Origin of the sequence: Zavarzinella sp. (assembly GCA_041399155.1) — a bacterium.
Classification (GTDB): Bacteria; Planctomycetota; Planctomycetia; order Gemmatales; family Gemmataceae; genus JAWKTI01.
The window spans coordinates 115343-173013 of record JAWKTI010000003.1; the positions used below are offsets into that span (position 1 = coordinate 115343).

Consider the following 57671-nt stretch of genomic DNA (forward strand, 5'->3'; position numbering starts at 1 on the left):
GCATCAGGTCTTCACAAAACCGTGGGTGACAATCCATCGTCACAACAATCTGACAACCATCAGAAAGAAGGTTATCAAACGTGTGCAGAAACTCTACCTGGGTCTTCTCTTTCCCCACAAGGAAGTTCAGATCATCCACCAACAGTGCAGCACAATTGCGAAACTGTCGCCGAAACTGGCTTTGTTTGCTCTTGTGCATGGATGAAACGAAGCGATTGACAAAATCCTCTGCCGCCAGGCACATGATCTGACCATCGTTAAACTTTCGTTTCAATCCAACATACACCCCATCCAGCAGGTGGGATTTCCCAGTGCCTGTAGGGCCGTAAATCACCAGTGGGTTGGCATCCTGGGCAGGATCATCCACCACACTCTGTGCCGCAGCCAAAGCCAAACGGTTACAATCGCCCGCGACAAAATCGTTCAACGTTTTCCAGCGTCGACTCCCCACCGTTTTTCGAGGTGGTTTCGTCGTCTTACCAGAACGAAGTTTCGAGCTTGCAGCATGTCCTGGCTCAGTTAATGGCTGAGTTGCAACAGCTTTTGCCTTCGCAGTTTTACGTTTGCCAGCTGTGGCATGAGCCTGCTCGTCCTGACGAGCTTGCTGAAACAGTTGCGGGTCGACACCAAATCGACATTGAACCGGCATTCCGAGAATCTCTTCTGCCGATTCCACAATGTCTACTGTGAAGGTCTTCTGTATCCAGTCCGAGTAATAGTTATTCCGGGCACCAACTGTAATGATACCATCCTGGAATGAAAACTTGGCATTATCCAAAAACCATAGGTCATATCGCTTTCCAATGCGGCGGCGGAGTGCTTCCGCCATGGTTGCATTCAAATCACCATTTTCACGACCACGCGGACCAACCTCGTGTTCGGTCTCAAGTTGCGACGGCACGGAATCTCTCCCGATTTGGCAGTGCAGATCAATTGCACCGGCTCAAGAGAGGACTTACTTGTCGGATCGGTTGGGAGACCGATATGTCGACGGCTCGGAATTACCTTGGGTAGGCAGGATATATTCTGGAACCTAGACGGGAAGATGCAGCAAAAAGAATCTTTAGAAATATGATCGAATCAAGAAATTTTGAAGATAATCCGCACAACCAATGGAAGTAATTTCTTCGAAAATCTGCGATATGAAACCTTGCAGGCTGGTTCTAATTACTGGATATGACGGGATTTAGGGAAAAAGTGGCCCAGAAATGTGTACACAAGTTCAAAAAATGATGCTCTTTTGAGCGTTAAAATGAAAATCCGTTCACTAATTTCGTTAAAATGAAATTTTGGTTATTTTATGGTTAATTCGCACTAATTGGCACAAGAATTGATGTAAGTTCTTACGCACGAACCACCTGCTGTCTGTGGGAACACCGCGTTTGCCCAACCATGGTGCGGTGCATACCATAACGATAGTTCTGTTTGGCACCCACTTCGGAGATATCATGATTGCACCAGTGCAATGGCTTGAGAAAAATCATGAGAATATTGTGAGAAATTTGGCCGATCTGGTTGCCGTTTCTAGCATCAGCACCGATGGCGACCATGGACCAGAGATTGAACGCACGGCACAGATTACCTGCCAGCAAATGCGGGAAGCTGGTTTACAAAATGTGGAAATCCTCAAAGTGGGTGGGTCGTTGCCCTATGCTTACGGCGAATGGATGGACGCACCCGGCAAACCGACAGTGTTCCTGTATGCCCACCACGATGTCCAGCCGATTAACTACCCCGATCAGTGGGAATCGGCACCTTTTCAACTTACCCGCCGTGGAGAGCGTCTTTATGGTCGTGGTTCTGCCGATGATAAAGGTGCTATCGTTGCCCAGCTCGCAGCGATTGCTGCCTACCTGAAGACCGAAGGCAGCTTGCCGGTCAACATCAAAATGCTGGTGGAGGGTGAGGAAGAGATTGGTTCCAAAAACCTGATTGAGTTTTTTGAACGCCACCGCGAAAAGCTGTTTTCGGATGTGATCGTAGTATGCGACACCGAAAATGTTGAAATTGGCCTGCCCTGCATCACCTATTCTCTTCGTGGCGTGGTTACACTGCATGTCGAAGTGCAAACTGGCTCAATACCGGTCCACAGTGGCATGGGGGGTGGCTCAATCGCCGATGCTGCAATCGCAATGAATGTCGTGTTATCGCGACTATTCGCCCAGAATACCCCCTATCCGATCCCAGGTTTTTACGACAATGTTCGCCCAGTATCAGAAAAAGAACGGGCTTCCTACGAAAAAATTCCAGGTGATCTGCAAAAATGGCGACAGGACTGCGGAGTCGTTGGCGATGTGCAGTTGGCGATGGAAACAGGTTTAACACCCTACGAGCAAACCTGGCGTCGACCTGCGATCACAATCATCGCACAGGAAGCTAGTTCGATCAAACAGGCCTCGAATCAAGTACTGCCGAAAGTGCAGGCCTTGGTCAGTTGCAGGATTGTGCCCGATATGGACCCGAAAAAGGTGGTCGAAGATCTGACCAAAGTCCTGACTGACAACCCACCGTGGGGGGCGCAGGTGCGTGTCAAAGAACATGGGGCTGCAGTCAGTTGGTGGATGACTGATCCCAACGGGCCGGCATTCGAGGCCGCCATGGCATCACTCAGACAAGGATTTGATCGTGACCCGGTGGCAATCGGCTGTGGGGGTACGATTGGCTTTGTTGGCCCGCTGGCAGAACTGTTTGGAGGGGCACCAGCTTTGTTACTGGGTATTGAAGACCCAGCCAGTAATGCCCATGCACCGAACGAAAGTCTCCATGAGGGCGACTGGAAGAAACTGATGGTTTCGCTGGTGCATCTGTTTCACCACTTAAGCAATGTTCCAGATGGAAAGGTAAAATGACCGCCCACCCACCGTTGGTAAGCATTGAAGGGCTGTGCAAGACGTTTCCGGGCCCTGATGGAATGCCATTTGCTGCCGTTGATGACCTTTCTTTTGATGCGTTTGCGGGTGAAGTAGTGGGTTTGCTGGGTGCGAATGGTGCCGGTAAGACCACTACGCTACGCATCCTGTGCACGCTCTTAAAACCTACCGCTGGCTTCGCGACCGTGGCTGGCTACGACATTCTTCAAAATCCAGACGATGTGCGTCGACAGATTGGCTTTCTTTCTGCGAATACGGGCATTTACGAACGACTCACCGCACGTGAAATGGTTGAGTACTATGGAAAGTTGCACGGTTTGACCGGAAATGAACTTCGGGAGCGTGTGGATAGTCTTTTCGATGCTTTTCAAATGGCAGATATTGCACAAAAGAAAGGCGGTACACTCAGCACCGGTCAGAAGCAGAAAGTTTCCATTGCACGTGCTCTGGTCCACGAACCCCCAGTTCTCATTTTTGATGAACCCACCATTGGTCTGGATGTGCTGGTGCAACGGATCGTTCTTGATCAGGTGTTGGCACTTCGAGAGCAGGGAAAGTGTATTCTTTATTCCACCCACAACTTCCGGGAAGTGGAAAAACTCTGTACTCGGGTCATTATTATCCACCAGGGCAAGATTCTGGCTTCTGGCACATTGGCCGAGTTGAAAGCCACCTACGGAAAAACAGACATTGAAGAGATATTTTTTCACCTGGTGGAGCCAAATTCGCGCATCAGCTGAAATTTATGGTTTGACAAAATTTTCTGCTAGTAACTACCCGAATTCTGCCCAACTTGTGGTCATTTCCTGCCCACAAACACAAAAAATTCTTGTCAGTGTTACAGAATTATGAAAATCACAACATATGCTACTTTTTAATAACGAAAATTCGCTCGCAATAGGCTTTCTCGCTTGAACGCCGTGTCTCACTCTACACAGAAAACAAAATTCCACGAGCACGTATCGGCGGATGCTGTGCGGCTACTGGAAAACCACCATGATTCGGTCATCATTACTGACCTGCAGGGGATCATCCGCTATTGGAATCCGCAAGCCACTGAGACGTTTGGCTACCACGCAGATGAAATGGTGGACCAGCTGCTTTGGTCGCGGTACCCTGTGGAATTGCAAGGTGATTTGCAGGCAATTATCCAGCAGGTGGCCGATGGCGGGCGGTTTTCGGGGGAATACCACGATTTTCGCAAAGATGGCAGCAGAATCTGGATCGAAGCCACTGTAGAACAATTTTTCGATCAATCAGGGAATCTTTTTGGGCTGATAGGCATCTCAAAAGAGATCACAGCCCGAAATAAAGTTTTTCATCATCAGGTAAACCGATTTCAACGTTTGAACGTAGCACTTTTGAAGAGTGGGGTTGCCTGTTGGGAATTCCGATGCGATACGTTTGCAATCAATTGGGAGGTGGGTCTTCCTCAACTGCTGCACCGCCCACCGCAAACCAGTTTTGCGCACCAGGATGATTTGACAAGACAAATTGTCCCTTCAGATCGATCCCGCCGAGAGCAGATTGTTCGCAGCGCAGCGACAAAACAGGAAAATTATGAAGTAAATTACCAGATTGTCACCAGTACTGGTGAGTTTTATTGGGTAGGAGAATCAGGGCAATTTCAGTTGGATGCGGCGGGCCAGTCGAACACATTTCTTGCAATTGCTCGAGATATTACAGAAAAAATACTACGTGAGCAGGCATTGGAGCAGCACCAGAACATGCTGCTTTCTGCCCAGAAACTGGCACGAATCGGCTCCTGGGAATACGAGGTCAGCAGCGAAAAATTTCTCTGTTCTGATGTCTTTTGTGAACTGCTTCGAATCACCGATCAGCATGCTGGGATCAAAGTGGCAGACTGGGTAGGGTTAATCCCACCGGAAGAGCGGCATACATTTGTTGAATCATTTAATATTGCTGTCAAGCAGGGAGTACCATTTGTACTGGACCACCGCGTCATCTACCCGGATCTGAAAGAAGCTTATTTTCAGTGCCGAGTCGATATCATTTCTGATCCATTTGGTAAAGTTGTGCGGCTGCGCGGAACCACGCAGGATATCACGGACCAAAAGAAATATGAAAATATTCTCAGAACCAATGAAGAGAGATTGTGGCAATTAATCCATAGCGTCGATGCAGGGATTATGCTGATTGATCCCAATTTCCGCATGCTGGATCTCAATCAGCGTGGGATGGATATACTGGGCATTTCCCAACGTGATGTTGTGCAGAAAGGATTGTTTCAGCGGGAATGGCTATTGCGGGATCTTGATGGGAATTTGATTCCCAATGAGCAATATCCCGTTTACCGAGCAAGAATGTCTTTGTCGACGATAAAGGCGGAAGTCTACCAGATCGACGTCCCGAATACCAATGAACGGCGCTGGTTGACCGTAAGTGTTGATTTGATTTTTGATGCTGCCAACGCGTTGCAATACATGGTCTGTTCTTTCGTCGATATCAGTCGTGAAAAGAAATCGGAACTGGCAGCGAAACAACAAGCACAATTGCTGAAAACAGTCTATGCTGGAGTTGATTTTGGTATTTTCTCAATTCAGGTTTGCCAGGGAATTGCACTTGGGTTTACCAGCATGAACAGCTTTATGGAAAAGCTGTTTCAAGGAAGAATTGATGAAGTTTGTCATCAGGGATTGGAACATCTGGCGCCACAGTACCTGAGCGAAGATTATGTGTGGCAGTTGCAGTTACAACTAGAGCAGTGCATAGAAAACAAATCCCCATTTTCATACGAGGAATTTCGCGAGTTTCACCATCATTCCGGCTGGTGGCTCACACGATTGTGCCCAATTACGGATCGCAACGGCGAAGTCCAGGCGATCTTGGGGATGATTCTGGACATCACCAGCCAGAAGTCAGCAGAAAATGCGAATCTGGAATTACGTGAACGCGCGTTGCAAGCACAGAAACTTGAAGCTATCGGCCATCTGGCAGCAGGAGTAGCCCACGAAATCAACAACGTTCTTACCGTTGCAATATGTAACGCAAACGAAATCCATGAACGATTGCCCGCAGAATCTGAAATGCGTAATGATGCGATGGAAATCGTAGCCCGTTGCGAACTTGGCACGGCAATAACCCAGCAATTGCTTGCTTTCAGTGCCCGCCAGGTGCTGCAACCAGTAATTCTGCATATCCCCGAAGTAATTAAAACGCTGCGTCGTTTCTTACAAACCCTGCTTGGCGAAGCGATCAGCATTCAGACATTCGTGCCGCACGATCTGTGGGTCTGCAAGGCCGACTACTATCAATTCCAGCAGGTGCTGATGAACCTGATGGTCAACGCCCGAGATGCCATGCCTCAAGGTGGCGAAGTGACGATCCAGGCACAGAACACGCTGGTTGATGATGGATTGAGTCTGTTGCTGTCGGATGTTCCGCCTGGGGAATATATCGAATTATCGATTACCGACACCGGAACTGGAATGTCCCAGGATACCCTGGAACATATTTTTGAACCGTTTTTTACGACTAAACCACGTGGGAAAGGAACTGGACTGGGGCTTTCTACTGTATTTGGCATTATTCAGCAGTCGGGTGGTTACATTACTGTAAACAGTAAACTCAATGTTGGTACTACCTTCCGGATGTTTTTCCCAAGAGCCCATCGTCAGGAACCACTTTCACCGCTGCCACAAGGTAGAGATTTGTCCCACCTGGGGAATGAAACGATCCTGCTTGTGGAGGATGATCAGACGATTCGGAAATCCTTGTCGCGGGTAATGGACCGGAAAGGTTATCATGTGATCAGTGCCAGTAATGCTGCGGATGCCTACGAACTGATTTCGAACATGGACCAGCCGTTCGATCTGATGATCACCGATGTGATTATGCCTGGTATGACCGGTTACGAACTGGCAGAACGCCTCTGGCTGACCAATCCCGATCTACAAGTGATCTTCATTTCAGGCTATATGGAAGACGAAACACTGAAACAGAACATTAAGCACCGTTCAGTAGCTTATCTGCAAAAGCCATTCAGCCCCACCCAACTGCTGGAAATTATCCGGTTGCAACTCGACCCATCTCAACAAAATCACAATTCATAATACAAATCAAGTTCTACCCAAGTTCGGTATTGGGCACTATTTCCAAATTCGTTGGCATAGTGCTGATAACAATTTTTTAAAAATTCACAAAATACTTTTGATCGACACAAATTATTACCAGATAAGCAGTTGCGGCAAATATTTTTTTCGAAAATTCGTCCTGGCGAGAAAAAAGTTGTCAGAATTGAGAAGCTCGTGGATATATTATATAAGCGTGGAAATAATTCCATGCTTTAAAAGTGATCTTTGACAACTCGGTAAATTTGATGCCCCTTACACCTGCAGTACGCCCGTTTGCAGTGGTGCGCTGCCTGGGTTTCTGCACGCAATCTGCAAATAACGAATCAGCCTGGTTCGGGTATCTTCGGGTGCGATAATCGCATCCACCCACAAGCGGGCTGCGGCATAGCAAATGTCGGTTTTCTGCTGGTATGATTCCCGCACTTTCTCTGCAAGGTCTGCCAGTTCGGTGCCTTCAGGTTCTTTACCTGCCCGCTTTAACGCAGCTATCTGAATATCCAGGAGTGTGGCAACTGCCTGGTCTGCTCCCATAACTGCGTAACGTGCGTCAGGCCAGGCAGCAATAAACCTCGGATCAAACGCCTTCCCGCACATCGCGTAGTTGCCTGCACCAAACGAGCCACCAGTAATCAGCGTGATTTTGGGAACCACAGAATTGCTGATAGCGTTCACCAGTTTGGCACCCGAGCGAATGATTCCGGACTGCTCTGCTTCCTTGCCCACCATAAAGCCGTTGACGTTTTGCAGAAAAATAATGGGCAAGCGTTGCTGGTTGCACACCAGGATAAAGCGTGCGGCCTTATCGGCACTTTCTGCATAAATCACTCCGCCATATTGCATTGCACCGTGGGCAGGCTTCGTATGCTGACGCTGGTTGGCTACAATACCCACCGCAATACCGCCCACGTGGGTGGTACCGCACACCAATGATTGACCGTATTCCTGTTTGTATTCATCGAATACGCTTCCCTGGTCGGCAATGGCAGCAATTAATTCTCGGCAATCATATTCTTTCTGCTCAGTGAATTTTTTCCAGTTCGTCCCACGTGGGAGTTCATGTGGTACATAAGGCAACGTGGGATCTGCAGGTAAATTGCTGACCAGTCGCCGTAATCGTTCCAGGCAGGCAGCATCATCCGGTTCGTGATAATCAATGGTACCACTGATCGAAGCGTGCATGGTAGCTCCGCCCAGTTCTTCGTGGGACACCTGTTGGCCGATTGCAGCTTTGACGAGCGCTGGACCTGCCAGATACAGTCCACTGCCTTCCGTCATCAAAAGTTGGTCGCAGAGCACGGGCAGATAGCCCCCACCAGCAACGCAATTGCCCATGATTGCGGCTATCTGTGGGATGCCTTTGGCGGAGATGACGGCATTATTGCGAAAGATTCTGCCGAAGTCATCTTCATCTGGAAATACATCTTCCTGCAGTGGCAAAAAGACACCAGCACTGTCCACCAGATAGATCAGGGGAAGTTGGTTTTCCATCGCAATTCGTTGAGCCCGCAGCACCTTCTTGCATGTCATTGGGAAGAACGCCCCAGCTTTCACGGTGGCATCGTTGGCAATAATCATCACACTCCGATCTGCCAACTTTCCAATGCCGGTGATTACCCCAGCCGAAGGTGCCCCGCCCCAATCCTGGTACATGTCCCACGCGGCCCACAAGCCCAGTTCTTCAAAATCATCCTGAACCAGGTGGGCAATCCGTTCGCGTGCGGTCAGTCGATTTTTCTGGTGCTGGCGTTCAATTGCAGTCGCACCACCACCTTCACGGATTTTTGCTTCGATATCACGAAGTTCACGCATGATTTACTCTTTCGGTGCCAGGGTAGAAGCCTTCGAGCCGGGCGGATGTTGCTTAATACGGTCAGCATATTCTTTACTAATTCGATCTTTCACAAGCCCACGTCGAATCAATTCTGTTTCAGGAACTTCGCCAAGATCGTTGGTATCTTTAATCCACTGATCTAGAGCCTTGCGAAATTCCTGGATCTTTTCCTGGTGGGCAGGAGAATCAATCAGGTTGACCACTTCATGGGGATCTGCCTGAGTATCATAAAACTCTTCTTTAGGCTTGGTGGGTGCAAAGAACAGTTTCTGAACATCATTCAACTTCCCTTCGGCAGCCAGTCTTCGCCACTCTTTCATCGTTGGCATTTCGTCCATGTATAACAGATGCTGGGCGTAGGGCAGCTGAGGGTAAAAATTGCGAATATAACGATACCGCTGATCCCGCACCGAGCGAATACGATCGAACGTTTCGTCCATTCGGTCACGCGCAGTAAAAGCATATTTCTGCACAACCGCAGTTTTACCTAAAAATGGCTTCCCTTGCATATTCGTTGGGATTTGTACATTTGCAAGGTGCAGCATAGTGGGGCCAAAATCAATGAAGCCCACCAGGTCTTCCCGCACGGAACCGGGCTTGGTCCAACCGGGTGCACTCACCATCAAAGGTGCCCGCGACCCGCTATCGTAACACCAGCGTTTCCCACGTGGCATCCCCCAGCCGTGGTCACCAAAGAACAGCACCACTGTGCTTTCCCACAATCGGTGTTTATCCAAATAAGCAAGCACATCTCCCACCTGATAGTCGAGTGCGGTCACATTATCGTAATAGTTGGCAACGTCCCGCCGCACCACGGGCGTATCGGGATAATACGGTGGCAGTGGGGCTTTTGCTGGATCATGCAACTCTGCTGGTTTTAACCGCACTTTGTTTTTCTGTTGCTGCCCGGCACCTGCACGGATCTGGCTTTCGTGACTTATTGTAAAGTTGATGTATGCGAAAAATGGTTCTTTCGGCGGTGCCTGATTCAACCACGGTTTGGTGCTATCAAACGCATCTTCCGGAACAGCGAAATTGAAGTCTGTTTTTCCCGGCCACATCACGCGGTACCCCGCTTTACGCAGTTCTGCTGTGAACGTGGTTGGCGGCTTCAGCAACGTCGATCGCATGTGGTGCGATCCCATCGTGGTGGGGTACATTCCGGTGATCATTCCAGATCTTGTCGGAGCACACACGGGTGCGTGTGTAAAACAGTGAGTGAAACGCGCAGATCGTCCGGCTAACTTGTCGAGATTGGGTGTGATAGCGTATTTGTCGCCATAGCACCCCAACGTGGGGCTGATATCTTCCGCACCGATCCAGATAAAATTCAGTCGTTTGCCTTCCTGGGAAAAACCGATCCCACAGAACAGCAAACTGAAAACAACGCCCAGGTGATAACGCATGGAGAGACTCCCTCGGGTATATTTGCAAAGCTTATTTTAGCTGGTCTGTTTGCTGTGCCCACCAAAAGACGGATTTGGCAGGTGATTCGCTGGCAATGTTAATTAAGTAGTTGAACGCATTTCCTTGATTTTTTCTCGTTAAAGCACATCAAATAACTGATATGACCACGTTGCTGACCCTGACACCTGCCGGCCTCTACTGCCCAGTGGGGGCTTTCCACATTGATCCATGCCGTGCAGTCCCACGGGCAGTGGTGACGCACGCCCATTCTGATCATGCTCGCCCCGGTTGTGAACGATATCTTATCCTGGAGGATGGCATTCCCGTTTTTCGCACACGGCTGGGAAATCGGTGCGATGTGGTTGCACTGCCCGCGGGAAAAACGATCCAGCGTAACGGTGTTACTATTTCACTTCACCACGCTGGCCATATTCTGGGATCTGCCCAGGTGCGGCTCGAATATCGTGGGGAAATCGTGGTGATCACGGGCGACTACAAAATCCAGTCCGATCTCACATGTGCAGCTTTCGAACAGTTGCGATGTCATACGCTGGTGACCGAATCAACTTTCGGGTCTCCACTTTATCGGTGGGAAGAACCACACGTGGTGATCGACCAAGTGAATCGCTGGTGGCAGTTTAATGTTGATCATGGTTGTATTTCGGTTATTTTTGGCTACTCTCTCGGGAAATCACAGCGGATTCTTGTGGCACTCGAACGTACAATTGGCAACATTTATGTGCACAAAGCGATTGCCCAAATGAACGAAGCCTATCGTGCCTGTGGAGTAATTTTCCCACCGATGACCACTTTGGAACTGGATACGATCATCCCCACCAATTCGATTGTTGTCCTGCCACCGGGTTCGCGTAACGCCATCGAACAATTGTCCACAATCGCCCCTGTTCGCACAGCAACGGTTTCCGGTTGGATGCAGTTGAAATCCTTTCGCCAGAGAACTCCCACTGATGCCGCTTTTGTGTTATCGGATCATGCAGACTGGGCCGGATTGAACAGTGTGATAACTGCCAGTCAAGCAGAAAACATTCTGGTGACCCATGGTGCATCTGCATTGTTGGCACGGTGGTGGCAGGAAAAAGGAAAAAATGCACAAGTCCTTACCCACGAGTCATTTGCTGCAAGTACTGCTTCCGAAGACGATCCCACCTTCGCTGGGGGTGCATAAACGAAGATGCACCCATTCTGCAATCTCCATTGGCAACTTTCACAGGCCAGATCTGCCAACTTACGTCAACAGTTGGTGCACGAGTTTTTTCGGAAGGCAGATGTTGAAGATGCCTGCTGGGCAGTTTACCTGCTGAGCCCGGCAGCGAAGCCGTTTCGGAAGAAGATCAAGCAGCTTGAAGACTACTTTTTGCCCCACTGTCAGCTGCCAGTGTGGGTCATTGACGAGTGTCGGGCACAGAACAGCGATCCGCTGGAAAATCTTGCTTACCTTTACCCACAGGATACGCTGGTGGGATATCGCCTTGCCAAAGCAATCGCAAGTATGACCGATTGGTCGAATCATTCTGCTCCCAGTGCGACTGATACATGGTGGTCGACGATTTCACCCTATGATCGCTATCTGTGGTGGCAATTTCTTTATCGTGGCTTCCGTCAAGTGCTTTCCCTGCAAGAACTTGCAACGATTCTTCAGTATCAGTGTTCGTTTTCTGTTTCTCAGATTCAGTGGTGCCTGCATCAACCAATCAGTGTTGCCAACTTCGCAACAATTGTCGCGAAAGTGACAGAACAGGCACATGAACAATGGTTGCACAATTTACTTGAACAGTTGCCACAACTTGATGACGACTTCACATTAGGGCAGTTTCCTAATATAGACAAACATGTTGTAGCTGAGGATTTCCCAGCAGAATATTACACCTTTTTGAATGTACAACCTGCATTGCCAGTGCAGTTAGCAATTGCAGAAAGCACCGTTGCGTTGTGGTCATCATCAGGTGCATTGCTCAACCATCTACAACCGAAAATTGTGGAACAGGCACGGAAACTTCTCCCACTGGGTACCCGCTTGTGGGGGGAACTGAGCAATACTAAGAACAATTCGGGACATTTCCATGGCTATGATGTAACAGAGTGGGCAGGAAAATCGCTTGTCGATTTGCTATTTGCTGATCGATGGGAACGACTTAATGCCGAACTGGCTGGGCAAATAATGCCAAACATGGATCGAGTTCATCTCTGTCAGCGGCTTTTACCCAAAGATACTGTACGACAACTTTTTCTGGATCAAGGACTGTTGTCGATACTTGCCATCCCATTGGAAGCGAAAGGTTCAGAACAAAAATGGATTTGGTTATCCCCACCGGAAATCCGACTTGTCGTGGTTCTGCTGTACGCTGTTAAAATTGCCGGACAATGGCAAAGCTATACTTTTGGTGTGCGGGATGGTACCGAGTTCGTATCGATTGCCTCGGTGAATTCCCATGAACTTTCAGCTGAAATGAAAACGCAATTCACAGAATTTATCCGTACACAAAGGCTGGAACGTTCCGGGCGAATTGCCACGGTGCCTCCGAAATTCATCGTCGAGATCGAGGCAAAACAGATTGTCAGCAGTGCTCGTTCACCCGCGGGTATTCGGGTTCGTGAAACACGCATTATGCAAGTGATTGCTGAGGAAAAACTTACAGGAATCAGCCTGCTGGATGAACTTTACCTTCAATCTGGAATCCCCAGACAGAATACATGAATTGAAAAGCGTCCAAGCTCTTGTGCCAGTTTACTTTTTCTCTGGTTTCGGTTCATCGCCAGGTGCATAAATGGAGTGCAGTAATTTCGCGTTGCTGTCATAAACGCGAACGATGCCCTCTTCACCACCCGAAGCGATCATTTTGCCATCGGCACTGATGGCAACGCAGTAAAGAAAATCACTTGCTCCAGCGAAGGTGCGTTCGTTGCCACCATTATCAGAGTTCCACTGTTTGACTGATTCATCGCCACTGACAGTAAGCACTTTGTTGGTTTTAGGAATAAAGACCAGGCGGGTTACCTGCTTTTTGTGGGCATTAATAGTTCGGGTTTGTTCGCCCTTTTCAAAATCCCACACTTTCACCACGTTGTCTGCACCGCAACTAACCAGGCCTTTGTTGTCTGCACGCCAGCCAACATCCAGGACATGGTGGGTGTGCCCCTCGAACGACTTAATCAATTTACCAGCCGGAACATCCCACACTTTGACAAACTTATCCGCGGCACATGTTGCCAGTTTGGTGCTGTCGGGGCTGAAGCAAACACCATAAACCGAGTCGCTATGGCCGTTTTTAATATTGGCGACCTGTTGGAATCCACTGGTTTCGAATACTCGGATTTCCCCGTCTTCCGTGGGTGGACCACCACCAGTGGCCAGATACTTGTTGTCTGGCGAAAAATGCAATGCCAGCACGCGATCATTGAAGCCATCAATGACCTGCTTTAATTCGGTTTTCTGCATGTCCCAGATGGCCACTTCCTGAAAGCTGCCTGTCGCCAGGTATCTGCCGTCCGCAGAATAGGCCATGCTTTCAATCAAAGAAATGTGAGCTGCGTTCGCCATTTTGCCAGCAGCCGTTTTCAGTTCTGGTCTTAAAAGAGTTTTGATGAGCTTGCCATCAGCAGTATTGAACAGGTGGAGTTGATTCCCACGAGCCATCGCCACTGTTTTGCCATCAGGTGAAAGCCCGACTGCCCGGACAGGTTTTACCAGTGCGGGTGGTAGGTTCAGCACCACTTTAGGGCGGGTATATTCCCCACTGCTGGTTGGCGGTTTCGCACCTTCATCGATCCATAATTTGATCAGTGCCAGTTCCTGCGGAGTCAACGGGACTTCGTCGCTCGGCGGCATAATTGGCTTTTTCAACCTGGCGCAAAGCTGGAACAGATAACTTTCTGCCGACTTTCCCGGGATGACAGCAGGGCCTTTCTTACCACCTTTCATCAGTTTGTCATAGGTGGAAAGATCCAGCTTTCCGTTGATTTCTTTGCCAGAATGGCAAACAAAGCACTTGTTGACAAAGATTGGCAGTACTTCTTTTTCGTAAACAACTGGTTCTTTCCGATCCAGTTTCACATCTGGAATTGGCTCCAGTTTCTTCTGTGCAAACAGGCCGTGGGTCGCCAGCACCAGCAGCATCAGCACGCAATAATATTTTTTCATGGTAATCGTAATATCCTTCAATTGATCGATACAGGTTATTCTCATCGTGGGCAGGGTAGAGTCACTTTTTCGGTGGTGGGGCTTTGGTGACGTTCAGATTGAATTTCGTATCCTGCGAAATTTCATATTTATTGTCGTATTTGCCGATCACCTCGACTGTGATGTTCTGCAGGTTGATGTTGTTGACATCACCAGCAGCCGTGAATACCAGGTTCATTTCTGAACTGTTGGCAGGAATCGCGACGTCTTTAAATGAGATCCCTTTTGGATTGTTCGGCACGGTTACCTTTACTGTAAATGGTCCCTGGTAGCCTTCCAACCGCTCAACTTTCAACACCACATCAATTGATTCACCCGCTTTTAATGTTCCTTTCGGGGCAGCACTCACCTTCGCTAACGCTTTGGGCAGTACCAGTACGGAAAACGGTGTTACCGCTTCTTCAAGCAGCACTTTGATTTTCTTTTTCTTGGGGGCATCGCGTTCATAGTCCATTTGCAACGTCCCACTCAGGTGAATGGGGAACAATCCCGGGGTGGCATTTGCCTGCACAGTAATCTGGATGACACCATCAGCCTTATCAGCAGCAAGTGGGGCCATTTTCTGACCATTGTTCACGCGGACAGAAAGCTGATTGGCGTTTTTGTTACTCAATTGAGCTAGTGTGATCGGCTGTTTCGATTCCGCAGCGATTCTCTTCACCTGGTAAGGGATGTTAATTTTATCCCCTGGCTTCAGCGCCAGTGGCATGGGAATCGATTCTCCCGGTTTCGTGATATAAGCCTTTTCTGGCATTGCTACGATCGAGTAGTATGCTTTCCCTCGCACCGATATCCAGGTGCCACGGTCGATGCGGGTTTCTGCGGTGACATTCTGGTTCGGTGGATTGGACCAGAGAATACTTGCCGAGCGTGCCACGTGGGTAACAGGTTTGCCAGCAATATCGGCAGAGGCTTTTACCTGAATTTGACCATCATAGTCTTTGACATTATCCGCAACCTCCAGCACGATGGCGGCATAGTCCAGGTTATCTCCGATAAATTGTTCTTTACAAGTAACACCCCCAGGCAGGCCTTCCACATTAATTTTAATTGGTCCGGTATAGCCACCCAGCCGAAAGGCGTAAACGTTCAAGTAATTCTTGCCACCTGCCCGTAGCAGGGTAACATCCGGCTGGTAGCTGTTGGGGGCCATCACTACCACTCGAAAATCGGGCTTGGGTGGGGCGATCCGCAGGCGATAAGTCGCCTGTGGACCATAAACAGCGTTGCCATCACGACTACCCACCTGAACCAGATAGCTGCCATCTTCCGGCACAGAAAAACTGCCTGCTTCCGGGTCGGAAGTCAACGTATAGAACTGTTTGGGATCCATCACGTTGTTATCATCATCCCGTTCCAACATCACGTTGTCGGGGGTTTTCACACTGCGCACTGAAAAATAGCCATCGAGACTGGCACCGAGACGTGCTGCAGCCATATCCAGATACAGAGTATCGCCTTTTTTCAGGTCAAGTCGGTACCAGTCCAGATCATTCCGGCGGTCAATTCTGCCCACAATCTCGGTGGGTGCTACCACAGGTTGTGCCTGTGGGTGGTCATCGTTCGGTTCTTTTTCCAATGTGGTGCCAAATTGAGCAAAACCAACAAATACTGCGTTTGAAAGCCCACCTGGTGAGGGGAGCTGGTAACCAAAACCATCCATCACTGCCTGGGCAGGATCAACGCGCCCCTGGTAGGTAAGGGTGCCACCCGCTGCAGGTGCATTGATGGTGACATCCAATTGTTGTAGTGGCAAACCTTCACTGTTACGTGCATTGGTGATGGGGGTACCGCCGGGAAGATTGCGACCGATCAGGGTGACTTTGCTGGCTTTACCCGGCTCAACCACTGGTGGGAATACGGCATCAATCCATGGCCCGGTGGTAATATTCAAGCGATAAAAATAGGTTGCATTGCCAGTCGTGTGAGCGAATTCAGCAACCCGAATGAAGTAATCACCATCGACAGGTGCGACAAACGACGCACTGATGTCATTTCCGCGTAAACTGGAAACGGAGGCCAGTCGGCGATCATTCGCAGTATACACTTCCAACAATGGGTGCAGCTTGCTATCGATGGAGCCACAGATGCAGGAAACTACAATACCCTGCCCTTTCTTCAATGTCATCTGATAGATATCCACGTCTGTAGCACTATCCACCCGTGCGTTGATAGTGTTATTGACGTCGACTTTCTGTGCTTGAGGCACATCATTGTTTGGTTCTTTCTCTTCCTGTTCGGCCATACTGCCTACCACAAACATTCGTGGCCCAGACATGCCAAACTTGCTGTGAACACGAACTTCATGAAAACCAGGAGGCACATTGGCATCAATCGTAATTTTGAACTTCGCTGGTGGTTTCGGCCCTGGTGCTTCTTTTGGTGCAGGTTTTTTGGGATCAACTTTGGGCGGCGGCTCCGGAATCGCTTCCGCTTTGATGCCTGGGTGGGAAAAAACCAGCCGATCCACATCGTCCAAATCCTGACCAGTAATGATTACCGATTCGATGGTACTGCCCGCTTTGCCACCCATAGGAAAAATGGTTTCAAGACGGGCAGACGGCAAACCCGGAACGTTTTGCGCCAGCAGCAGTGGCGCTGACATGAGCACTGCCACGCTGGTAACAAGCAATTTTCTCAACCACATGTGCTAATTCTCCAAATATTCTGGATACCGCGGCGGCGTTGTCGCGGAGGTTTCGGCGGGTTTTACCATCGTAACTTGTTCAGATTGGTGGGTCAAGCAAGAAACAGCGAACTTTCTCATGGAAGTACTGGAAAAGTTTTTATGTAGCATTCAGGATTGGTCGTGAATTTTTCATTGGTGCACATTTCATCTTCAATTCATGGAAAAATCGCTAAAATGTGCCGTTAATGACTCGCCAAGGAGACACCCATTGCGACGATTAATGACGTTTCTCGTACTCACAATCTTTCTTAACCCAGCATCAGGTGCCAATTTGAAACCGATGACCGTAGATGATCTGTTGGCTTTTCATCGACTATCAGACCCTCAACCGTCTCCTGATGGCAAGTGGGTGGTCTTTCAGTCATCGCAGGTGCTGGATGTGGCACAGAATCGGATGGCAACGCACCTCTACCTGGTGCCCACCGATGGCAGTGCAGCACCAAGGCTGTTGACCAGCAGTGGCAAACGGGATTCACAGCCCCGTTGGTCTCCGGATGGGAAAACCATTGCCTTTGTTTCCAATCGTTTTCAGGGAAATCAGATTTTTCTGCTGGATGTCACCCGTGGGGGGGAAGCAATCCAGCTAACGAATGTGTCTACAGGCGTCAGCGACCCCAAATGGTCGCCTGATGGCAAATATCTCGCTTTTTCATCTACCATTTATCCGGAATTCAGTGAGTTGCCATTTGAAGAAAGCAACAAAAAAAATCATGATAAATTGACTGAAGTCGAGCAAAATCCGGTGAAGGCCCGCGTTTTCACCAAATTGTTTTACCGCCACTGGGATGAGTATGTGGAAGACAAACGGATCCACCTGTTTGTGGTACCACTGAAAGTGGGCCCGAATGGTCTGGAAGCGGCCGATTTTCCACGCGATGTCACGCCGGGTGACCGCGATGCACTGCCCACCAGCAGCACTTTCAGCAGTGGAGTGGATTATTCGTTTGCACCTGACAGTAAGTCGTTGGTGTTTACCGCAGTACCCACCGTTAATGCTGCGTGGAGTACGAATTACGAAATCTGCCGAGTAACACTGGATAACCGTTCCACAAAATGGAATTGCCTGACCACAGCCAATCGTGCGGCAGACAGTGGGCCCCAATTTTCTCCGGATGGCAAAAAAATTGCCTTCCGCCAACAGAAAAAAGCGGGTTACGAAGCTGATAAGTGGGACATTGTCTTTGCGGATTGGTCGGCTGAAAAGGGAATTGTTGGCCCACTGACCAATGTCACAGCCAAGCATGACCTGTCGGTGGGGGAATTTATCTGGCACGGTAATAATTTTCTGTTCAATGCCGATTATCAGGGGTCTTCACCCGCATTTTCGATTGCTGCGGACGGTACCGGACTCAAGCAATTGCCCATTCCAGGCCGTGTGACCTCGTTGGCACTGTCCCAAGGAGACCACCAGACCAATCTGGTCACAGTGGTTTCTTCGATGCATTTCCCCAACGAAATTTTCACGCTGGAGCTTGATCATGAGGCACCAAAAGTGGCAGCCAAAAACATTTCCAGAATGAATGAGGAAATTCTCACACATTTGAATCTTCCTAAGCCAGAATCGGTTACTATTGATGTGGAAGGTGGCAAAATGCAGATGTGGCTGCTGAAACCACCTGGATTTGACCCCGCCAAAAAATGGCCTGTGGTCTATCTGGTTCACGGTGGGCCCCAGGGTGCGTGGGATGATGGCTGGTCGTTCCGCTGGAACCCCGAAATGTGGGCGGCACAAGGCTATGTGATTGCACTGCCCAACCCACGTGGTTCCACAGGATTTGGTCAGAAATTTACCGATGAAATTAGCGGCGATTGGGGTGGCAAATGTTACCGCGACCTGATGGCGGGTGCAGACTACGTCGAAAAGCTGCCTTATGTAGACAACAAACGGATCGCTTCTGCGGGTGCCAGCTTTGGTGGCTACATGCAGAACTGGTTTGCAGTAAATACCAACCGTTTTCAATGCCTGATCAACCACTGTTCCGTGTGGAATTTTGAAAGCATGTGGGGCACCACTGATGAATTGTGGTTTGATGAGTATGAACATGGCGGCCTGCCCTGGGAAGTACCGGGCAAATATGCCGAGTTCAGCCCCCACAAAAAGGCGGCGAAACTGGGTGAATTTAAAACACCGATGCTGATTATTCATAACGATCTGGATTTCCGTTGCCCGATTGGTCAGGGCCACGAACTGTTCAGTGCCATGCAGCGTCAGGGTGTGCCCAGCCGATTCATCAATTTTCCGGACGAAGGCCACTGGGTATTGAAACCAGCAAACAGCAAATACTGGCACAAAGAAGTATTTGACTGGCTGAAAAAATACGTTCCCGCTGGTCCCAAATAGCCTTATCTTCTTTCAGAGGTTTTTCTGTGCTCATTTTTGGATTGATTGCAATCCCCGTGTTGATTGCAATCAACGCCTATTTCGTTGCCATTGAGTTCGCACTGGTGGCAGTTCGGTCGACCCGTGTAGATGAATTACGCAAGCAGCAAGTGGCGGGTGCAGAATCGTTGCACGATGCCACAACGCATCTCGACCGCAGTATTGCCGCAGCCCAATTAGGGATTACCGTGGCCAGCATTGCCCTGGGTGCGGTGGGAGAATCGGTTCTGGCAAAATTGCTGGAACCCACGCTGACCTTTATGCCCTCCAAAATGGGATTCATCACTCGGCATGGTATTGCCACGGTATTTTCCGTAGCAGTGATAACCTATCTGCACGTCATTTTCGGTGAGCAGGTGCCCAAAATGGTGGCAATTGCCAATCCAGACCGAGTGGCACTGAAAACGGTGATCCCACTGAACTTTTTTGCTCGCATTACCAGTCCAGTGCTGCGGTTCATGAACTGGTCGGGCAATATGTTGCTGCGGTTATTGGGCTATTCCCCACAGAATCTTGGCCATGCCAGCGTGCACTCGGTCGATGAACTGCGGGCAATCGTTTCCGATACTCGCGACGCTGGCTTACTGGGGCAGGAACAGGCAACTTTTGTCGACAATGTCTTTCAGTTAAGTAAGAAGCTCACCCGCGATTGTATGGTTCCTATTGCCAAGGTGGATGCCGTTGAAGTCAACACTCCGCTGGAAAAAATTATTGCCAAGGTGCGTGCTTCCGGCCACACCCGTTTGCCCGTTTATCTGGGTACGAAAGAGAATATCGTGGGGGTGCTGAACAGCAAAAGCCTGTTCTACATGCAAAGCCTGAAGAATGTGATGATTCTGCAGGATGCCATGTATCCACCCGCATTTGTGTCAGCAGATGCCCTGATTGCCGATGTCCTGAAAATTATGAAGAAAGAACACCGTCACATGGCAATTGTGCGGGAAACAGACCAATCGGTAGTTGGGATGATTACTCTCGAAGACATCGTTGAAGAGATTATTGGCGAACTGGAAGATGAGCACCCCAAGTTCGAACGAAACAGCAACCGCAAAAGCGATTAATATTCAGGAAACAGCTGAATTTTCAGGCTACAGAGGAAATTTAATCGCCACGGTGCTGCTTCCGGTCAAAAACCAGAGTGCCGTCAGGATGCCTGCTATCACAATCGCGCTGATGATCAGCCATTTGGAAAGCACCCCCTTGGTCCAGGAATCTATTTTGAAGAATCCCGCGAGAATTGTGGTTGCAATCATGATTCCGCCGATCCACCAAAGTAAACCCGCACCACGTTCTTTGGTGCGTAACTGTCGAATCGTTTCCGCATCCACATGGATACCGATCGTGATCCGATAAAGCGTTTCTTCTGCACTGGTATTCAGATTGATCTTTTCTTCGGAAACCTGTTCCGACCCAATGACAATCAGGCTCCGCACCGTTTCCAGCGTGGGACGGGCATCGACGGGCGATTCCAGCTCTGCCATGTATTGGATCAAATCAACCCGTGCCTGAACCAAAGCACTTTCCCTTGCTTTCTGCAAGCTGTTTTCAAACCCACCCACTGAATGAAAGGTGGGCTCCTTTTTCTTCGGTGCGGCAGTTTCCTTTTTCGTCGTTTTCACCGGCTTGGTGGGTGAAATCGGTGGCACAGCACCTTCCGGTGGGTTTTCATTCTGGGCCTGAACCGACAAAGTCCCACCGAATAGTAACAATACAACTAAATTGCTATATAGTAATTTCATGATTTAATCTCCCTGCGATAATTCCTTTAACACTTCTAACGATGAATTCGACGCCGTTTCGGTATCGGAGGTGGGGGGGCTGCCCACGAACTCACCATCTGCACTACTGCTGCGGAACCAGCTGTTGCCAGGAAGATAAAGGAAGGCGGGCTATCGCCAGAGATCATCAACCGCCAGCCGAGTATCCAGGTCATGAAAGCGTAGAACCCAACTGCAAAGACTGGACCCAGACTGAAACGCTCTTTCCGGTGGCGTTTCATGAAGGCACCCCAGTGGGTCAACCCAAAAATAATGCCATATGTCAGGGGATATCCAATCAGGTGCTCCATTGTACCCTGCGAAGCCTGCAGCGATCCACCCAGATAGGCTTGCTCGGTGGCAACCTGCTGGCCTTCTTCAATCAATTTCGGGAATGTCCAGCCATCCAGCCAGAATGCAGCCAGGCCCATGATCGCACCGACGCCTGCCATTCGCCAACTGCCCTCTCCCTTCTGACTGGAAAAGAACTTCGCCGTCAAAATGACAGCCCAGGAGAGCAAAACAGTAAGGCCACCTAGTGGGATCAGTTCATCCCATGGAATGTTACGTGTGAATATCACTGAAACGATCAGCCAGGTCAAAACCACCCCACCTGCGGCAATCGGTGCGGCAGCCATCGAACGCGAAATTTCTGCCAGGCGAGCTTTTACCAGGGTCCAGGTGGAAAGTCGTTCCAATGTTGCCGATGTGGTCGTGGTGCTGGTGGCACTTACCACCACATTCTGGCGTTCTTTTGGCAGCGGCGGTGTTTGCTGTAAAGGTTTTGGTTTTGCTTCCGTAGCGGGTTTTGTCTGTGGGGCATCCTGCATTGCAGGCAGAATGCTGTACTCAATTGTGCCAATGGCATTGATTTCCCGAATCATCTGCTCCATGTTCTGATAACGATCTTCGGGTCGTTTCTGTAACGCTTTCGCAATGATGGGCAGGTACTCTGCAGGTATTTTGGTCATTTCGGGCAGTTCGGTCTGGTGCCGCATCGCCACTTCGGTAAATGATTGACCCGAGAATGGTAACTCCCCGGTCAACATTTCGTACAGCATTACACCGCACGAATAGATGTCTGCCTGTTTGGTGCAGGTACCGCGACCCATTTCGGGTGCCATGTAGTAAATGGTGCCCACATTTACGGAGTGGTCCAGTGATGTGGAAACAATCGTTTTGCTCAGACCGTAGTCACCAAGTTTCACCTCACCATTTTCCAGAAAAATATTTCCTGGCTTAATGTCTCGGTGGATCACCGCGTGATCGTGCAGATACGAAACTGCCTGTGCTGTCTGCAAAAACCACTTTTTCACCACATCCACGGACAATCCTGTGGGGTGTTTCTGCAGAATGCTTGCCAGCGATTCGCCGTGCACATATTCCATCACCAGCCAGTGATCGCCTTTGCCATCGGTGCGTAAATCGTACACGTGCACCAGGTGCTGATGTTTCAGATTCAAACAGGTGCTGATCCCACGAAGTTCCGTGTCAGTGCGGCCACGAGTCAGCAATTTCAACGCCACTTCCTTGCCACCATCGCTGACAGCAAAGTAGACTTCGCCAAATCCGCCCTGGCCTAATCCACGTTTAATCGTGTAACCATCCAGAGGTCGTTGACCCCAGCGGTAGGTAAATTTCATGCAATAGCCCCAGTCGCGTGCCACACCTAACAACAGTATTTCGCTACCACCGTGGGGTGATTTAGAAAAAATCCAGAAAAAAGGAAAATTAATACTAGAGAAGATTAGTTATATAACCAATTGCGTATATTTACAGCCCCATCTCAGAAGAGGATTCATGGGCTGGCGGACATTATATAACTATTTGGCTATATAATTGATCGCCGAATTTCGTGCTTCATTGTTGCTTCGATGTAACGTTCAGGTTACACTAGCCCAGTCGTTTACAGGAATTTTTTCAGGAGTCTCTCCCATGAGTTTACCACGAATTGATCGTCGGTGGTTTATTGGCACCAGTGCTGCCAGCGTTGGCTACTTTTTTACCGCTTCCCGCAACTCCGCGGTGCGTGCTGCAGATAACCCAAGCAGCACCCTGCGTTTTGCAGGTGTTGGAGTGGGCGGAAAAGGGGGCGGTGATATTGACCAGGCAGGCGCCCTGGGCACCGTGACCGCAATTTGCGATATCGATGAAAACACTTTGAATAACAAGGCAAAAAAGTGGACTGATGCAGCCAAGTTTTTCGATTATCGCAAACTGTTTGACGATGCCGTATCGAAAACCTTCGATGCCGTGGTGGTCAGTACTCCCGACCACAACCATGCCTGGCCCAGCTTGGTTGCTATGAGCATGGGTAAGCATGTTTATTGCCAGAAACCACTGACGCACACTGTTTTTGAAGCTCGCCAGATGCGGGAAACCGCCCGCAAGTACAAAGTCTGCACCCAGATGGGCAACCAGGGGACTGCAGAAAATGGCCTGCGACGTGCAGTGGAACTGGTTCAGGAAGGTATTCTGGGCAAAGTAAAAGAGATCCATGTCTGGACGAATCGCCCTGTGTGGCCACAGGCACCCGAAATTATCAAGCGACCCGCTTCGAAAGACGTGCCAAAACATGTCCACTTTGATGAATTTTTAGGTACTGCACCATTACGTGAAGTCATTTTCAAAGCAGCATTTCAATTAGTTGAATGAAATTCCCTTATTCATCAGATTCTAAATTTTCTACAAAATCAAAAATATTCTTAGAAAGATAATAGAACATCTTTCCTTCGGTAAGCTCGATATAATCATAAGTAGGATCCCAATACCAAATTTCACCAAAATTCGTTTCAGAAGTCCCAATAGTGATAAAATTTCCACCCAAATCAACACCAATAGCCAATAGATTGTTCTGAATCAAAGGATCTGCCAATTCACGAAACCACCATTCTAAACTGCCCTGACTCGCAAAATTGATACTCCAAAAGAAATGCACATCACCAAATTCCCCAGGCCATCCTTCAACTGCAAACCGCGTTCTTTCTGGTCGGCCTCCATTTGAGAGCAGCAGAAATTCTTTGTAATCACTTGGCAAACGAGTTTCAATGGCACGCTCAAAGAGCTCAATAGCTTCAACAGTCAGTGGTTCTTTACTTTCGGTAATTTTATTTTTCATATTGTACGGAACCGGCTGGGATATTAATCTCAATGCTGCTTCTCATCGGCAGCGCTTCGAAAAAAAAGTCAATTACTGTATCAGTTCTGATTGTGAGCCGAAGGCGTTTCCCGGGGTTGGCTTTTGTCTTCATAGCCCGCAGCGCCAGCAAGGGAATTTCTTATTAAAGATTGACAGCAAAGTCACGAAAGAAAAAGGGGACAATAGCCAGAAGCGTGCGTAAAGAAATTTAACCAGTGAGCCGAGATCGCTCATGCTACAATCTCCTCAGGGCAAATCGCGGTTAAATTTCGCTCTCTAACCAGCGAAGGCCGTCTGCTAAGCTTGTCCTTTTCCGACATGCCAATTCACTACATAACAGCAAAATTAGCCATCTAAGATGACATTGCTAATCACTTCAGCAGACATTTCACGCCATTCGCTACCCAATCCATACATATCCTCTAATAAGCCAAGAAAGTCTGACCGTGTGGTAGGTTGACCTAATAAAGATTGCAAATATATGAAATGCAACCGTACAACAATATCAGATTGGATAGCTGGGGTAATTTCTAATTGTAATTCCTTCATTTGGCGTTCAGTTAAAGATGAAAATTGAAATGCACTCAATAAATATCTGCATCCAAAATACATCTGATCTTCTTCATCTTTCTGTAAATCAATTATCGCAATACGAATCATTTCAAGAAGTCGATCACAAATAAAATTATTTGACCATAAAGTTGTAGAAAGATATTGAATCGCAAGATGCCCTAAGAAATCAGCCGTTTGATTTAGCAAGAATGGCTTAATTAATTCAAGTATATCAAGCGTATTGCCAGTCTTACAAATACATGGCAGCAATAGCTCCGTACTTACACCAAAGGATTGTGTTTTGCGGATTTGCATCCACAAGCAATCAGCCACATCCTTATCTATATTAACTGGAAAACACTCATCAATCGCCCACAGCACATCGTCTTCAAGCAAATTGCTAGCTTGAAGAAATTCGGCCAAATCAGATTGTCTACAGAATTGATTGAGGTAAAGCTGTATCATCGTGTGCACAATTCTGGGGCAGGATTGATTTTTTGCTAATGCAGCCCACTGAGAATTTCGAAGTCCATTCTTGTCGTATATCATTAAGATTTTAAGTTTAGAAATCAACACTCGAGAAAGATCTATATATTCAATTTCTGATAATTGAGAAGGCGCCATTAAATCCAGCAAATTATTCAGCGGAATGTCCTTGCTTTCAGGCTTTAAACTTGCAAGCAAATTGAGTAATGGCGAAAAATAAACAGGTTTTGTTGCAGTCAAAAATAACAAGTTTATCAATAGACTGTAGTCCCAATGTTTTGTATATAGTTCTACTAGTCGAACGTGTGATTCGACAACTACTTCGTATTCATAATTGTATTTGTCGCCATGGTAGACCGAAAAGAAATTATGGCAGAATGTAAAAATGTGCAACTTTTGACTATTAATCAAGTTGATGTTATGTTCAATTTTCTTGAGGTCATAAAAGTAATTATCAACATCAGTAAATGTAATTGAAAGAATATTCTCGACAATCTTTGCATGTGTATCAGTAGTGGTTTGTGCTAGATATGATTCAATTTCAATAGATGGGTATTTTGTGCCACCGTGTCGTAGTATCGCAATTCGTAAATCAGGCTCATCAATATCATTATTAAGCAATGTGCTAGCAAGTGCCTCGAGTAATCTATCAGTTGTTATCAATGGAATCAGGTTTTTGATTTTATTTATTAATGCTTTTCGATCAGAATCATGGAGTATCGCAAGTAAATCGATAAACCAAGCTTTTGATTCAGTTTGCAGATCATGAATAGCAGCGTTTACAATAAAATCAATTACAGTATTATGCAGCTTCTTGGCTCGAATCATAGCAGCATTCCTTATGCGATTGTCTTCTGAGTCGAAGTTCTTCGAGTTCATGCGAAAAAAGCCTGGCTCAATTTTCTCTCTGACCTCTGTTTATGAGTTGGTGGCGTTTGCTACAGACGGCTTTTGTCTTCATAGCCCGCAGCGCCAGCAAGGGAATTTCTTATTAAAGATTGACCGCAAAGTCGCGAAGAAATATGCAATCGTCATTCCCGCGCAGGCGTGAATCCATGTCTTCAAACTTCGACCGCACCCTAACCCCCCAGCGCCTTCCTTCGTGCGGAAGGGCAGTAAGACGACCGCGGCAAACGCCTTCGGCTCATGAGGTAGTTTTCTTGCGGCTTGGCGTGAGATTATTTTAACAATGCCAGAAATTCCCTCCTTGGCGCTTTGGGCGATGGATTCCCGCTTTCGCGGGAATGAGGTTGTGATCGGAAGACAACCTAACCCCCCAGCCCCTTCCCTCGCAAGGAAGGTGTAGCAAGGTAACCGCGACAAGTCAAATCGGCTCACCGCGGCAAATGCCTTCGGCTCACCAGGCAGGCCAAGTTTACTGCCCGTCATTTCACTATCCGTGGCAGCTCCTTCGATTTACAGTGAAAGTTGTTTTCTGAGAATCCCGGGGCGTTCGAGGCCGCGTTGCCTGGTTTGTTGCCAATCGACATATGCCAGATAGCTCAGCCCAATCAGAATAATGTAAGTAATCGTGGTGGCCAGGAATGATTTGGAAGTAAACTTCAACGCACTGCCTGCGTACTGATTAAGTCGAATTTTGATTCCACGGAAGTCGACAGAATACATTTCATCCAGGATCAGGTGGGAGAGGAAGCCAAGCATCGCCCCGACTCCCAGAAAGATTTTTTTCTGCCGGTCGTCGGAATCGTAGATCAGGTAAATGCTTAAGCCAACGATCAGCATTGCTGGCACGGAATGAAACATCCCGCGGTGGACCGTCAGGCGGTTAAAAAAGCGTTTCAGGCCAAATCGAATGAAGACATACATGCCGATCAGTACCAGCATCACTTCTTCCTGATTCAGCGAGGTATATTGCAGGCGTTGCAACAACAGCAGTGGGACAAAGCTGGCTGCTACACCAAACAGGCCACGAACCGGGTAACCGTTGTTGCAGTCCAGGTCGGGCAATAATCCCCCCACGGTGGCGGCCACGCCACCCAGAATTGCTGTGGCAGGTTCCATGCCAAGCGGGTTCACACCGATCCCACCATAAAGCAGGCCGGTAATGGTTGATGTGGTAATGTGACCACGAAAATTGGCCATGGCATCCTCCCTATTTTGGCCGATATCGGGAAACTTCCTGAATTCCCCAGTGGGCAGTATATCTTAACAGATATCGATATTCGAAAAAGAGCGTTTGTTTTCTCATGCATCATCTGGTTCAATTCGGCCTGAATCGCTATCTGGGGCATATTGCCAGCGACCACCCCCTGCCACGTGGCAGTTCGGTGGTGATTACCACCCCACGTGGGAGTGAAATTGCTCAGATTATCGACGAATTATCCGCTGATTCCGCCCTGGTGCGGCAGGAACCCCCCAATTCCCTGCTTCGAACAGCCACAGTTGCAGACCTGGAAGCCCACACCGCAGCAACAGCCAAAGCGCGACAAATATTAGAAAAGTGTGAGAATTTGGTGGCAGCCCACGATCTTCCCGTGATGGTGATTGACTGTGAACTGCTGCTTTCCCATGATGTGGCCTACATTCAAGTGCTGCACTGGCAGGAAACCAATCTGGATTCTGTCGTGCTGGAGTTGGCAGAAGAGTTTCAGATGCGGGTGTTTGTGGAAGACCACACCCGCAAGCAGACAGCACCGCAGGAATCGGGCTGCACCACGTGCGGCTCCAGCAAGTCTGGTGGGTGCAGTAGTTGTGGTAGTGGTTGTTCCACCGGCAGTTGCAGTAAAGGAAAGGTCGCCAGTGCGGAAGAACTGACCAGTTACTTCGCAAATCTGCGGCAGGAAATGGAAAAAAACGCACGCATTGCACTCAACTGACAATCATTTCTCGATGTTGACCGGAAAAACGTTCAACGGAGATTTCTTCTCCCGGTTTTTGGTGTATTCTAATTTTTGTTGACTGGAGCTACACCCATGAACCACTGGAACACCACAAACGAACTGATGGTTCATCGCACCCGCATGGTGTGGTATGGCAAAACATCTCTGCCAACCACATTGCCCACCGGCTATCTGGCTTTACCATGGTGCCCGGAATTGCTGGAAGATCATGCGATGGTGCTGGCTGCCGCCTTCGCCGAAACGTTGGATGCCTTGCTGTTCCCCAGGCTTGGGAGCCTGCAAACTACCCTGGGGTTGATGGACAATACCATCAGCCATCCCGGTTTTCTGCCCACAACCACCTGGCTGATTACTGGCCCCACTGGTGCCTGTGCCGTGGTACAGGGGATCAAGGACAGTCCGGATTCCGGCTACATTATGAATCTGGCCGTATGCCCGGACCACCAGAACCGTGGGCTGGGGCGAAAATGCCTGGAACTGGCATTGAATGGTTTTAAGCAAGCGGGAATTACCCGCGTAACACTCGAAGCCACTACTGGTAACGTGGCAGCAATGCGGCTCTACGAATCACTCGGCTTTACTACGCTCAGCACACTTTACCGCGAAATCAAAGATACCCCAGATCCCTACTGCATCTGATTTGAAGACAGAAAAAAATCCAAAAATTTTTGCTCGATTCAGCACTTTTCTGCAAACCACAAATCCAAGGCAATCATAGACCTTTTCATCAACTACCAACCTTGACAGAGAATATTCCCTTTCATCGACGTAAGCTCTTTGAAAATAATTGCTTGCGATGATTTGCCGGCAAATTCGTGTCGATAATTGCGGGAAATCACTTTATTATATAATTGTCTATAAATGTATATTAAATCGACAACAATCACCTCCCAGGCCCAGCTCGGGCGGGCATTTAATGCGAAATTAAGCAAATAAATTCAACAAAAATATACTTGACAACGATTATATACGCATGTACATTTCATATATCCTCTTTTGGGGGATCAACTGGAAGTGTCTGGAGGATGGATTCATGGATAATTGGCGAACAATCTGGCGGGAAGGTCTGGCACCTTCGCTTTCCACTACTGGCTTGCTGGCGTTGCACGATGCGTTGCTGAATGATGACCAACGGATCATCCAAGGTGCGACGACATCGCCCCCACCTTTGCGAACGGTGCGGCACTGGCCCATCGAAGCAAGTTGTGCCATCGGCTTCTGTGCGTGGCAGGGTGAAGGGTTGGATACCACTGGTGAAGTGGAAGATTTTTTCACCCAGACCTGTCGCGAAGCGGAAGCCCGCATGGGCCAGAAGGCTGCCTGTCGCTGGTTTCTGAATTGGTTTGATGATACGCCCCGCGAAAAAATGCGCCGCGAACTGCGTTCGGAAGTGTTGCGGGTGTTGCACCAACGTGGCACCGTGGTTGAACAACAACCGAAACGAGTGCGGAAAGAAAAAGTGTCTCAACCCGCAGCAGTGTAAAGACTTAGAGAAATTAAATATTCGTTTTATTGTCAGATAGATTGATCAAGGAGAATTGAAATGTTAAAGTGCCGTCATTGCTCTCATGCAAAAGTAAATCGTCCCCGTGGTCTGTGCTGGTCGTGCTATTACACGCCCGGAGTGAAAGAATTGTACCCCAGCACCAGCAAATATGCCCACCGTGGCGTGGGGAATTTCTGTGGCACACCTGCTATTCCGGAAATGGCAACCGCAGCACAACCAGGAAGCGAGGCAAAAATTGCCATTCTGATGGAACGTGCAAAGGCCGGTTTGACCTTGTGGCACCCCGACGATGCGTGCGACTACCATGGTGCCACCGTGGAGATCACTTCGGATCTGGCACTGGCCTGCTGAGGCGGCGACACCATCGCGAAGCCCTACTGCCCAATTCATAAGATGAAAATGTGGGAGTTGACGCACCTCGCGTGGGAACGATGAACGAAAAATATCTACGCCAATTACCGGCCGTTCATCAGTTTCAACAGGGGGAAAGCTACCAGATATTGCAGCAGCACTTCGATGAGCGCCAGATTGTCAACGTAATTCGGGAAGTGTTGGCCGAAGCCCGCAGAAACATCTTGCAGCAGGGTGCGTCTGCTCTTCAAACACTTGCAGATTACCATGCTATTGTTCGCGAACGCTTGCATCAAATGCACCAGCCCAAAATTCAGCCGGTGTTCAATGCCACCGGGATTATTCTGCACACCAATCTGGGGCGGGCACCAATTCTGCCAGCGGCAGCACACGCAGCCAGTGCCGTGGCAACAGGTTACAGTAATCTGGAACTGGATTTAGAAAGTGGGAAACGCTCAAAACGACAACTCCCACTGCGAAGTGCATTACAGCACCTGATTGGGTGCGAATCGGCAACCGCGGTCAATAATTGTGCCGCAGCCACCATCATTGTTCTGCGTGCGATTGCCACCGGCAAAGAAGTGATCGTTTCACGTGGGCAACTCGTCGAAATTGGTGGTAGTTTTCGCATTCCGGAAATCATGACGGTTTCTGGTGCCACCTTACGTGAAGTGGGCACCACAAATATTACTCGGCTGGCGGATTATGAAAAGAATATTCATGAGAATACCGCCGCACTGATGCGGGTGCATTGTAGCAACTATCGTATCCAGGGATTTACCGAAAGTGTGCCACTGCAGGCACTAGTAGAATTGGGAAAGAAATATCATCTGCCGGTGATCGACGACCTGGGCAGTGGGGCGCTGGAAGATTTTTCACAGTATGGTCTGCAGGCAGACCCCACTGTGCAGGAGAGTATTGCCACCGGTGCGGACGTGGTACTCTTCAGTGGCGATAAACTGCTTGGTGGGCCTCAGGCAGGTCTGATTGTGGGCAAAAAGCAATGGATCGATCGAATAGAATCCGATCCACTGATGCGTGCGTTGCGACTGGATAAAATGACGCTGGCTGCGATGGAAGTAACTTTGCTGCACCACTTGCAGGGTGGGAAAGCATCAGAGCCACTGCCAACTCAGGAAATGTACCGTCGCCCTTTGGCTCAGGTGGAATCCCAGGCACGCACGCTGGCAACTGCATTGCAGAGTTATTTCCCACCAGGGCAGATCCAGGTGGTGCCCACTGAAGCATATCTAGGTGGGGGAACACTGCCCGATTCTGCGATGCCCAGTTGGGGCGTGCGCTTGGTTCATTCCGACTGGTCTTCGGAAGAACTTGCGAAAAAGTTACGCACCCTGGCCAGGCCGCCTGTATTGGCAAGAATCGTGCACGATGCCGTGGTACTTGATGTGCGAACCATCCCCACGAGGCAGCAGGATGCTTTTACTGAGACGTTGAAAGAGCTATTTGAGCAACAATGATGCATCAGCCACGGAAAATTGCAATTGTCGGTGGGGGTCTTTCTGGCCTGGCATTAGCTTTTCGCCTTCGCCAGACCACCGATGCGGCAATTTCGCTGTTTGAAGGTCGCCCACGTTTCGGTGGGATGATTGGCACAATAGAAGATCGTGGTTTTCGCGTGGAAACGGGTCCCAACGGTATCTTCAGCAATAAGCCATCAACGATCAATCTGTGCCACGATGTGGGGCTGGGTAGCCAATTGCTGGAAGCCAGCCCTGCCGCACAGAAAAATCGGTATTTGTATCTGAACGAGCGGTTGCAGAAACTTCCCGGCTCGTTGTTGAGTTTTTTGTTTTCCCCACTGCTCTCTGTGGGGGCCAAATGGCGGCTACTGACAGAAAAGTATCGGCGTTCCCCACTGCCACTGCCAGAAGACGAAACGGTAATGCAATTCGCGGAACGACGGGCAGGTAAGGAAATTGCGTCGATTTTTGCCCGAGCGATGGTTACTGGTATTCAGGCCGGTGATCCTGAAAAACTGAGCCTGCCAGCCAATTTCCCCCGCCTGGCACAGTACGAAAAAGAACACGGCAGCGTGCTGCGTGGTGTCTCAGCTGCGGGAAAACTGCGTCGGAAACAGGCGAAAGAATCTGGCAACGCTCTGAAACGCCCCGCTACCTGGTCGTTTGTGGGTGGCCTGCAAGTGATGACCGATCAGATTACTTCGCAACTCCAGCAGTCGCAACAGGTAACGCTGCAAGTCGATGCACCCATTCAGGTGCTGCGGAAAGCAAGCAATTCCCCCACGTGGGAAGTGGGTGTTGATCCCACGAATACGGAATCGTTTGATGTAGTTATCCTGACCAACCCTGCGTACGTTCAGGCAGACCTGCTGGCCCGAGTGGATGAAACCCTGGCAACGGAGGTCGCGGCGATTCCTTACAACCGGATCGCAGTGGTTGCGATGGGCTATCGCGAAGCGGATGTCCGCACTGCACCGCACGATGGTTTTGGCTTTATTGTGCCCCACGCACCGCAGACGATCCTGGGGGCACAATGGTGTAGTTCGATTTTCCCGGAACGGGCTCCCCACGGCTGCGTACTTTGGCGTGCCCTTATTGGTGGGGCCGGACAGACCGAAATGTTGGATCGATCTGACGACGAATTGAGCGTTTTTGCCCACCGTGAAGTGGGGCGAATGATGGGTTTTTCTGCAGAACCAGTATTTTCCCGCGTGGTGCGTTGGGAACGGGCCATTCCCCAATACCACGTGGGGCACCTGGCACGCGTGGCACGGATTGAACAGCAGTTGCAGCACCACCTGGGGTTGTTTCTGGGTGGCAACGCTTACCACGGAATTGCGATGAATGATTGCACGGAACAGGCAGACCTCCTGGCAGCAAAGATCGTTTCTTATTTGAATTTGCTGGCAAAATCCTGATAATAAGTGAAAGCAGGCTGGGAATGGTTTTGATTTTCAGCCACTATTGTTGCAAAATTAACTCCCAAAGTCATTGATGGTGATGGGATTACGGTCTGCAGACTTTCCCACCATTCGACGGACTTTGTTCACTCTCCAACCCCCGTGTGATCATGAACCGTTCGGTACTTAGCTTAATTCTTGGTGGTGGACAGGGGCTGCGATTATTCCCCTTAACAAAAGATCGGGCCAAGCCCGCAGTTCCCGTTGCGGGCAAATATCGCCTGATTGATATTCCGATCAGTAACTGCATCAACAGTGGCATGGGGCGTATTTTCGTACTGACCCAGTTCATGAGCGTCAGTCTGCACCGTCACATCCAGAATACTTACCGTTTTGATAAGTTTAGTAAGTCTTTTGTCGAAGTGCTTGCCGCACAACAGACAATGGAAGGATCGCGGTGGTATCAGGGGAACGCCGATGCAGTTCGTCAGCAACTCAGCGAAGTGAAAGAGCATTTCGCCACCGATGACCTGATCCTCAGTGGGGATCAACTCTATCGAATGGACTATCGCCAACTTCTGCAAACCCATGTCGAATCCGATGCCGATGTGACACTGGCGGTGCTGCCAGTGCCTGAAAGTCATGTCAGCGGCTTTGGCATCTTAAAAATTAATGAGAGCGGGCAGATTGAATCGTTCATCGAAAAGCCCAAAGTTTCTGAAGGTGAACACACTCCTTTCTTTACTGCTGCCGAATGGATTGAATCGAAAGGGATCACATGTAAAGGTCGGCATTACCTGGCCAGTATGGGTATTTATCTGTTCAAACGGGAAGTTTTGCTCGATTTGCTGGCGAAAGACCCGGAAGATTCCGATTTTGGCCGCCATATTGTGCAGAAATACTTCAAAACCTTGAAGGTACAGTCCCACTTGTTTGATGGTTACTGGGAAGATCTTGGGACCATCAAATCGTACCATAGTTGTTCGCTGGATCTGGCGAAAGACCCACCGGAGTTTGATTTCTTCAGCACCGAAGGGATTATTTATACTAATACGCGGTATCTGCCTGCTTCCCGCATCTGTTCTGCCACCATTCAAGACAGTCTGATCAGCGATGGCTGCGTGGTGCTGCCGAACGCCGAAATCAAACGCAGTTTGCTAGGCGTCCGATGCCGTATTGGCGAAAAATCGATCATCCGAGATTCGGTCATCATCGGTGCGGACCGTTTCGAGTCAGACGCGGAACGTGCCGATAATAAGAAAAACGGTATCCCCAGCTTTAACGTGGGAACTGGTTGCATCATCGAACGTGCGATTCTGGACAAAGATTGCCGTGTTGGGAATGATGTGGTGATCAATTACCGTGGGTCCGAACAGAATGTGGATGGCCCGTTCTACTACATCCGCGATGGTATCGTCGTGATTCCCAAAAATGCGATCGTGCCAGACAAAACAAAAATCTGATATATAACCGAATGTCGAAATGATTTCGTAAGTGCTTGTTGTGAAAGGATTTGCATGAAGATTCTTCTCGTTGGTGGTGCTGGCTATATTGGCAGCCACACCTATCGATTACTGCTGGACCGTGGCCACGATGTGCTGGTTTATGATAATCTCTCATCAGGCCATCGGTGCGTCATTTCCCCACCTCACCTTGTAGTGGGCGATCTGGCCGATCAACACCTTCTCGACCACACGGTGTTGTCGAATCGCATCGAAGCGGTCGTGCATTTCGCCGCCCACGCTCAGGTGGGGGAATCAGTTACCCACCCATCGAAGTACTATCGCAATAACGTGGTGAACAGCATTCAATTACTGGAGTGCCTGCGAAAAAATGGTGTCCCACGTCTGGTGTTTTCCAGTTCGGCAGCGGTCTACGGCAATCCACAGCAGGAGATCATCGACGAAAACCATCCGAAACTGCCAATCAACCCTTACGGCAGAACCAAATGGATGATAGAGCAGGTGATGGCAGACTACGCCGAAGCCTATGGCCTGAGTTGTACTGCGTTGCGATATTTCAACGCAGCCGGGGCCGCCAGTGATGGCACGATTGGTGAAGACCACACCCCAGAAACGCACCTGATTCCATTGGCGATCCAGGCAGCCTTGGGAGTGCGGCCAGAATTAGCTATTTTTGGGGAGGATTACCCCACTCCCGATGGAACCTGCATCCGCGACTTTATCCATGTGACCGACCTGGCTCTGGCCCACGCACTGGCACTGGAAGACCCCACCCCGGGCTACCGTGCGTTCAACCTGGGTAACGGGCACGGCTTCAGCGTCAAAGAAATTGTGCAGGCTGTGGAACGCATCAGTGGTAAAACCGTTCCAGTGCGGTTGGCTGCACGTCGTCCCGGTGACCCGCCACGGTTGGTAGCATCTTCAGAACAGATCCGACAGCACCTGGGCTGGCAGGCAAGTTTCCCCACTTTGGATGCAATTATCAGTAGTGCCTGGCAGTGGCACAGCTCCCACCCACAGGGATATGGGGGATAAACCAAAACAGTCTGAGCAAAGTCCCAAAGTTGGCAGCATCCAAATCATTGTTTTGATACCTAAAACACTTCAATATGTGTATATTCCGTTTTGTTTGAATCACTTCCAACGCTTACATTTAAATACAAGTTGATCCGGGAATGGTTCATCTTTTACGGGTCGCTTCTGCATATCAACCGTTATCAATAAATGCTTCCCTTCAAACATCATTGAGCCTTTGATGGGGACTTTTTTCTTCTCTGTAAACCATATCAATTCGAGGCTTTCTTGAAAACTGATTTTTCCACTTCGAACTGAAATATTGCCAACTGTACGGGCAAATTCTTCCTTTTTGGAATAAAGGACTGCCTTCCATTCTTTCGGCGATCTCCTGATATGGATGATCTGGAATAATGATAAGATAAGATCACGCAAAGCATCAACATGATCAGCATAATCAGCATCAGCATCAACACCAACTACACGAACTGAGATCACTTCCCATGGCCCAAGCAACTGTTTTTCAATCGTTTTGTCTGTAACATGGGATTTCAGGAACATCAGACAATAACAGGCGATTTGAAGTGAGTTCATTAATTTAACGTAATCAGTAACTATTCCAATTCTTTGATCCACTGATCACAGGATTATTTCCACAAGAAACGCAAATTTCTTTACAGGCACTCATCGCACTACTCCCGGTCCCAACTGGCATCGGTAGTGCCGATGTCGAACAACAATTCTTTATTCCGTAGAGTATTGGCACTGACTGGTTCCCATGATGGTGGGGGATTGCGATCCCCACGTGGGTGGCTTTCCACATGGCCATCCAGATAGAGAACATTCGCTGAACCGGTGTGGCGAAAATGCACCGAAGGATATTGGCCCGAAGGTGCTTCCGTCATCGGAACTTCAATCAGTATTGGATTTCCTGTTGGCCAGGGATCAATCCAGGTGCCCGCACTGTCGGTGAATGTGATGGTGGCACTGGTACTCTGCACCGCACTGATATTCATTTTTTGCCATACGGGCGAATACGTGGGTGGAGGATAGCTGAGCGGCGCAAGATAGGTGTAGTTGTAACCATAACCGGCCGTTCCACCAGAATAACGCTGCTGAATCTTCGAAGGATCTACTTCCGGGCAACGCAGAACTGCCCGATTGTTTTCCAGATAAGGCATCAGGTGCCCACGGGTCACATCCACATTGGTGCCACTGGTTTCTCCAAACCACCAGCGATCTGCCCCGTTTTCCACCGTGCGTCCCGGCGGCAGGGTGCCATCGTACGTGCTGACATAGTTGTGTACAGCCAGCCCTAACTGTTTCAAACTGTTCTGACAGCGTGCCCGATTTGCTGCTGCACGCACTTTTTGTACGGCAGGCAACAACAGGCCAATCAGAATTGCAATAATGGCAATCACCACCAGAAGCTCAATCAGGGTGAATGCGCGTCGCCGAAAGCGACCAGAACCAAACTCAGAGAACATGAAAAATCCTTCCGCTGGTACGAGCGGGTTGCCCGGACCTGGAGGGAGCGCATCGGTTGCGGAGTACGTACCGCATTTGGTAACTTGCCGACCGCTCGCCCGGTGCCGGGGCTGCGAACGTTCTCGTCAGGCAGGTCTTCCGGCTCCCGGCTATGTGCGACCTGAAAACGCCTTCCCACGGGTTTCCCGCAGTGGCAAAATGTTCTCGGTCTCACCGGTTACGGCGGCGGCCCCGCGATGGATTTACACCATCTTCCCTCTTCGTTGCTGGAATGCATCCAGCAAACCTGTCGAGAATAGCATCCTATCGGAGGCAAAGCCACTTGCAAGCGGGTGGAAGAAAATGTTGGCGTTTTATGTTCTGAGAAAGGTCAATAAGAAAACCGGCTGGAAGCCGGTGCCACCGGTGGGCTTACTCTTTCGGAAAGCCAGTAATTGCTACCACGGCTGGTTTGGGAATATCGCCGGGTTTTCCGGGCCAGTTACTGGTCAAATTCTGTTTATCTGGAGATTCTTCCCCTGGGTGCTGCACGGAAAGGAACAATGTTTTGCCATCTTCACTGAACCAGGGGCCAGTCAGTTCTGCATCGTTCGGGCCCGAAGCGAACTGAAAGGCATCACCTGCACTGTCGCCCGAAGTGGGAATCACATATAGACCATTGTTGCCAAATGATTTATAAACACCAGAACCGATTTTGCTGCTGGAAATGTCGCACACACACCACAGGTTGCCATCCGCATCAAACGCCAGATTATCGGGACATGCTAAACCACTTTGCGGCCCACCTGCAAGGAAAACTTCGTATTCAAAGCTGGTTGCTTCGGGATTATCATCCTGCTCCACCAATCGCACAATATGGCCATAAAAATTGCCATGCTTGGTATTGTTGGTGAGTGCCACATACAACGATCCATCCTTGGGATGGACTTCACAATCTTCGCAGCGATCCAGTGGAGTTGCACCAAGGATTTTTGCTGCCACACGTGCGTGAATCAGCAACTCTCCCTGACTGGTGATTTGAAACTTCGGATCGGCCTTCTGCATCGCCAGGTAAATCTTCGAAGAATGAATCTTTGCTGCAGTGGGTGCATCATAAACCAGTGGAATCCAGCGACCCTTGCCCATATCTGCTGCGTAAAGGGTGCCTTCTTCCAGTAACTTGCTACAGGCAGCACGGTCTTTCAGATCAATCAGAGGATTTTTGGAAACAAACTTGTACAAGCACTGATCGGCTTCATCGTCGCCCATGTACACCACAAACTTTTTGGTGGACCCTACTGCCCAGGTGGTGTTTTCATGTTTAAAGCGGCCCAGTGCAGAGTGTTTTTTGGGTGGCAAGTCACCAAACGGGTCAATTTCAACCACCCATCCATATTGTAGTTCGTCGATTTCCATCCCTGGGACATCAGACCAGCGACAGGTTTCCAGCGTGTTGTATTCTGGATAGTTTTCCTCACAGGTCATTACAGTCATCCAGGGGGTGCGGCCGCCAGAACAGTTTGCCAGCGTGCCAACGCCGTGGGGAACAAGCGTTTTCGATGGACCGCTCAGTTCAATCTGTGGGTAAAGTGCGGTGAATCGGCGGGTGAATTTTGAATTGGCCACCAGTAGCCACTTTCCATCCACCAATTTAATGTGCAGCACGCTGCCACCGACCGATTTTTTCTCAAGAATGATTTGTTCTTTGGTTTTTTTCAGGGCAATCCAGGTCTTCAATTCGGGTGATTCCAAGTCCTTGGGTGGGTGGGGATAATCGCTGACAAACAGCGGATTTGGGTATTCGTGATTCACCCACAGCAGCCCTTCGGTGCAGCTTTTCCCACCGGTCAGAGCATCAATGGGAAAATAGGCGGTGAAATCGTTATTAAAGCCAAAATGTTCTGGATTACCTTCAGGATCTTTGGAACCTAACGGATCGCCCCAGTGGGCAATGATTTGTGCCTGATATCCTTGCGGCAGCACCAGATTATCCGCTTTGCTCGGTTCAATTGGTGTAAAAAATGCAGGTGGGGCACCTTTTTTGCGTTTTAACGGCAGCGGTGCAGCTTCTGAAGGTGGAGTTCCTGTAATGGCAGCAAGCGAACCAGCCCCCACCAGGGTAAGAAATTGACGACGATTGTTTTCCACGATGTATCCTCTAATGATTCCCTCATTCTTATGTGGGACACATCCGAACAGACACCATCTTCATGAAATCATCACTTCTGCTCCACATCATCCATGATGAACTCGACCAGATCTAATGAATCGAGGTTCAATTCAGCCAGGCGACTACTCCGCTCCAGGTGAGTAGGAACGCCCAGTTGAGCAGCAATAAGGTCGACCATTCCCGAAGTGGTGGGGTCGCTCGTCTTTGTTCCGTTCCCAGTGGCAACAAACCACGGGTGCCCACAGGTCGGGCAGACGTTATTCATCGTAACTTCTTTAATTTCCATTAGTTATGACGATTCTGAAAATCGGATGCAGCCGCACACTGCTGTAAAGCAATTCTGTTATATAGCAAGAATTATATATTCATAGTCGTACATATATGCGATTGACTGCCAATAAAATGAGTTTGCTCTCATTTTATTGCTGAAAGATACAATTTTTCACTAACTTTTTTGTAACAATGTCCAATTTCAGTTATGCTATCTGGTATGATTCGTCAATGAATGACGCTCGAGTCCTGAAGAGTTCAACAAAAATGATGAAAATTCGACAATTGGCAGCTTTGTTTCTGGTGGGTGCCAGCACCACCACTCTGGTGGCTGATACCAAGAAAACAGAAACGAAGAATGATGCAGAACCCAGCCACGTGAAAACGGGCGACCTTGAATTGCGTTCTGCGGATAAAACCCTTTCATTACAGACGTTGTGTCTGGACAATGAAGGTCGCCTGCTTGGCCTGGTGGGGATGCATAAAATGATGGCACCCGCACCTGGCAAAGGAAAATCCGAAATCCACGTTGTGGTAGATCGGAAAGTTGTCGATGTATGGAAGTTGGACTTTCATGCTCAATCGATCAATGCGGGTACGGACGGTACTGTGTTTGTAGCTGGCAGTGGCATTGTTGCCCGATACGATTCCAAAGGGAAAGAACTCAGCCGGCTGACCTTGCCCCATATTGCCAAGGCACTGGAAAACAGCGAAGACTTGAAAAAAGCAGCCGAAACCCAGATTAAAGCTCAGAAACAATCGTTCGAAAACTCCAAGAAACTGATCACCGATCGTCTGGAAGTGTTGAACAAGAAAAAACCAGAAGATCTGACCCCCACCGAGAAGACTCAGAAACAGCAGTACGAACGCATCATGGAAAGCTACAAGGTTTCCGCACAATATTACGATCAGTTGAGCGTGGAATCGGTGGTAGAACAAACTCTTAGCCGGCTGAAAGTAATCAACGCCATTGCAGCTTCCAAGAAAGATCTCTTTATTGTCACTGGTGAAACCACTGGCTATGGCTATGCAATCTGGCGTACCAGCCACGATTTCAAAGAAGCAAAGCAAATCATCAACGGGATCAGTGGCTGCTGTGGTCAAATGGACATTCAGGTTGCTGGCGATGATCTGTTGATTGCAGAAAACACCAAGCACCGTTTTGCCCGTTACAATCGTGACGGCAAAAACATCGGTGCATATGGCAAGCGAGCCACCGTTTCTCTGGGTCAGGAAAGCCCCGCCGATTGCTTCGGTGGGTGCTGCAACCCAATGAACCTGCGAGTGAATGCACAAGGCACCATTTTTACCGCAGAATCGGAAGGGATCATTAAGAAATACTCATCAGAAGGTGAGTTTATCTGCACCGTTGCCAAGTCACCACTCAGTGGGGGCTGTAAAAACGTCGCGGTTGCTGTTTCCAAAGATGAAAAGATGATCTTTTTCTGCGATCAGCCAGGTTCCAAAGTTCAGTTTCTGGAAATGGCGAAATAATCTTTGTACTTGTTGGTAATTTTCACCCACTGTTAGCGGATAAATCCTCATGTTTCGACGTACTTTTCTGTTATTGCTTTCAATATGTGCTGTTCCCGCAGTGGCACAAGAACCTCTGACCTTGATTGTGATGGATCCGCTGGCATTGCCATTGTCCTGTCCGTGCGTCAAAGGCTATGCCCAACGCGATTACGAACAGCTTGCAAAATACCTTTCCGACAAAACAAAACGCCCCGTGGTGGTGCATTTTTCAGAATCGTTGGCTGATGCAGTGAATCAGAAATCGAAAGGGAAGGCTGACATTGTCATTGGGAAAGATTCGGTAATCAAATCAGAGGCCAGTGTACTGAAACGCTCTTTGCAACCTGTTGCCTCACTGACTGGCAAAGATGGCAAAACAACGATGACGGGCCTTCTGGTGGTGCACCACCTGGATATGGCTGTTTCTCCTTCCGATTTGAATGGCTACCATCTGATTTTTGGTCCCAAAGAGTGCGACGAGAAGAATGCCGCAGTCCGCACGCTGCTGAAATCGTCTGGCGTGAAGATTACTTCCGAGCCAGACATTGCCATCGCCTGCGATGCCGGTGCTTACAAAGTGATTGATGCCTTTCAGCAAGGCAAAAAAGCAGCTACCGCAATTTCCAGTTATGCCCACCCATTGCTGGAAGGGTGCGGGAAAATCAAGAAAGGCGACCTGCGTGTCATCGGTGAAACTGCCCCTGTGCCATTCGTCACCGCTTTTGTGAGTGGGGAACTTTCCACAGAACTGTCGGATACGATTACGCAGGCACTGCTGGATGTAAAATCCAATGCGAAGTTGTGTACTGCCATTGAAACCAAGCACGGTTTCCAACCAATCACAAAAAAAAAGTAGGTAACCCACCCTGGACTGGCTGGCGTGGGCAAAACCGCACTGGTCAGTTATCCTGGTTGCCTGCCAAACTTCCCGAAAAGTTATCGATCATCTGGTCGGTACCGACCTCCGCACCCGGTTTGGGTGGGGTGGCAGCAACAGATCAATATGTGCTGTTTTCTGATCGCGAATTGAACGATACCACCGATGTTCTGCACTGTCTTGAAATTGAAACGGGCAAAATCGTCTGGAGCTATCGCAATCCGGCAATTGGCTTATTGGACTATGGTTCTTCGTCGCGAGCAACCCCACTGATCGTGGATGATAAAGTGTATTTTCACAATGCATATGGCTGGCTGGCCTGCCTGGAACTCCCGACTGGAAAGACCGTGTGGGAAATGGATACACGGGCTGAGTTCATGGCCACAGATGAGCGAAAGTGGGGCACATGTTCCAGTCCGCTGATTGTTGATAACAAACTGATTATCAATCCAGGCGGCAAAGAGGCATCAATTGTTGCCTTGAACCCCAAATCGGGCAAAGTCATCTGGAAAACTCCCGGTCGCCCCGCTTCATATGGGTCTCTGAATGCTGCCAAAATTGGCCCCACCTTGCAGATTGTGGGGATGGATGAAACCTCGCTGTGTGGCTGGGATGTGGCAACCGGCAAACTACTTTGGGAACTGCGGCCGGAAACCGCCAGCAAATTTAATGTTTCGACGCCCATCATCAGAAACCAGCAACTGATTCTGGCACTGGAAAACAATGGCACCAGTGTCTTTCAGTTCGACAAAAATGGCAAAATTATCAGCAAACCCATTGGGTGGCACCGCGATCTTTCGCCAGAATCCCATACACCAGTGCTGGCAGGTGCCCGCCTGTTTGGTATCTGGCATCGCCTGTACTGCCTCGATCTGAATAACAAACTGAACGAAGTATATGACAGCGACGATCCCGCCTTCAGCGACTACGGTGCCACAGTCGCAACCGATGAAAGAGTTCTCATTATTACAGGTAAGGCAGAGTTAATCCTTTTGGACCCCAAGGCAGACAAATTTCAGCCGATCAGTCGGGTGAAAATCGTTGAAGACGAGAAAGGATTGTATTCCCATCCCGCGTTTGTGGGGACTAGAATGTACGTACGAACCAGCACTCAGATGATGGCAATTGAACTGCAGGAATAATCGTTGCAATCTGTTTTGTTAGATTTTTCTCATCGGTTTTCGCTAATCCAGTAATCTGTTGCCAGTCTCAGCTTTGCGCAACAAAGCAACAACTTCAGCTTCATCTTTTGATTCTGCAATGACTTCAGCCGTTGCTCCGGTCGTATCACGATGAAGTACATCCGCACCCGAGTCAAGAAGAGTCTTTACGGCATCGAGTTCACCGTGTGCCGCAGCGAGAATCAATGCCGTTTCGCCGTAGCAAGCCTCGGATTCAATATTGGCATGTGAGTCGAGCAGTAACTTGATGGCCTCTATGCGGCCCATCCCAGCAGCCTCATGTAATGCAGTCATACCATCTCTGTTGGTTGCATTCACGTCGGCACCATATTCAACGAGATCTTTGATCAAATCAACGTTTCCGGCAAAGGCAGCCGCCATCAAGACGGTTCGGTCAACACGGCTTCCAGAAGCATTGATATCTGGGCATGCTTCAGTGACATCCTTCAAAGAAACGGTATTCCCTGATCCGATGGCTATGAGCAATTCATCTGGCATTATTGTCTTCATTGTAATGGATTTGGTGACAATCTCACTTGATCGAGTAAAGCTTGGAGTTCAGCACGAGTTACTGGCTTCCGATTATTGAACCACCTTTGCCATCCTTGCGGGTTGCACCAAGTATTCATTTCATGTGGAAAAGTGCATTTTTAGCCGTTACAGCGAAGCCAATTCAGTAATAATCGCGTTCTCTGTCCCGCACTGGTGCATGAAAGTGGGTAATCTGGACGAATACCACTTCATCGTATCTGTGCAGGGGGAACTTTTCATGCGTGGTTTATTTATCCGATTATTTTTGCCTCTGCCACTCTTGTTAGCCAGCGAATTTTCTTCGCAGGCCTCTGCACAAACTCGTTCATATGGTTTTGGTGTTGGCGTGGGTGTGGGCATTGGCCCAGGCTGGGGATATGGTCCATGGGTTGGGCCGTTGTTTATGCCTTCCCACTACAACGGTTTCTGGGGCAACGGCATGAGCATGTACGGCCCACCGGTGCCTAGTTACCGGCCGATTCCGGGTGTCTTTGGTGGTGCGGACAGTCAGTTTTTCCCGATCCCACCCGACTATGGCTTTCCCGGCTTTGGCTACTACGGTTATGATCCGGAAACGAGGCGAGAAGTGTACTTTCCTGGTCGCGTTCGTCCACGTTCCCGGCCATTGCCAGATGTGAATGACATGCCCTGGCGTGACATGCACAGTGGGGACTATCTACCGCCGGATAACTACACACGGCAGGCTCCGAAAATTGAATTACCAGCATTGCAACCTGCTGGGAATCCCCAGGTGCTGCCGCTCCCGAACCCCACTGCCGCAGAGATCGATGTGGAAGTCGCTTTGCCGACTGAAGATGCGGAATTGTACGTGGATGGGGAAAAAGTCGCTGGCTCAGGCACCAGTCGCCAATTTGGCAGTGCCGTACGACCTGGCACTGCCCTGTACCACTATGAACTGCGAGCCGAATGGAAAATTGACGGTAAGCAATACACCCACAACAAGACAATCAGCGTCCGCCCTGGCGAAAAACAATTGGTTCAGTTTGCGAAGTAAAGTCCCTGAACAATAATTTCTCGACGATTTGCATCAAGATTTTTTGAAGATTTGCAGCAGATAACAACAAATTCATCGGTGAAAGACATTAATCGCCATAAAACTTCAGATAGGTATTAACTTCGTTTATTGCATTTACTGCGAGTTGCCGAAGTTGTTGGGCACGTTCAATGAGTTTGGGATCACCAATTTTCTTTACTAAACCTAAATCAGATTGAAAATCGGAGTTTTTCCGCTTGAGGATCGACTTCAAATCTTGGCCACAGTCTTTTAATTATTTCATCCGGAGTTTCATTCAATGTATCGATGAATCCTTTGCAAGCGTCGAACAAGTCACGCAAGGTTGCAAAACAACAATGTTGCGTGACCTCTTCACGCATCCATTTCCATAACCCTTCAATGGGATTGAAATCGGGACTATAACTGGGCAAAACTACTATTTCGATGTCCAACTCGCTGGCTTTGGTTCGAACGAACTTCGCCTTGTGCCAAGGTGCTCCATCCCAAATTACCACAACACGTCGACCTTGTCTTTCTACCCAATCGTTCACTCGGTGCAAAAATTCAGCCGTGTTTTCCTTGTTGCATTTGCCTTCGTTCCAGATCAAACATGCACCGGCACTGAAATTGTAAGCACCATACCAGTTGATGCGATCGGACAGCGGAGGGCAATCACTCACTTGCCAAGCCGATTCTCCCTGCCACCAAGTATAGCCCAAGTCCATATCACGATGAAAATGGGATTCATCAATATAAATGATCACGATATCACCGCGACACATTTGCTGGTACATGTCCGCGAACTGTTTCAGGTATTCGGCCCGCTTTTCAGGGTCCCCTTTGCCGAACAGTTTCTTGCATTTCTTCCAGCTCAATCCCGCTAAGTGCAGGATCCGCCGCACGGTATTCCGAGATACATACCGCTGGAATTGACAACCGATCCAATTGCACAACTTCCTGATCGTCCATCCGTGGCCTGGCAATTGGTGATCTACCGGATCGCTTTTCAGAACGGCATCAACGATCTGCTCTATCTGCGACTGGACAAAAGGGGGACACGGCCGCCAGTACGCCGATAAATCAAGGCGTCAGGTCCATGGTTGTTATATTTATGAACCCAGTTCAACAACATATCGTCGCAACGTCCAATTTCTGCGGCATAAGCAGTCGCGTTAGTGTGACCAAGAGCAATTTGGTACAAAGCCATAAACCGCTCCCGAGTACGAGGATGCTCGGATTCCAGAGCCAGGCGACGCAAATCATCGGTGGTTTGATTCCATTTAGTAATGTTCGGTCGGATCATCCTTGATCTCCAAAGGTTGGTCGACTTGCCTAGGTTGAACATTCTGACCAGCTTAACATAACTCACCAAATCTGTAAACACCGATTTTCAATCTGATTTTGGTTTAGATCTTCAAGTTCTTCAATTAAGAATGGCAACTGAAGTTGATTGAATGTCGTATCGCCCCAGGGATCAATAAACCGAAGGCAATAAGATGTAGAATCAGTCGACTTCGAAGCTACAAGAAGAGATGTCAAACCATCTGTATCAAACAATGCAGATTTTGCCATTCCCTCTTCGGTTTCAATGAATGCATCAATACCCATTTCAATAACTTTCAGTTGCTCTTGGATACAAAATGGCTCCTGCTCAATTTATCTTCTAACGAAATGGACACATGACAATGTATTTGGATCCTCGTATGATCGTAAATCGGCATAAAGTCAGAATTAATTCCGACCAACCCATGTACTTAATAAGCCATGGCGCTATGCACAAGTAAATCGATGCTTGGTTGACAAACCCGCTACGGTGGGTAGGCTGGATAGTAAGAAGCTGTTTCGCTCCAGCCAAGATTTCATGTTACGTTTTGTATCCGCATTCATCATCCTGGCCTGTTTTACCGCTGATGCAACGGCCTGCAGCATTCCCGTGTTTCGTTACGCACTGGAACGCTGGCAACCAGCCAGCTTTCAGGTGGTGATCTTTCACGATCAGGAGATCAGCGAGAAAGATCGGACTGTTTTCAGCAGTGCCCTCAAACCAGGTGGGGAAGTTGCCGACAAAATGCCCACCACGCTGGCACCGTGGGGCATCAATGCCACAGTGCATCAGGTGGACCTTCGAAAGCCACTGACTAAAGATGCTCAGGCAATTTACGATCGCCTGCCGCCCAATATCACTCTACCTTACGTGGTTGTGCGAGATCCATCTGTGGTGGATACGCCTGCCCTTTTGTGGCAGGGTGGCTTACAGAAAATCGATTTTCAGGAAATCTTCACAAATAAGGTGCGGACGCAGATCGCCAGCACCCTAACGCGGGGCAATGTCGCTGTGCTGGTCGTCAAACCTGGACCAGATGCAGCCGAAAACAATCGCCTACGGACTCTGTTAAACGATACGATTCCGAAACTGGAAAAAACGATTGACTTACCGATGCCAAGTGCGGATGGCCCACAATTGCTTTCCGCAATGCCACTGTACGTAGGGATTGAAGTGGTATGGCTGGACGATTCCACCAACAAAGACCTGATTTTTGAGCGGAATCTGCTGAACCTGGAAAACGACCTCGACCGCCACCGTGGGTCGATTGTTTTTCCGATTTTTGGACGTGGACGTGCCCTATGTGCCTTATATGGCAAGGACTTAGAGAAATCGTCCGAAATCGAAAGTGCGATCAAGTTTCTTTGCCGTGCGTGCTCCTGCCAGGTCAAAGAATTAAATCCGGGAATCGATTTACTGATTCAGCACCCATGGGATGAGATTTTTCTCATCAACTTGGGCCCCGCACCTCGTGAAGTGCGGACGGAGGTATTTGATAACCCACTGCCAAAATCAAATAACAGACCAGAGCCATCCGAAAGACCCATGCCGGTGCTGCGTCCCACAGGCGATGTGCGGCCAGAATTGCGATCCGCACCTGAAAATTCAGAAGATGCAGGAATTTTGCGGGCAGCAGCTCGAAAACCATCCCCACAACCCTGGTGGCAGAAACAGCGATCATTGTTGATCAGTATCTGCAGCGGTCTATTCCTGGCTGCAGTGGGCTGGCTTTATTTTCGACGCTGATGCAAAATCACACTTTCCTACAGCAATAAGGAAACCACCTGATGTTTCGCTGGATCCCCTGGTTGATCGTTGGCTTGTCGGTGGCAGGGCTGATTGTCCTTATTTTTCTGCTTCCCAGTCCACCTGCAAACGAAGATTCTGATGGCAAACCAGTCCAGAAAGTGGTCGTGTTAGCCGCACCGTCCGTTCGTGGGACATTGGAAAAAGCTGCGGCGGAATTCACCAAAGAATATGGCATTCCGATCGAGATCAGCTACGAACCTTCCGAATCGCTGCTGAATACCTTGTCGATGAAAAAAACTGGTGACCTGTTTCTGCCAGCAGATGAATCGTTTGTTGCCCGTGCTCGCGAAAGCGGTCTGGTGACGCACCAATACGATCTGGCCCAGCTTACTGCTGTTGCCGTTTCGAAAAAAGGCTCCCCTGCACCCACGTGGGAATGGATCCAGAATCCAGAACGGAAGGTGGGGATACCTGATACCAAAATCACCGCCATTGGCAAACTCCTGGATTCCCAAATGGCACAACTTGCTAATTGGCAAGCACTTAACAAAAAACGCACGGTCACATTCGGAACCATCACTCAGGCACTGAATGCGGTGCAGTTAGGCAGTGTGGATGCCACATTCGTGTGGGATGCATTAATTCCCAAAGATTCCGATTTGAAATCGGCCGTGCTGCCCGGTATGGAATCCTGCAGCGTGCGGATTGCTGTTTCGCTATGCACCAACAGTGCTGCACCACAGGAGGCACGTTCGTTTGCGTTGTACCTTTCCCAACGTAGTGGGGGGCAGAAGTTTTTCCGCGAAGCAGGTTACGCACCCACCCAGCCGGAGAAAATCTCATTAAAACCTGGTAGTGAAGACTCTGAAATCCTGCTCTATTCCGGTTCCATGCTGCGTCCTGCGATCGAAAAAACGATTGCCGAGTTCGAAAAGCGCGAAAAAGTCCGCGTGACCGTGGTCTATAACGGCTGTGGCATCCTGGTGGGGCAGATGAAGGCTGGCAAGCAGCCCGATGTCTACCTGGCATGCGACCATCGCTTTATGGATGAAGTACAGGACCAGTTCTATCGCCCACAGCAGGTTTCGAATAATCAATTGGTGATTGCAGTGCCCAAAGGAAACCCCCACCAGATTAAGCAGTTGAAGGATCTTGGCAAACCTGGCCTGCGGGTGGGTGTCGGGCATGAACAACAATGTGCCATGGGTAACATCACCAAGGAAACGTTTAAGGCGGCAGGTGTTTATGCAGCAGTCCGCAACAATGTGCGTGTTGAAACGCCCACTGGTGATATGTTGGTGAATCAATTAGTGACCGGTTCGCTGGATGCAGTGGTCTGTTATGCCACGAATGTGCTGCCCAACCAGGCGAAACTGGATAGCATTCCGGTCAATGGCATTCCCTGTGCCAAGCCACTTCAGCCGATAGCGATTGCCAAATCGACTCACCGACCGGATCTGGCGGCCAAGTTAGTTGATCTGATTCTGTCTCAACAATCGCAACAACGCTTTCTAGAATCGGGCTTTGGCTGGGAAGGTGTTCCGTGACCGGTCGCCAGCGCCAGGATCTGTGGTTGTACCTGCCAATGGGGCTGATCGGTTCATTTTATATTCTGTTGATCGTTGGAATGATTGTCGGTGATTTACAGTTCACCACCATCGGCCATTTTCAACGCCTGTTTGCCAAACCGGAAATCCGCTACGCCATCCGTCTGACGCTGGCCAGTTGTGCGTTAAGCACCCTGCTGAGCCTATGGGTGGGCATTCCACTGGGGTATTTGCTGGCCAGAACACGTTTTCGAGGCAAAATTCTGCTCGATACCTTGCTGGATATACCTATTGTGCTCCCCCCACTGGTGCTGGGGATTTCGCTGCTGATCCTTTTTCAGACCCCACCGGGAAAGTGGTGCGACCGCACCTGGAAAGCGTTGTTTGGCACCGAAATTACCTACGAAATCCCCAGTGTCATTCTGGCTCAGTTTGCGGTGTGCTGTGCGTTCGTCGTTCGCACGATGCGGGTAACATTTGAACAGATTGCCCCACGTGGGGAACAGGTGGCCCGCACGCTCGGTTGCACTCGTGTGCAGGCGTTCTGGCTGGTGACGTTACCAGAAGCGTGGCGTGGGATTGTGACGGCAGCCAGCATCTCGTGGGCACGGGCTTTGGGCGAATTCGGCCCAATTCTCATTTTTTCGGGTGCCACCCGCATGCGGACTGAAGTGCTGTCCACCAGTGTATTTCTGGAGTTCAGCGTGGGTGACCTTTCCAGTGCGGTTGCCTTGTCACTGTTACTAATCGCTGTCGCAGTGCTGGTTCTGGTAACAATGAAAGTCGCGGGTTTGAAAAACCCCACGGCGTGATGGGAAAGTAGCCGACCAAAATTCTTGATTTCAACGTCAATCGGCAAGTATATTGACCGCAAAGACGCCAAGTCGCCAAGAAGTCAACCTACTCCTTCCTGAAGAAGGAAGGGCGTAAAGCAATCACAGGCTGACATTACCGATTGATCGCTACTCCATTGGTGGCAGCAGTTCTGGTGCCGCCGGTAACGGTGTGGGCAACTGGGGCATTGGTGGTGGCTGGAACCACCGTTGATGGTAAGGATCGAGAAACTGCCATTCTGAAGGGACGTTCTCTGGCTTCGGCACCACGTGTGGGCGAGGTGGGGAGACTGGATCGACCAGGTTCACTGGTTGCGGAATGATCACCGGTGGCGTGGGAATGCCCATTGCTGTCAGGGTCATTTCGCCCACCAGTTTCTTCAGCACCTCGCTATTCGTGGGCAGGGCGGTTTTCTTCACATCGTGCATATGCACATATTCCACTCCGGGTTTCGTGGGCACACCGTTACTGCATTGCCCACGAACTATGGTCACTCGGTGGGCCAACTCGGGCAGTGGGTCAGTATGGCACGGTTCCATCAGAAACATTAACTCGATCGGGATCGACTGTTTCTGGGCATATTTAGCCAGTTCGACTGCTGGCAACGCACCTTCGCCATAACTGGCAATGCAAAACACCGCACGTGGGCGATGTTCCGAAAGCCGCACCATTTCGGCTTTCATGTCATGGATGTGGGTCGCCTTCGCCAGATAGATTTTTCCGAAACCACTGTCAATTAAGTACTTACGCGTGCCTTCCAGATTGCAATACCCCAGGGGATCGGCAGTATTAAACAAAAACAGATACACTTCATTGCGACACACTTCGGGAATGTCGTCCGCAGCACGCCATTCTGTTGTTAGCACCTTCTCCGGTTCGTTGGTGAAATGCAGGCAACCCACCAGTGGCAGGGTGAACAGGCAAGCAAAAAGGAGAGTTCGCATAACAGAAGCTCACTAGGGACCTGCCAGAATGATCGGAATGGGCGGCATGATTGATACAACTGATTCAAGTCGAATGGGTAATCCGGTCAAAATGTGGTAACTGTCGTAACAGTTATTGAATCCAGGCAATTTAGGTAATTCTAAATTACGTCAGAATAGGCCATTATTGGGGTGGATCGTACTCTGTTCGAGGCAGGAGGTTTGCTTCTGTAGTTGACCGGATTGCTTTTTTGTTGTATCGCACGCCACTTAACTTATTTCCCGCAAGGGTTTTGCAATTAGCTGGACGCACTGGGGGGCTAAGGTGCGGCTGTTGTACACCTGGATGATCGCATCATGCTTGCTTACTGCTCCCTTGGCAGTGGGTCAGGAGACACCTGCAAAGAGTGTCTCTGGCTGGCATTTGAACAATGTCTCCAATTTGCCAGTGCGTATGGCTGCCAAATCGATCTACCACTGGAAGGACCAACGGGTTACCTGGTTGGTGCTACAGGAAAAAGTAACGATTTCCCAAGGCGACCTGCAAATTACCACCCATGGTGCAGTGGTAAAATTGGAACCAAAACGCGATGTTCGGGACGATTTTCAGCCAATCACCGTTCTGTTAATCCCCCACACCGACCAGAAAACCCACCTGGAGTGGGGAAATCGTGTCGAAAATCTTCATCAAACCTTCACAATTAACTGGAAAACCACCGGACTGGGTGCGGTACGTGGCACCACGTTTGATGAAAAACCCACCAACCAGCCTGAAATTGATCTGATGATCGGCCAATTGTCGGAATATGATTCCGACACAGCCAAAGTGCTGGAAGGGAAATCGCCTGCGATTTCTTTGACCATGCCCGACACCAGTAAGGTGGAACAGGCATTAGCACAGGCAACAGCACCAGGTGTTGCCAACATTACTCCTGCTTCGACTAAACCGCCCGGTCCCCCACCCGTGGTACTGCCACCTGTGGTGCCTCAAAAATATGAAAATGATCTCATGAAACTGCCTGTGGTGGTGCCCCCACCAGCGTTGCCTCAGCCCCACGATATCCAACGGACTGTTTTTCAGGAACCATTAGTCGCACCCGATCAGGTAGTGCCGATCACCTTGAACGAAACGCGAACGATTTCGTTAGCCCCACGTTCCAATCAGCCGTATTTTGCCCAATACACCAGCCTGGGCGAAGAGCGAATTGCCGTCATTACTGGCGGGGTGAAATTAATCGCACGGTTTACGGAAGGTAAGATCCGCACACTCGATCTGGAAGCCGACCAGGTAGTGGTGTGGGTAAAAGGTGGTGATGCTGGTCCTGTGGTTACCACCATGGAATCCGGCGGCAGCACCGACAAGAAAACAAAAATTGAACTGTACCTGCGTGGGAATGTGATCGCACGCATGGAAGGTGATAAGGAAGAGGTTGTCGCACCTGGGAAATTGCGTGATGTGCGAACAATGCACGCCCACCGCTTGTATTACGATGTGGACAACCACCGGGCGTTAGCGATTCAATCTGACTTGTCTTTTGAACGATATGGGAATTCCAACACCGCTCACCTGCTGGCAGATCGGGTGTTTCAGCTATCAGAAGACGAGTTCAGCATGCCTGATGGTGCGTTGCTGCACGCCAGCCGACTGCCATCTGATCCCGGCCTGCAACTTCGCATGGACAATGTGTATGTGGAACGACTCCCGGAAGGCCTGAAGGAAACCTTGTTTGGCTTGCCATTCCGTGAACGGCTGACCGGAAAACCGGTTTATGAACGACAAACGATTCTGGAAGCGGACAATGTCCGCACGCAGGTGCTGGACCGCACGGTGTTCTGGTGGCCCCGCCTCAAGGCGAATGTCAATGATCCGTTCGGCCCACTGGAAGGGTTGAATTTTCGTAACGATCAGATTTTCGGGATGCAGATTTACTCCACGTGGGACATGCTGGAACTGGCAGGCGTCACCCCACTGCAAGGGGAAAAGTGGTTGTTGCTGGCAGACTATCTCAGCGCACGTGGGCCAGGTGTCGGCACAGAATATACACGGTTCGGCTCGACCATGTTTGGCAGAAACGCACCGTTTAATACGCGAATTTCAGCGTACATGATTGATGATTCGGGTTCCGATGTACTGGCAGGGAACCGCCAGTTCGATTTTCAACCACCGGGCTATCGTGGCCGGTTTTTTGCCCGCCACCAGCAGGATTTTGATAATTGGGCCTTGCAGACACAATTGGTCTCGCTCAGCGATCGCAACTTTCTGGAACAGTATTACAAGTTCGATTATGACACTGGTCAGAATATGGAGACGTTTCTCTGGTTGAAAAACAGCACAGAGAATCGGGCGGCGACCTTGTTGATTCAACCAGATATGAGTCGAAACTGGATCAGCGAAACCTATTGGCTGCCAAAAGTCAGTGGCTACTGGCTGAATGAATCGTTTCTGGACATGTTCACTTACAACACCTGGGCATCTGCTGGCTACGCACGTCTGGATCCGTTTCGCACCCCACCTGCCGAACTGCCACGTGGGATCGACGTGGGTATTCCAGCACCAGAAAAAAATGTGCAGGGTGCCCGATTGGACTGGATGCAACAGATTGCGATGCCATTTGAAATGGGTCCAGTCCAGTTGACACCTTACGGCCTGGTTGATCTGACCCACTATGGCGAGGATTTGACAGGTGAACAATCCAACCGCTTCCTGGGTGGGGGCGGTTTGAAAACCAGTGTCGCATTATCCCGCCTGTACCGCGATGTACACAGCGAATTTTTTAATGTGAACGGGTTGTTTCACAAAAACACCTTTAACACGAACTACTACATTGCAGGCAGCACCATTGGTTCCAACCGCTTACCACAGTACAGTCGGTTGAATGATGATGCTACCGAATCTGCCTGGCGGAATGTCACCCCCTGGCAACCGGAATTTGCCCAGACTTTTGGCCCGAAAGGTCAGGCACTGGCAACATCCAACATCTTCAGCCAGCGTCAATATGCCAACCGTCGACTGGTCGATACCCAGGTGGATACGCTGGATAGTATTCATGCGATTCAGTTTGACTGGAACCAGCGCTGGCAGACAAAACGTGGCTATCCTGGTCTGGAACACACTGTCGATTGGTTGACGCTGGATCTGGGTACGACCATTTTCCCGGCTGATACTGGCGATAACTTTGGTGAACATTGGGCTTTTCTGGAATACGCTGCCACCTGGAACGTGGGCGACCAGACTGGCTTTTTCTCGAATGGCTGGGTTGATCCGTTTGATGTAGGAACCCGTTACTGGACGATTGGAACCTATATCTTCCGTGATGATGCCACTTCGTTTAATATCAGTTACCGCAGCTACGAACCTGTGAGCAGTAAGGTGATATCGGTAGTCGGCAATTACAATTTCAGTTCGAAATACTCCATCGCATTGAGCACCGCGTACGACTTCAGTTATCAAGAGTCGCTGAGCAACGCAATCTTTTTCACCCGCACTGGTACGGATATGCAGATTACAATGGGCATTACGTACAACTCTCTAGTGAAGAATTTCGGCTTTACCTTCAACATTGTTCCGAATCTGGTTTCCAGCCAGACAACGAATGTCCTGGCCCAGCAACAGCAAAATCAGAACCGCAACCGCCGATAAGGCCTGTTCTGCTGGTTGTACTAACTCCGCACAATTTAGTTACGCTGCAACAACTACCCATTACAGGGGTGGTGGCTGTTAGCTTGATTCGACACTGTTCCACGTGAATCAATTTTGAAAACAGCATCTTATTTCTTTTGCACCTTCGAAAATTGTGGGCATGCTTCAAAAGGTATCAATTCGGAAGCAGTATGCGACCAGGAGGTCCAGGATGTACAGTTTGGTGATGTTGGCCGCGATGGCCTCAGTGCCGGAAACACCCAATGCATTTTTATGTGGTGTCAGCGATTCCAAGTATGGTGGGGGATTCTGGCTGAAACATTGTTTTCATGATTGTTGTGCCCCTCTGCGTTACGGTTGGGCCAACTGTTTTGATCCCGGTGCCAGTTTCTACCCGACTGGTAACGGCTTTTGCTGTGGAACCACCTCCATCCCACTGTACCGTGGGCAATTTCAGTATCCCTGTGGTACGGGTGGCTGCAAAAAAGGCTGTGGCAAAGGGTTCAACTTAACCAACAACTGGGGTTGTAATCACGATTGGTGCGGTTACGACTGGGGCATTGGGAATGCACCTGCCTATTGGCCATCGTGTGGGCCCTATTGTGGGCCTTACGCACCGTACGCCCGCCCGGCTTCCCACTGTGCACCATGCGGTGGCAGTTATGCCTTTGATAGCGGCCTGCCCGGTCACACCAATGGTGTTGGCTATGTGGGCTTTTACGGCACCGGAAACTACGGTGGTTATGGCCAGTTTCCAATGATGCATTCACCCAGCCTGCGTGATCTGCCACCCTATCCGAATGGTGGCTACCACTACAACATGCCCGGTCAGGTGCCTTCAATGCAGTCCTTGCCTGCTATTCCTCCCGGTGTGAACCTGCCTTCTCCTGGTACGACACCAGTGGTTCCAGAAGTACCTAACATCGACCCACCTGTGATCGGCCCCACCCCGAAGATAGTGCCAGAAGTTCCTGCACTGCCAGGGAAGCAGATCGATCCCAAGGATATGAAACTGCCACCAATCGAGATTCCTGCTCCGCCACCTGCCAAGGGCAATCTGAGCGTCAGCAATCAACAACCTGCCACTTCGGCAGTGGTGAAACTGACCGTTCCAGCGGATGCCCAGGTTTTTGTGGATGGTTACCTGCTGAAAAGCACTGGTGCAGAACGCAGTTTTACCACACCTGCCCTGAATCCAGGCACTACCTACACTTACGTCATTAAAGCGTACCTGAAGGTGGGACAGAACGATGTGCTGGAACAACAGATTGTTACACTTGCTGCTGGCAAAGTTGTCGAACAACGCTTCCAGCAGTTGATTGCCCAGGCTCAGGCACTTCCCGTGAAAACTGTCAGTGCACAACAGAAGTAAAGTTGATAACATCTCCCCATTGCACCTTTTGGAGTGTTACACCAAGTGCGTCGGGAATTTTTCAGCCAGATCGTCGCTCTTTTGCAGTCCAATCAATGCCCAGCCGCCATCCAGCTTGCTGATCAGGAACTCCGGACGTCCCCATTGTCCCAGCAAATCCATGGCAGATTATTAAGATACTCTCATGCACCCGCACCGTGGTGGAGTTTTCTCGGTATTTTCGCCGCCACACAAAAGTGGTGGCAGCACGCGGTGCGTGCTTTCCAATTGCAGATAGCGGCAGAACCAGAATCGGCACAAGCCCACATGCACCTCGGTGCGGCCTATGGCGAGCTTCGCAAGTTTGCCGAATCTGCCCGCGAATTGGAACTTGCACTGAAAATTTTGCCTGGCCATCCAGATATTCACGGGAATCTTGCTCTGACTTATTTTCAGTCGGGCGATGTGAAGTCCGCTCACGCCCACATTGAAGCGGCGTTGGCTGGTAACCCACAGCAAGCCAACTTCTGGAACACCCTGGGGATGATTCTTGCGGCTGAATGCAAATCAGAACGGGCAATCAAGGCATATTCGGAAGCGATTGCCCGCGACCCGAAGGATGATTTTTATCGCAATCGTGCACTCAGTTATCTGATTGTGGGCGATTTCGACCATGGGTGGGAAGATTATGAGCACCGCTGGGGGTGCGTGGGCTTCCAGCGGAAGAATCTGAACTGCCCACGGTGGCGTGGGGAATCGTTACAGGGCAAATCGATTTATGTGTATGCAGAGCAAGGACTTGGCGACACAATTATGTTCGTTAGGATGTTAGATCATCTGAAAAAACAGGGGGCAACGATTCTCTTTGAAGGCCACGCAGCCATGCTGCCATCGATGATCCTGCCCAACTGGGTGGATCATTGGTTACCTGCAGGTGCGGCACCAACCGATTGTGATTATGAAATTCCTCTCATTAGCATCCCGCACGTTCTTGGTCTGAATCTGGATAATCTTCCCACATTTGAAAAGTATCTGACCGCTTCCGAGACAGCCAACCATTACTGGAGCGAAAGATTAACTAAATTTCATCAACTGCGGGTGGGTCTTTGTTGGCAAGGCAATCCGAACCATACGGGTGATCGCTGGCGTTCGATCCCACTCAAAGAATTCGCAGAGTTGTTTGATTGTGAAAATGTGCAGTTTTTCAGCCTTCAGCAAGGTTTCAGCAGAGACCAACTTCAGGAAATCTACCACCCAATACTGGACATAATGTGGTTGATCGAGCACCGTGGGGGAAGTCTGGACGAAACTGCTGCTGTGCTGAACCATCTTGATCTGGTGATCGCATGTGATACCGCAGTTGCCCACCTGGCAGGTGCTTTAGCCCGCCCCACGTGGGTGTTACTGGCAACCAACAACGATTGGCGCTGGTTGCAACATCGCACCGACAGTCCCTGGTATCCCACAATGCGCCTGTTTCGACAGACGGAGCAGGGAAAATGGCCCACTCCAATTCAGCAGGTGAAGAAAGAGCTCATTCAATTAGCTCAACATAAAAGAGCCGCAGGCATGTAACAGTTCTGGCTTTAGGTCGTCATCAACGATTGGCTCGCAACAACCTGGGAATGCGACTCAGATTTCCTGTCATCTGCTAAAATCCTCATAGATCGCAACTTTACCAGTCGTGCCTGGTTCGAGTGTACCATGATTGCCAGACAACATTTATCTGGACTGACAATCATGCTTCTGCTGGTATTGCCAGCGTCAGCCTGCCTGTGGGATGAAGACACGTTGATG

46 protein-coding genes and 1 riboswitch (1 of these 47 cut by a window edge) are annotated in these 57671 nt (G+C 49.5%); of the genes, 28 read left to right on the plus strand and 18 right to left on the minus strand.

Annotation, left to right across the window (positions count from 1 at the left end; genetic code table 11):
* Positions 1–901 carry the 5' portion of a DnaA/Hda family protein gene (locus R3B84_14585; GenBank protein ID MEZ6141795.1) on the minus strand. It extends 596 nt beyond the left edge of the window, so only the first 901 of its 1497 coding nucleotides appear in the window; its start codon is at positions 899–901; its stop codon lies off the left edge, out of view.
* A 547-nt stretch (positions 902–1448) separates the two neighbouring features.
* On the opposite strand from R3B84_14585, the gene R3B84_14590 reads away from it, so the two are divergent.
* From R3B84_14590 to R3B84_14600, 3 genes are all read left to right on the plus strand, one after another.
* Positions 1449–2849: a M20/M25/M40 family metallo-hydrolase gene (locus R3B84_14590; GenBank protein MEZ6141796.1), complete on the plus strand. Its 1401-nt coding sequence runs from the start codon at positions 1449–1451 to the stop codon at positions 2847–2849.
* Positions 2846–3610 (plus strand): ATP-binding cassette domain-containing protein, encoded by a 765-nt coding sequence (locus R3B84_14595; GenBank protein MEZ6141797.1) that lies wholly within the window; start codon positions 2846–2848, stop codon positions 3608–3610. Before R3B84_14590 ends, R3B84_14595 begins: the two co-directional genes overlap by 4 nt.
* Positions 3611–3844: 234 nt before the next feature.
* Positions 3845–6943 (plus strand): PAS domain S-box protein, encoded by a 3099-nt coding sequence (locus tag R3B84_14600; GenBank protein ID MEZ6141798.1) that lies wholly within the window; start codon positions 3845–3847, stop codon positions 6941–6943.
* A 273-nt stretch (positions 6944–7216) separates the two neighbouring features.
* Here the strand turns inward: R3B84_14600 and R3B84_14605 are convergent, their stop codons facing one another.
* Both R3B84_14605 and R3B84_14610 read right to left on the minus strand, forming a co-directional pair.
* Positions 7217–8773, minus strand: a complete 1557-nt coding sequence (locus R3B84_14605; protein ID MEZ6141799.1) for an acyl-CoA carboxylase subunit beta — start codon at positions 8771–8773, stop codon at positions 7217–7219.
* A 3-nt stretch (positions 8774–8776) separates the two neighbouring features.
* A complete protein-coding gene (locus R3B84_14610; protein ID MEZ6141800.1) occupies positions 8777–10201 on the minus strand; it encodes a sulfatase in 1425 nt (474 codons plus the stop codon).
* 161 nt (positions 10202–10362) lie between these two features.
* Here R3B84_14610 and R3B84_14615 point away from each other — a divergent pair, with 161 nt between their 5' ends.
* On the plus strand, positions 10363–11388 hold the full coding sequence (locus R3B84_14615; GenBank protein MEZ6141801.1) for a ligase-associated DNA damage response exonuclease: 1026 nt from the start codon (positions 10363–10365) through the stop codon (positions 11386–11388).
* Between the two features lie 6 nt (positions 11389–11394).
* Entirely contained in the window at positions 11395–12918 is a 1524-nt protein-coding gene (locus tag R3B84_14620; GenBank protein ID MEZ6141802.1) for a hypothetical protein, read from the plus strand.
* 30 nt (positions 12919–12948) lie between these two features.
* On the opposite strand, the gene R3B84_14625 is transcribed toward R3B84_14620, so the two are convergent.
* Entirely contained in the window at positions 12949–14361 is a 1413-nt protein-coding gene (locus R3B84_14625) for a c-type cytochrome domain-containing protein (GenBank protein MEZ6141803.1), read from the minus strand.
* A 61-nt stretch (positions 14362–14422) separates the two neighbouring features.
* Positions 14423–17047, minus strand: coding sequence for a PPC domain-containing protein (locus R3B84_14630; GenBank protein ID MEZ6141804.1), 2625 nt, complete (start codon positions 17045–17047; stop codon positions 14423–14425).
* Between the two features lie 250 nt (positions 17048–17297).
* Here R3B84_14630 and R3B84_14635 point away from each other — a divergent pair, with 250 nt between their 5' ends.
* Positions 17298–19430: a S9 family peptidase gene (locus R3B84_14635; protein ID MEZ6141805.1), complete on the plus strand. Its 2133-nt coding sequence runs from the start codon at positions 17298–17300 to the stop codon at positions 19428–19430.
* 56 nt (positions 19431–19486) lie between these two features.
* A complete protein-coding gene (locus R3B84_14640) occupies positions 19487–20530 on the plus strand; it encodes a hemolysin family protein (protein MEZ6141806.1) in 1044 nt (347 codons plus the stop codon).
* Between the two features lie 27 nt (positions 20531–20557).
* On the opposite strand, the gene R3B84_14645 is transcribed toward R3B84_14640, so the two are convergent.
* Both R3B84_14645 and R3B84_14650 read right to left on the minus strand, forming a co-directional pair.
* Entirely contained in the window at positions 20558–21208 is a 651-nt protein-coding gene (locus R3B84_14645) for a hypothetical protein (protein MEZ6141807.1), read from the minus strand.
* A gap of 35 nt (positions 21209–21243) precedes the next feature.
* Entirely contained in the window at positions 21244–22869 is a 1626-nt protein-coding gene (locus R3B84_14650) for a serine/threonine-protein kinase (GenBank protein ID MEZ6141808.1), read from the minus strand.
* Between the two features lie 292 nt (positions 22870–23161).
* Here R3B84_14650 and R3B84_14655 point away from each other — a divergent pair, with 292 nt between their 5' ends.
* Positions 23162–23881, plus strand: coding sequence for a Gfo/Idh/MocA family oxidoreductase (locus R3B84_14655; protein MEZ6141809.1), 720 nt, complete (start codon positions 23162–23164; stop codon positions 23879–23881).
* A 7-nt stretch (positions 23882–23888) separates the two neighbouring features.
* Here the strand turns inward: R3B84_14655 and R3B84_14660 are convergent, their stop codons facing one another.
* Together R3B84_14660 and R3B84_14665 are read right to left on the minus strand one after the other, a co-directional pair.
* A complete protein-coding gene (locus tag R3B84_14660) occupies positions 23889–24344 on the minus strand; it encodes an SMI1/KNR4 family protein (GenBank protein ID MEZ6141810.1) in 456 nt (151 codons plus the stop codon).
* Between the two features lie 366 nt (positions 24345–24710).
* Positions 24711–26231, minus strand: a complete 1521-nt coding sequence (locus R3B84_14665; protein ID MEZ6141811.1) for a hypothetical protein — start codon at positions 26229–26231, stop codon at positions 24711–24713.
* A gap of 13 nt (positions 26232–26244) precedes the next feature.
* On the opposite strand from R3B84_14665, the gene R3B84_14670 reads away from it, so the two are divergent.
* Positions 26245–26454 (plus strand): hypothetical protein, encoded by a 210-nt coding sequence (locus tag R3B84_14670; GenBank protein MEZ6141812.1) that lies wholly within the window; start codon positions 26245–26247, stop codon positions 26452–26454.
* A gap of 365 nt (positions 26455–26819) precedes the next feature.
* Here R3B84_14670 and R3B84_14675 read toward each other — a convergent pair whose 3' ends face one another.
* On the minus strand, positions 26820–27506 hold the full coding sequence (locus R3B84_14675) for a metal-dependent hydrolase (GenBank protein ID MEZ6141813.1): 687 nt from the start codon (positions 27504–27506) through the stop codon (positions 26820–26822).
* 104 nt (positions 27507–27610) lie between these two features.
* Between R3B84_14675 and R3B84_14680 the strand changes: the two genes are divergently transcribed.
* From R3B84_14680 to galE, 8 genes are all read left to right on the plus strand, one after another.
* Complete coding sequence (locus R3B84_14680; GenBank protein ID MEZ6141814.1) at positions 27611–28240, plus strand: hypothetical protein; 630 nt, start codon at positions 27611–27613, stop codon at positions 28238–28240.
* A gap of 96 nt (positions 28241–28336) precedes the next feature.
* Entirely contained in the window at positions 28337–28903 is a 567-nt protein-coding gene (locus R3B84_14685) for an N-acetyltransferase (protein MEZ6141815.1), read from the plus strand.
* 394 nt (positions 28904–29297) lie between these two features.
* Positions 29298–29747 carry a hypothetical protein gene (locus tag R3B84_14690; protein ID MEZ6141816.1) on the plus strand — a complete coding sequence of 150 codons (450 nt, stop codon included), beginning with the start codon at positions 29298–29300 and terminating at the stop codon, positions 29745–29747.
* 60 nt (positions 29748–29807) lie between these two features.
* Positions 29808–30122, plus strand: a complete 315-nt coding sequence (locus tag R3B84_14695; protein MEZ6141817.1) for a hypothetical protein — start codon at positions 29808–29810, stop codon at positions 30120–30122.
* Between the two features lie 80 nt (positions 30123–30202).
* The gene (gene selA, locus R3B84_14700) at positions 30203–31600 is read left to right on the plus strand and encodes an L-seryl-tRNA(Sec) selenium transferase (protein ID MEZ6141818.1); all 1398 of its coding nucleotides are present in this window, start codon (positions 30203–30205) and stop codon (positions 31598–31600) included.
* The gene (gene hemG, locus R3B84_14705; protein MEZ6141819.1) at positions 31597–33021 is read left to right on the plus strand and encodes a protoporphyrinogen oxidase; all 1425 of its coding nucleotides are present in this window, start codon (positions 31597–31599) and stop codon (positions 33019–33021) included. Before selA ends, hemG begins: the two co-directional genes overlap by 4 nt.
* Before the next feature lie 152 nt (positions 33022–33173).
* Positions 33174–34466 (plus strand): glucose-1-phosphate adenylyltransferase, encoded by a 1293-nt coding sequence (locus R3B84_14710; protein ID MEZ6141820.1) that lies wholly within the window; start codon positions 33174–33176, stop codon positions 34464–34466.
* Positions 34467–34520: 54 nt separating this feature from the next.
* Entirely contained in the window at positions 34521–35501 is a 981-nt protein-coding gene (galE, locus tag R3B84_14715; GenBank protein ID MEZ6141821.1) for a UDP-glucose 4-epimerase GalE, read from the plus strand.
* A 99-nt stretch (positions 35502–35600) separates the two neighbouring features.
* Here galE and R3B84_14720 read toward each other — a convergent pair whose 3' ends face one another.
* The 4 genes from R3B84_14720 to R3B84_14735 form a co-directional block, all read right to left on the minus strand.
* The gene (locus R3B84_14720; protein MEZ6141822.1) at positions 35601–36074 is read right to left on the minus strand and encodes a hypothetical protein; all 474 of its coding nucleotides are present in this window, start codon (positions 36072–36074) and stop codon (positions 35601–35603) included.
* Between the two features lie 98 nt (positions 36075–36172).
* Positions 36173–36967, minus strand: a complete 795-nt coding sequence (locus R3B84_14725; protein ID MEZ6141823.1) for a DUF1559 domain-containing protein — start codon at positions 36965–36967, stop codon at positions 36173–36175.
* Between the two features lie 111 nt (positions 36968–37078).
* A riboswitch (cobalamin riboswitch) is annotated at positions 37079–37273 on the minus strand.
* A gap of 106 nt (positions 37274–37379) precedes the next feature.
* On the minus strand, positions 37380–39095 hold the full coding sequence (locus R3B84_14730) for a DUF839 domain-containing protein (GenBank protein MEZ6141824.1): 1716 nt from the start codon (positions 39093–39095) through the stop codon (positions 37380–37382).
* Positions 39096–39166: 71 nt separating this feature from the next.
* Complete coding sequence (locus tag R3B84_14735; GenBank protein MEZ6141825.1) at positions 39167–39382, minus strand: hypothetical protein; 216 nt, start codon at positions 39380–39382, stop codon at positions 39167–39169.
* 272 nt (positions 39383–39654) lie between these two features.
* On the opposite strand from R3B84_14735, the gene R3B84_14740 reads away from it, so the two are divergent.
* From R3B84_14740 to R3B84_14750, 3 genes are read left to right on the plus strand one after another with little or no spacing between them, the layout of a single operon-like run.
* A complete protein-coding gene (locus tag R3B84_14740; protein MEZ6141826.1) occupies positions 39655–40881 on the plus strand; it encodes a hypothetical protein in 1227 nt (408 codons plus the stop codon).
* A gap of 49 nt (positions 40882–40930) precedes the next feature.
* Entirely contained in the window at positions 40931–41758 is an 828-nt protein-coding gene (locus R3B84_14745; GenBank protein ID MEZ6141827.1) for a PhnD/SsuA/transferrin family substrate-binding protein, read from the plus strand.
* 56 nt (positions 41759–41814) lie between these two features.
* Positions 41815–42921: a PQQ-binding-like beta-propeller repeat protein gene (locus R3B84_14750; protein MEZ6141828.1), complete on the plus strand. Its 1107-nt coding sequence runs from the start codon at positions 41815–41817 to the stop codon at positions 42919–42921.
* A 42-nt stretch (positions 42922–42963) separates the two neighbouring features.
* On the opposite strand, the gene R3B84_14755 is transcribed toward R3B84_14750, so the two are convergent.
* Complete coding sequence (locus tag R3B84_14755; GenBank protein MEZ6141829.1) at positions 42964–43458, minus strand: ankyrin repeat domain-containing protein; 495 nt, start codon at positions 43456–43458, stop codon at positions 42964–42966.
* A 271-nt stretch (positions 43459–43729) separates the two neighbouring features.
* Here R3B84_14755 and R3B84_14760 point away from each other — a divergent pair, with 271 nt between their 5' ends.
* The gene (locus tag R3B84_14760) at positions 43730–44506 is read left to right on the plus strand and encodes a TIGR03000 domain-containing protein (GenBank protein MEZ6141830.1); all 777 of its coding nucleotides are present in this window, start codon (positions 43730–43732) and stop codon (positions 44504–44506) included.
* A gap of 209 nt (positions 44507–44715) precedes the next feature.
* Here R3B84_14760 and R3B84_14765 read toward each other — a convergent pair whose 3' ends face one another.
* Positions 44716–45489, minus strand: a complete 774-nt coding sequence (locus tag R3B84_14765; GenBank protein MEZ6141831.1) for an IS630 family transposase — start codon at positions 45487–45489, stop codon at positions 44716–44718.
* Here R3B84_14765 and R3B84_14770 point away from each other — a divergent pair.
* The gene (locus R3B84_14770) at positions 45436–45585 is read left to right on the plus strand and encodes a hypothetical protein (protein MEZ6141832.1); all 150 of its coding nucleotides are present in this window, start codon (positions 45436–45438) and stop codon (positions 45583–45585) included. The two genes, R3B84_14765 and R3B84_14770, sit on opposite strands and share 54 nt — an antisense overlap.
* 286 nt (positions 45586–45871) lie before the next feature.
* Here the strand turns inward: R3B84_14770 and R3B84_14775 are convergent, their stop codons facing one another.
* Entirely contained in the window at positions 45872–46114 is a 243-nt protein-coding gene (locus R3B84_14775) for a hypothetical protein (GenBank protein ID MEZ6141833.1), read from the minus strand.
* A gap of 253 nt (positions 46115–46367) precedes the next feature.
* Between R3B84_14775 and R3B84_14780 the strand changes: the two genes are divergently transcribed.
* Genes R3B84_14780 through R3B84_14790 form a run of 3 tightly spaced genes read left to right on the plus strand, consistent with a single transcriptional unit; the run spans position 46368 to position 49938 of the window.
* Positions 46368–47576, plus strand: coding sequence for a hypothetical protein (locus R3B84_14780; GenBank protein ID MEZ6141834.1), 1209 nt, complete (start codon positions 46368–46370; stop codon positions 47574–47576).
* A 41-nt stretch (positions 47577–47617) separates the two neighbouring features.
* A complete protein-coding gene (locus R3B84_14785) occupies positions 47618–49126 on the plus strand; it encodes a substrate-binding domain-containing protein (protein ID MEZ6141835.1) in 1509 nt (502 codons plus the stop codon).
* On the plus strand, positions 49123–49938 hold the full coding sequence (locus R3B84_14790; GenBank protein ID MEZ6141836.1) for an ABC transporter permease: 816 nt from the start codon (positions 49123–49125) through the stop codon (positions 49936–49938). Before R3B84_14785 ends, R3B84_14790 begins: the two co-directional genes overlap by 4 nt.
* A gap of 150 nt (positions 49939–50088) precedes the next feature.
* On the opposite strand, the gene R3B84_14795 is transcribed toward R3B84_14790, so the two are convergent.
* A complete protein-coding gene (locus tag R3B84_14795) occupies positions 50089–50904 on the minus strand; it encodes a hypothetical protein (GenBank protein ID MEZ6141837.1) in 816 nt (271 codons plus the stop codon).
* Between the two features lie 304 nt (positions 50905–51208).
* Between R3B84_14795 and R3B84_14800 the strand changes: the two genes are divergently transcribed.
* The 3 genes from R3B84_14800 (at position 51209) to R3B84_14810 (ending at position 57449) form a co-directional block, all read left to right on the plus strand.
* Positions 51209–54523: a hypothetical protein gene (locus tag R3B84_14800; protein MEZ6141838.1), complete on the plus strand. Its 3315-nt coding sequence runs from the start codon at positions 51209–51211 to the stop codon at positions 54521–54523.
* A 211-nt stretch (positions 54524–54734) separates the two neighbouring features.
* Positions 54735–55895, plus strand: coding sequence for a TIGR03000 domain-containing protein (locus R3B84_14805; protein MEZ6141839.1), 1161 nt, complete (start codon positions 54735–54737; stop codon positions 55893–55895).
* A gap of 45 nt (positions 55896–55940) precedes the next feature.
* A complete protein-coding gene (locus R3B84_14810) occupies positions 55941–57449 on the plus strand; it encodes a tetratricopeptide repeat protein (protein MEZ6141840.1) in 1509 nt (502 codons plus the stop codon).
* Positions 57450–57671: the final 222 nt, after the last annotated feature.

Excerpts from the sequence above, each read along its gene's own strand:
- R3B84_14590 (MEZ6141796.1), top strand. The coding sequence starts at position 1,449 with ATGATTGCACCAGTGCAATGGCTTGAGAAAAATCATGAGAATATTGTG.
- R3B84_14595 (MEZ6141797.1), top strand. The coding sequence starts at position 2,846 with ATGACCGCCCACCCACCGTTGGTAAGCATTGAAGGGCTGTGCAAGACG.
- R3B84_14605 (MEZ6141799.1), bottom strand. The coding sequence starts at position 8,773 with ATGCGTGAACTTCGTGATATCGAAGCAAAAATCCGTGAAGGTGGTGGT.
- R3B84_14610 (MEZ6141800.1), bottom strand. The coding sequence starts at position 10,201 with ATGCGTTATCACCTGGGCGTTGTTTTCAGTTTGCTGTTCTGTGGGATC.
- R3B84_14615 (MEZ6141801.1), top strand. The coding sequence starts at position 10,363 with ATGACCACGTTGCTGACCCTGACACCTGCCGGCCTCTACTGCCCAGTG.
- R3B84_14620 (MEZ6141802.1), top strand. The coding sequence starts at position 11,395 with ATGCACCCATTCTGCAATCTCCATTGGCAACTTTCACAGGCCAGATCT.
- R3B84_14625 (MEZ6141803.1), bottom strand. The coding sequence starts at position 14,361 with ATGAAAAAATATTATTGCGTGCTGATGCTGCTGGTGCTGGCGACCCAC.
- R3B84_14630 (MEZ6141804.1), bottom strand. The coding sequence starts at position 17,047 with ATGTGGTTGAGAAAATTGCTTGTTACCAGCGTGGCAGTGCTCATGTCA.
- R3B84_14645 (MEZ6141807.1), bottom strand. The coding sequence starts at position 21,208 with ATGAAATTACTATATAGCAATTTAGTTGTATTGTTACTATTCGGTGGG.
- R3B84_14650 (MEZ6141808.1), bottom strand. The coding sequence starts at position 22,869 with ATGAAATTTACCTACCGCTGGGGTCAACGACCTCTGGATGGTTACACG.
- R3B84_14655 (MEZ6141809.1), top strand. The coding sequence starts at position 23,162 with ATGAGTTTACCACGAATTGATCGTCGGTGGTTTATTGGCACCAGTGCT.
- R3B84_14660 (MEZ6141810.1), bottom strand. The coding sequence starts at position 24,344 with ATGAAAAATAAAATTACCGAAAGTAAAGAACCACTGACTGTTGAAGCT.
- R3B84_14665 (MEZ6141811.1), bottom strand. The coding sequence starts at position 26,231 with ATGATTCGAGCCAAGAAGCTGCATAATACTGTAATTGATTTTATTGTA.
- R3B84_14670 (MEZ6141812.1), top strand. The coding sequence starts at position 26,245 with ATGCGATTGTCTTCTGAGTCGAAGTTCTTCGAGTTCATGCGAAAAAAG.
- R3B84_14675 (MEZ6141813.1), bottom strand. The coding sequence starts at position 27,506 with ATGGCCAATTTTCGTGGTCACATTACCACATCAACCATTACCGGCCTG.
- R3B84_14680 (MEZ6141814.1), top strand. The coding sequence starts at position 27,611 with ATGCATCATCTGGTTCAATTCGGCCTGAATCGCTATCTGGGGCATATT.
- R3B84_14685 (MEZ6141815.1), top strand. The coding sequence starts at position 28,337 with ATGAACCACTGGAACACCACAAACGAACTGATGGTTCATCGCACCCGC.
- R3B84_14690 (MEZ6141816.1), top strand. The coding sequence starts at position 29,298 with ATGGATAATTGGCGAACAATCTGGCGGGAAGGTCTGGCACCTTCGCTT.
- R3B84_14695 (MEZ6141817.1), top strand. The coding sequence starts at position 29,808 with ATGTTAAAGTGCCGTCATTGCTCTCATGCAAAAGTAAATCGTCCCCGT.
- selA (MEZ6141818.1), top strand. The coding sequence starts at position 30,203 with ATGAACGAAAAATATCTACGCCAATTACCGGCCGTTCATCAGTTTCAA.
- hemG (MEZ6141819.1), top strand. The coding sequence starts at position 31,597 with ATGATGCATCAGCCACGGAAAATTGCAATTGTCGGTGGGGGTCTTTCT.
- R3B84_14710 (MEZ6141820.1), top strand. The coding sequence starts at position 33,174 with ATGAACCGTTCGGTACTTAGCTTAATTCTTGGTGGTGGACAGGGGCTG.
- galE (MEZ6141821.1), top strand. The coding sequence starts at position 34,521 with ATGAAGATTCTTCTCGTTGGTGGTGCTGGCTATATTGGCAGCCACACC.
- R3B84_14720 (MEZ6141822.1), bottom strand. The coding sequence starts at position 36,074 with ATGAACTCACTTCAAATCGCCTGTTATTGTCTGATGTTCCTGAAATCC.
- R3B84_14725 (MEZ6141823.1), bottom strand. The coding sequence starts at position 36,967 with ATGTTCTCTGAGTTTGGTTCTGGTCGCTTTCGGCGACGCGCATTCACC.
- R3B84_14735 (MEZ6141825.1), bottom strand. The coding sequence starts at position 39,382 with ATGAATAACGTCTGCCCGACCTGTGGGCACCCGTGGTTTGTTGCCACT.
- R3B84_14740 (MEZ6141826.1), top strand. The coding sequence starts at position 39,655 with ATGATGAAAATTCGACAATTGGCAGCTTTGTTTCTGGTGGGTGCCAGC.
- R3B84_14745 (MEZ6141827.1), top strand. The coding sequence starts at position 40,931 with ATGTTTCGACGTACTTTTCTGTTATTGCTTTCAATATGTGCTGTTCCC.
- R3B84_14755 (MEZ6141829.1), bottom strand. The coding sequence starts at position 43,458 with ATGCCAGATGAATTGCTCATAGCCATCGGATCAGGGAATACCGTTTCT.
- R3B84_14760 (MEZ6141830.1), top strand. The coding sequence starts at position 43,730 with ATGCGTGGTTTATTTATCCGATTATTTTTGCCTCTGCCACTCTTGTTA.
- R3B84_14775 (MEZ6141833.1), bottom strand. The coding sequence starts at position 46,114 with ATGGGTATTGATGCATTCATTGAAACCGAAGAGGGAATGGCAAAATCT.
- R3B84_14780 (MEZ6141834.1), top strand. The coding sequence starts at position 46,368 with ATGTTACGTTTTGTATCCGCATTCATCATCCTGGCCTGTTTTACCGCT.
- R3B84_14785 (MEZ6141835.1), top strand. The coding sequence starts at position 47,618 with ATGTTTCGCTGGATCCCCTGGTTGATCGTTGGCTTGTCGGTGGCAGGG.
- R3B84_14795 (MEZ6141837.1), bottom strand. The coding sequence starts at position 50,904 with ATGCGAACTCTCCTTTTTGCTTGCCTGTTCACCCTGCCACTGGTGGGT.
- R3B84_14805 (MEZ6141839.1), top strand. The coding sequence starts at position 54,735 with ATGTACAGTTTGGTGATGTTGGCCGCGATGGCCTCAGTGCCGGAAACA.